The sequence below is a fragment of the Cryptosporangium sp. NPDC051539 genome (assembly GCF_044454545.1).
Lineage (GTDB): Bacteria > Actinomycetota > Actinomycetes > Mycobacteriales > Cryptosporangiaceae > Cryptosporangium.
Genome location: NZ_JBITDV010000009.1, coordinates 225,895 through 270,765, shown reverse-complemented (window position 1 = coordinate 270,765; position 44,871 = coordinate 225,895). Strand labels below are relative to the sequence as shown.

The 44,871-nt window shown below is 70.6% G+C and carries 44 protein-coding genes (1 of these 44 only partly in view); 11 read left to right on the top strand and 33 right to left on the bottom strand.

What is annotated here, in order from left to right; all coding sequences use genetic code 11:
* Positions 1-131: 131 nt before the first annotated feature.
* Positions 132-1,430, bottom strand: coding sequence for an urea ABC transporter substrate-binding protein (gene urtA / locus ACIBZJ_RS27820; protein ID WP_395934608.1), 1,299 nt, complete (start codon positions 1,428-1,430; stop codon positions 132-134).
* Positions 1,431-1,919: 489 nt separating this feature from the next.
* On the opposite strand from urtA, the gene ACIBZJ_RS27815 reads away from it, so the two are divergent.
* Entirely contained in the window at positions 1,920-2,432 is a 513-nt protein-coding gene (locus ACIBZJ_RS27815; RefSeq protein WP_395934606.1) for an RICIN domain-containing protein, read from the top strand.
* 35 nt (positions 2,433-2,467) lie between these two features.
* Here ACIBZJ_RS27815 and ACIBZJ_RS27810 read toward each other — a convergent pair whose 3' ends face one another.
* The 7 genes from ACIBZJ_RS27810 to ACIBZJ_RS27780 form a co-directional block, all read right to left on the bottom strand.
* Positions 2,468-3,673: an acetyl-CoA hydrolase/transferase C-terminal domain-containing protein gene (locus ACIBZJ_RS27810; protein ID WP_395934604.1), complete on the bottom strand. Its 1,206-nt coding sequence runs from the start codon at positions 3,671-3,673 to the stop codon at positions 2,468-2,470.
* A complete protein-coding gene (locus ACIBZJ_RS27805) occupies positions 3,670-4,839 on the bottom strand; it encodes a thiolase family protein (RefSeq protein WP_395934602.1) in 1,170 nt (389 codons plus the stop codon). The genes ACIBZJ_RS27810 and ACIBZJ_RS27805 overlap by 4 nt, the downstream gene beginning before the upstream one ends.
* A gap of 197 nt (positions 4,840-5,036) precedes the next feature.
* On the bottom strand, positions 5,037-5,531 hold the full coding sequence (locus ACIBZJ_RS27800) for a flavin reductase family protein (RefSeq protein ID WP_395934600.1): 495 nt from the start codon (positions 5,529-5,531) through the stop codon (positions 5,037-5,039).
* An 84-nt stretch (positions 5,532-5,615) separates the two neighbouring features.
* Positions 5,616-7,082, bottom strand: coding sequence for an aldehyde dehydrogenase (locus tag ACIBZJ_RS27795; protein ID WP_395934598.1), 1,467 nt, complete (start codon positions 7,080-7,082; stop codon positions 5,616-5,618).
* Complete coding sequence (locus ACIBZJ_RS27790) at positions 7,063-8,151, bottom strand: zinc-binding dehydrogenase (protein WP_395934596.1); 1,089 nt, start codon at positions 8,149-8,151, stop codon at positions 7,063-7,065. The genes ACIBZJ_RS27795 and ACIBZJ_RS27790 overlap by 20 nt, the downstream gene beginning before the upstream one ends.
* A 3-nt stretch (positions 8,152-8,154) precedes the next feature.
* Complete coding sequence (locus ACIBZJ_RS27785; protein WP_395934594.1) at positions 8,155-9,375, bottom strand: cytochrome P450; 1,221 nt, start codon at positions 9,373-9,375, stop codon at positions 8,155-8,157.
* A 174-nt stretch (positions 9,376-9,549) separates the two neighbouring features.
* Positions 9,550-10,734: an amidohydrolase family protein gene (locus ACIBZJ_RS27780; RefSeq protein WP_395934592.1), complete on the bottom strand. Its 1,185-nt coding sequence runs from the start codon at positions 10,732-10,734 to the stop codon at positions 9,550-9,552.
* Positions 10,735-10,962: 228 nt separating this feature from the next.
* On the opposite strand from ACIBZJ_RS27780, the gene ACIBZJ_RS27775 reads away from it, so the two are divergent.
* On the top strand, positions 10,963-11,877 hold the full coding sequence (locus ACIBZJ_RS27775) for a helix-turn-helix transcriptional regulator (protein ID WP_395934863.1): 915 nt from the start codon (positions 10,963-10,965) through the stop codon (positions 11,875-11,877).
* 77 nt (positions 11,878-11,954) lie between these two features.
* Here ACIBZJ_RS27775 and ACIBZJ_RS27770 read toward each other — a convergent pair whose 3' ends face one another.
* On the bottom strand, positions 11,955-12,572 hold the full coding sequence (locus tag ACIBZJ_RS27770; protein WP_395934590.1) for a TetR/AcrR family transcriptional regulator: 618 nt from the start codon (positions 12,570-12,572) through the stop codon (positions 11,955-11,957).
* Positions 12,573-12,697: 125 nt separating this feature from the next.
* On the opposite strand from ACIBZJ_RS27770, the gene ACIBZJ_RS27765 reads away from it, so the two are divergent.
* Entirely contained in the window at positions 12,698-12,946 is a 249-nt protein-coding gene (locus ACIBZJ_RS27765) for a CoA transferase (RefSeq protein WP_395934588.1), read from the top strand.
* 220 nt (positions 12,947-13,166) lie between these two features.
* Positions 13,167-13,625, top strand: a complete 459-nt coding sequence (locus ACIBZJ_RS27760) for a cupin domain-containing protein (protein WP_395934586.1) — start codon at positions 13,167-13,169, stop codon at positions 13,623-13,625.
* 7 nt (positions 13,626-13,632) lie between these two features.
* Here ACIBZJ_RS27760 and ACIBZJ_RS27755 read toward each other — a convergent pair whose 3' ends face one another.
* The gene (locus ACIBZJ_RS27755) at positions 13,633-14,601 is read right to left on the bottom strand and encodes a pyridoxal-phosphate dependent enzyme (RefSeq protein ID WP_395934584.1); all 969 of its coding nucleotides are present in this window, start codon (positions 14,599-14,601) and stop codon (positions 13,633-13,635) included.
* Positions 14,602-14,673: 72 nt separating this feature from the next.
* Between ACIBZJ_RS27755 and ACIBZJ_RS27750 the strand changes: the two genes are divergently transcribed.
* Complete coding sequence (locus ACIBZJ_RS27750) at positions 14,674-15,705, top strand: Lrp/AsnC family transcriptional regulator (protein WP_395934582.1); 1,032 nt, start codon at positions 14,674-14,676, stop codon at positions 15,703-15,705.
* Between the two features lie 5 nt (positions 15,706-15,710).
* Here ACIBZJ_RS27750 and ACIBZJ_RS27745 read toward each other — a convergent pair whose 3' ends face one another.
* Genes ACIBZJ_RS27745 through ACIBZJ_RS27735 form a run of 3 tightly spaced genes read right to left on the bottom strand, consistent with a single transcriptional unit; the run spans position 15,711 to position 18,202 of the window.
* The gene (locus tag ACIBZJ_RS27745; RefSeq protein ID WP_395934580.1) at positions 15,711-16,469 is read right to left on the bottom strand and encodes an ABC transporter permease; all 759 of its coding nucleotides are present in this window, start codon (positions 16,467-16,469) and stop codon (positions 15,711-15,713) included.
* Positions 16,466-17,416 (bottom strand): ABC transporter ATP-binding protein, encoded by a 951-nt coding sequence (locus ACIBZJ_RS27740; protein ID WP_395934578.1) that lies wholly within the window; start codon positions 17,414-17,416, stop codon positions 16,466-16,468. Before ACIBZJ_RS27740 ends, ACIBZJ_RS27745 begins: the two co-directional genes overlap by 4 nt.
* A 48-nt stretch (positions 17,417-17,464) precedes the next feature.
* Positions 17,465-18,202 carry a hypothetical protein gene (locus ACIBZJ_RS27735; protein WP_395934576.1) on the bottom strand — a complete coding sequence of 246 codons (738 nt, stop codon included), beginning with the start codon at positions 18,200-18,202 and terminating at the stop codon, positions 17,465-17,467.
* A gap of 47 nt (positions 18,203-18,249) precedes the next feature.
* On the opposite strand from ACIBZJ_RS27735, the gene ACIBZJ_RS27730 reads away from it, so the two are divergent.
* Positions 18,250-18,879 (top strand): TetR/AcrR family transcriptional regulator, encoded by a 630-nt coding sequence (locus tag ACIBZJ_RS27730; RefSeq protein ID WP_395934574.1) that lies wholly within the window; start codon positions 18,250-18,252, stop codon positions 18,877-18,879.
* Between the two features lie 3 nt (positions 18,880-18,882).
* On the opposite strand, the gene ACIBZJ_RS27725 is transcribed toward ACIBZJ_RS27730, so the two are convergent.
* From ACIBZJ_RS27725 to ACIBZJ_RS27695, 7 genes are read right to left on the bottom strand one after another with little or no spacing between them, the layout of a single operon-like run.
* Complete coding sequence (locus ACIBZJ_RS27725) at positions 18,883-19,863, bottom strand: homoserine dehydrogenase (protein WP_395934572.1); 981 nt, start codon at positions 19,861-19,863, stop codon at positions 18,883-18,885.
* Positions 19,860-21,242, bottom strand: coding sequence for an aldehyde dehydrogenase family protein (locus ACIBZJ_RS27720; protein ID WP_395934570.1), 1,383 nt, complete (start codon positions 21,240-21,242; stop codon positions 19,860-19,862). The genes ACIBZJ_RS27725 and ACIBZJ_RS27720 overlap by 4 nt, the downstream gene beginning before the upstream one ends.
* The gene (locus ACIBZJ_RS27715; RefSeq protein WP_395934568.1) at positions 21,239-21,814 is read right to left on the bottom strand and encodes a thiamine pyrophosphate-dependent enzyme; all 576 of its coding nucleotides are present in this window, start codon (positions 21,812-21,814) and stop codon (positions 21,239-21,241) included. The genes ACIBZJ_RS27720 and ACIBZJ_RS27715 overlap by 4 nt, the downstream gene beginning before the upstream one ends.
* Positions 21,814-22,347 carry a thiamine pyrophosphate-binding protein gene (locus ACIBZJ_RS27710; protein ID WP_395934566.1) on the bottom strand — a complete coding sequence of 178 codons (534 nt, stop codon included), beginning with the start codon at positions 22,345-22,347 and terminating at the stop codon, positions 21,814-21,816. The genes ACIBZJ_RS27715 and ACIBZJ_RS27710 overlap by 1 nt, the downstream gene beginning before the upstream one ends.
* On the bottom strand, positions 22,344-22,730 hold the full coding sequence (locus ACIBZJ_RS27705; RefSeq protein WP_395934564.1) for a RidA family protein: 387 nt from the start codon (positions 22,728-22,730) through the stop codon (positions 22,344-22,346). Before ACIBZJ_RS27705 ends, ACIBZJ_RS27710 begins: the two co-directional genes overlap by 4 nt.
* 10 nt (positions 22,731-22,740) lie before the next feature.
* On the bottom strand, positions 22,741-24,204 hold the full coding sequence (locus ACIBZJ_RS27700; RefSeq protein WP_395934562.1) for an MFS transporter: 1,464 nt from the start codon (positions 24,202-24,204) through the stop codon (positions 22,741-22,743).
* Positions 24,204-25,463, bottom strand: coding sequence for an amidohydrolase family protein (locus ACIBZJ_RS27695; protein WP_395934560.1), 1,260 nt, complete (start codon positions 25,461-25,463; stop codon positions 24,204-24,206). Before ACIBZJ_RS27695 ends, ACIBZJ_RS27700 begins: the two co-directional genes overlap by 1 nt.
* A 217-nt stretch (positions 25,464-25,680) precedes the next feature.
* On the opposite strand from ACIBZJ_RS27695, the gene ACIBZJ_RS27690 reads away from it, so the two are divergent.
* A complete protein-coding gene (locus ACIBZJ_RS27690; RefSeq protein ID WP_395934558.1) occupies positions 25,681-26,535 on the top strand; it encodes an enoyl-CoA hydratase/isomerase family protein in 855 nt (284 codons plus the stop codon).
* A 78-nt stretch (positions 26,536-26,613) separates the two neighbouring features.
* On the opposite strand, the gene ACIBZJ_RS27685 is transcribed toward ACIBZJ_RS27690, so the two are convergent.
* Positions 26,614-27,288: a GntR family transcriptional regulator gene (locus tag ACIBZJ_RS27685; protein ID WP_395934556.1), complete on the bottom strand. Its 675-nt coding sequence runs from the start codon at positions 27,286-27,288 to the stop codon at positions 26,614-26,616.
* A 10-nt stretch (positions 27,289-27,298) separates the two neighbouring features.
* Positions 27,299-28,291 carry an asparaginase gene (locus ACIBZJ_RS27680; protein WP_395934554.1) on the bottom strand — a complete coding sequence of 331 codons (993 nt, stop codon included), beginning with the start codon at positions 28,289-28,291 and terminating at the stop codon, positions 27,299-27,301.
* Positions 28,292-28,320: 29 nt separating this feature from the next.
* On the opposite strand from ACIBZJ_RS27680, the gene ACIBZJ_RS27675 reads away from it, so the two are divergent.
* The 3 genes from ACIBZJ_RS27675 to ACIBZJ_RS27665 all read left to right on the top strand — a co-directional run bounded on the left by ACIBZJ_RS27675 (position 28,321) and on the right by ACIBZJ_RS27665 (position 32,125).
* Entirely contained in the window at positions 28,321-29,826 is a 1,506-nt protein-coding gene (locus tag ACIBZJ_RS27675) for a dihydroorotase family protein (protein WP_395934552.1), read from the top strand.
* A 22-nt stretch (positions 29,827-29,848) separates the two neighbouring features.
* Complete coding sequence (locus ACIBZJ_RS27670) at positions 29,849-31,003, top strand: alpha/beta hydrolase family protein (RefSeq protein WP_395934550.1); 1,155 nt, start codon at positions 29,849-29,851, stop codon at positions 31,001-31,003.
* 108 nt (positions 31,004-31,111) lie between these two features.
* A complete protein-coding gene (locus ACIBZJ_RS27665) occupies positions 31,112-32,125 on the top strand; it encodes an MFS transporter (protein ID WP_395934548.1) in 1,014 nt (337 codons plus the stop codon).
* Here the strand turns inward: ACIBZJ_RS27665 and ACIBZJ_RS27660 are convergent.
* The 4 genes from ACIBZJ_RS27660 to ACIBZJ_RS27645 form a co-directional block, all read right to left on the bottom strand.
* Complete coding sequence (locus tag ACIBZJ_RS27660) at positions 32,079-32,594, bottom strand: hypothetical protein (RefSeq protein WP_395934546.1); 516 nt, start codon at positions 32,592-32,594, stop codon at positions 32,079-32,081. The genes ACIBZJ_RS27665 and ACIBZJ_RS27660 overlap by 47 nt on opposite strands.
* Before the next feature lie 4 nt (positions 32,595-32,598).
* Positions 32,599-33,855, bottom strand: coding sequence for an amidohydrolase family protein (locus tag ACIBZJ_RS27655; protein WP_395934544.1), 1,257 nt, complete (start codon positions 33,853-33,855; stop codon positions 32,599-32,601).
* A gap of 135 nt (positions 33,856-33,990) precedes the next feature.
* Entirely contained in the window at positions 33,991-34,668 is a 678-nt protein-coding gene (locus tag ACIBZJ_RS27650) for a response regulator (RefSeq protein WP_395934542.1), read from the bottom strand.
* Positions 34,665-35,849, bottom strand: coding sequence for a sensor histidine kinase (locus tag ACIBZJ_RS27645; protein ID WP_395934540.1), 1,185 nt, complete (start codon positions 35,847-35,849; stop codon positions 34,665-34,667). Before ACIBZJ_RS27645 ends, ACIBZJ_RS27650 begins: the two co-directional genes overlap by 4 nt.
* 182 nt (positions 35,850-36,031) lie before the next feature.
* On the opposite strand from ACIBZJ_RS27645, the gene ACIBZJ_RS27640 reads away from it, so the two are divergent.
* Entirely contained in the window at positions 36,032-38,227 is a 2,196-nt protein-coding gene (locus tag ACIBZJ_RS27640) for an MMPL family transporter (RefSeq protein ID WP_395934538.1), read from the top strand.
* Between the two features lie 92 nt (positions 38,228-38,319).
* On the opposite strand, the gene ACIBZJ_RS27635 is transcribed toward ACIBZJ_RS27640, so the two are convergent.
* From ACIBZJ_RS27635 to ACIBZJ_RS27605, 7 genes are all read right to left on the bottom strand, one after another.
* Positions 38,320-39,153 (bottom strand): enoyl-CoA hydratase, encoded by an 834-nt coding sequence (locus ACIBZJ_RS27635; protein WP_395934536.1) that lies wholly within the window; start codon positions 39,151-39,153, stop codon positions 38,320-38,322.
* 41 nt (positions 39,154-39,194) lie between these two features.
* Entirely contained in the window at positions 39,195-40,025 is an 831-nt protein-coding gene (locus ACIBZJ_RS27630) for an SDR family NAD(P)-dependent oxidoreductase (protein WP_395934534.1), read from the bottom strand.
* A gap of 62 nt (positions 40,026-40,087) precedes the next feature.
* Positions 40,088-41,035: a PDR/VanB family oxidoreductase gene (locus ACIBZJ_RS27625; RefSeq protein ID WP_395934861.1), complete on the bottom strand. Its 948-nt coding sequence runs from the start codon at positions 41,033-41,035 to the stop codon at positions 40,088-40,090.
* Positions 41,036-41,064: 29 nt separating this feature from the next.
* Positions 41,065-42,231, bottom strand: coding sequence for a thiolase family protein (locus ACIBZJ_RS27620; protein ID WP_395934532.1), 1,167 nt, complete (start codon positions 42,229-42,231; stop codon positions 41,065-41,067).
* Positions 42,232-42,325: 94 nt separating this feature from the next.
* Positions 42,326-43,366: an acyl-CoA dehydrogenase family protein gene (locus ACIBZJ_RS27615; RefSeq protein ID WP_395934530.1), complete on the bottom strand. Its 1,041-nt coding sequence runs from the start codon at positions 43,364-43,366 to the stop codon at positions 42,326-42,328.
* Entirely contained in the window at positions 43,363-44,577 is a 1,215-nt protein-coding gene (locus ACIBZJ_RS27610; protein WP_395934528.1) for an acyl-CoA dehydrogenase family protein, read from the bottom strand. The genes ACIBZJ_RS27615 and ACIBZJ_RS27610 overlap by 4 nt, the downstream gene beginning before the upstream one ends.
* Positions 44,564-44,871, bottom strand: partial view of an acyl-CoA dehydrogenase family protein gene (locus ACIBZJ_RS27605; RefSeq protein WP_395934526.1) — the 3' end only. Its footprint extends 832 nt past the window's final position; the window shows 308 of its 1,140 coding nt (coding positions 833-1,140); its start codon lies beyond the right edge, outside the window; its stop codon occupies positions 44,564-44,566. Before ACIBZJ_RS27605 ends, ACIBZJ_RS27610 begins: the two co-directional genes overlap by 14 nt.

Sequence of the window (44,871 nt, the reverse complement as noted above, 5' to 3'; positions counted from 1 at the left end):
GGGTTTCTGTTGGTGGCCTAGGTTTGTGGGTATGGTGCTCCGCTGCACCCCGCCCCGCGGGCGGTGTTCGGGGGGTTGGGGGGGGGGGGGGCCGGGCCGGCCGGCCCCCCCAACCCCACGGTTTCCGACGATCAGCCGGCGGCGTCCACGAGCTGGTCACGGACGTTGGCCGGGAACCAGTCGTAGCCCTTGAGGTACGGGTCGGGCTTGATGAACTCGTCGGAGGCCCAGACGATGTTGAACTGGTTGTCGGCGTTGATCTGGCCGATGTGGCCCGGCTTCGAGATGTGGTGGTTCTCGCCGTCGAGCGTGACCTTGCCCTCCGGTGCGTCGAACGTGATCGTGTTCGACTTCGCCGCGGCGTTCACCTTGTCGACGTCGAACGAGCCGGCCGCCTCGACGAGAGCCTTGTACAGGTACAGCGAGATGTAGGCGGCCTCCATCGGGTCGGAGGTGACGCCGCTCGAGTTCGGGTAGGCCTTCCAGTCCTTGATGAACTTCGGGTTCGTGGGGGTCTTGAGCGACTCGAAGTAGTTCCAGGACGCGTAGTGCCCGGTGACCGAGTGGCCCATCGCCGGCGCCTCTTCCTCGGCGATCGACACCGAGATGATCGGCGTCTTCGCGGCGGTGAGGCCGGCGTCGTAGTAGGCCTTGATGAAGCCGACGTTCGACGAGCCGTTGATGGTGTTGAAGATGAAGTCGGGCTTGGCCTTGACGATCTTCGCGACCTGGCTGGTCCAGTCGTCCTTGTCGAGGGGGACGTACTCCTCGCCGACGATCTTGATGCCGAGCTTGGCCGCGTACAGCTTGATGATCGCGTTCGCGGTGCGCGGGAAGACGTAGTCGCTGCCGGCCAGGAACAGCGTCTTCACCCCGCGGGCCTTGAGGAAGTCCATCGCCGGGATGATCTGCTGGTTCGTGGTCGCGCCGGTGTAGTAGATGTTCTTCGACGCCTCGAGGCCCTCGTACTGCACCGGGTAGAAGAACAGCCCGTTGTTCTTCTCGACGACCGGCTTGACGGCCTTGCGGGACGACGAGGTCCAGCCGCCGAAGATCGCGCCGACGCAGTCCTGGGTGAGCAGCTTCTCGGTCTTCTCCGCGAAGGTGGGCCAGTCGGTGGCGCCGTCCTCCTGGACGTACTCGATCTTCTTTTTGAGGATGCCGCCGCCGGCGTTGATCTCGTCGGCGGCCATGTGCAGCACGTTGGAGACGGTCTTCTCGGAGATCGCCATACCGCCGGTGAGCGAGTTGAGGAAGCCGAGCTTGATGGTGCCGCCGGAGGTGTCGACGCAGCTGGTCGTCGAAGCCTTCCCGTCGGTGGCCGTCTCGTCGCCGGCTCGGCTGCCACAGCCGGCGAGCACGAGAACCATCGTCATCCCGATGGCGCCCGTGGCCACGAGCGAGCGCAGCCGCTTGCTGGTGATGGACATAGGTGAGAACTCCGTTCCTGGGGAAGGGGGCGTGACGCCGGGGTCCCGGCACGGCGGAGCGTGTGAAGGCAGATGTCCGGAGCGAGCCGCCGACGTCCGAGCTCCCCCGCCCCCGTGCCGCCAGCCAGGTGCAGCTGGCTGCTGCAGGTGAGAGCAGATTGACCGTGCGTCATTACTCTGACATTTCTTCGCTGTTCCAACTCTGTAGCCGTCACGTCGGCCCACGCACGAATCCCCTAGAAGAGGGCGTAGATCTGTGTCAGAGTTCTGCCAGGCGCTATGAAATCGCGGTCACGATGGCGCAGTTCTGACATCCCTGCGAGGCCGCGCCAAGCCACCGCGGAGGGGGCTGCGACGTATGTCGACATGGGACACCCGCCGCCGCATCCGGACGACGTCGGCTGAGCCGATCGCGCGCGATCGAGGACGCGAGACCGGCCGGCGGAGTACGCTCCGGGATTCGCGGACCGGGCGACTGCGGGGTGCACGATGGGCAAGAAGCTGACGGCCGTCTTACTGACGCTGGGCGCAATCGCGGCCGGTCTCGTGGCGACGCCGGGCGGGGCGTCCGCCGCGCCCTCTTACCACTGGGAGATCTGGAACTGGAACTCGGGCAGGTGCCTGCAGCCGGCCAGTTACAGCCACGGCGCCCGGGTGACGCAGGGCTATTGCGACACCACCACCTGGACGTTCGCCCCGAACTCGACCGGGTGGTACCACCTCATCGACGAGCACACCGGCTGGTGCATGAGCGTCTCCGGCGGATCGATGGCCGAGAGTGCACCGATCACCGAGTGGACGTGCGGCACCTCAGCGGCGTACGACTGGCTTCCGGTCAACAAGGTGACCAGCGGTGGCATCGACTACTACCAGCTCCGCAACCGGAACAGCAGCAAGTGCCTGAACGTGCCGGGGAGTCAGACCGGCAACGGAGTGGGCCTCATCCAGTACACCTGTCAAGCCGGCGCTCGCAACAACCTCTTCAGCTGGGCAACGATCTGACGGCGGCGTCACAGCGCCGGTGGTGCGGCTCCACCTCACGGCTCGATCGAACCGCCGGGCGAGCCGGACCGACGGCCGGTGGCGCCCTCCCACAGACCGCGCAGCGCCCGGCGGCGCTCGCCGCGATCCAGACCGCGCAGATCGGCGATCCCGTGCTCGGTGACGACCACCTCCACGTCGTGCGACGCGGTGGTCACCGGCCTCGACAACCGCTCCACCAGCGTCGATCCGGTGGCGTGCCGGCTCGGCAGGGCGATCACCGACAGCCCTGGACCACGCACGCCCGCAGCAGCGAAATCGGGGTGACCGCCGATCATGCCGAGCGCCGCACCGCCGATCCCCTCGACGTTGACCTGACCGTCGAGGTCCATCTCCAGCGCCAGATTGACCGCGATCAACGGCGGGGCGCCGGGCGCGGCGAGCCGGCCGATGTCGTGGGTCTCCTCGACCGGTCGCAGGATCGGCCGGCCGTCGGCCCAGTCGTAGAGCGCCCGCGAGCCGGCCAGATAGGTCGCCACCGGCTCACCGAGCAGCAGGCCGCGCGCGTCGAGGTCCAACACGGAGTCCGGGAGCTGGCCCGAGTCGACCCGGACCGGTACCCGCATCTCGGCCACGATCGCCCGGGCCAGGCGTCCCGGCCCGATCTGGAGCCGGGCACCCTCCGGGACGAGCGGCGCGACTCGTCGGGCGATCCGCACGTCCGTCTCGGTGGGCCGGGGCACGGGCAGCTCAGCGGGCAGTTCGTCGGTCTCTCCGACGACCGTCACGGCCTCGTCCGGCAGCGCCGGCCCGGCGTCCGCACACGGGGCAGCGGTGGAGACGACGGCGGCGACCGGCACGCCCGCAGTGACGAGCCCTCGCAGGTAGGAGACCTCGGCGGCGAAATGCCAGCCGTCCGGCCTCCGGACGACGGTAGCCACCAGCAGGTCCGGTCGCAGCGGACCGGCCAGCAGGGCGGGCAGCGCCGACAGCCGCGCCGGAACGGCGTGCGCGGCCCCGGACTCCACGATCGCCCGGGCGCCGGGCCCGCCCAGCAGCACTCGGACGTCCGCGAACGCGGCCGGGTCCAGCTCCGGCGCGAGCACCGGCATCCAGCCGAGCAGCAAACCGACGTCCCGGCCGGTCGCGGCCCGGCCCAACGCACCGTGGGCTGCCCGCGGTGTACCGCAGCCGTCGCCCAGCGCCACTCGCGTTCCGGGCCGGAGCAGGGCAGCCAGCCCGCGTTCCAGCTCGGCCGTCACCGGAGCAGCTCGACGATCGTGGCGTTCGCGGTGCCACCGCCCTCGCACATCGTTTGCAGCCCGTAGCGGATGTCCTGGTCACGCAGGTGATGCAGCAGCCGGGTCAGCAGGACCGTGCCCGAGGCACCGAGTGGGTGCCCGACGGCGATCGCACCGCCGAGCGGGTTGAGCACCTCGTCGGTCACGCCCAGTTCTTCCTGCCAGGCCAGCGGAACCGGCGCGAACGCCTCGTTGACCTCGAACGCCCCGATGTCCCGGATGGACAAACCGGAACGAGCGAGCACCTTGTGCGTGGCCGGAATCGGTGCGGTCAGCATCATGAGCGGGTCGGAACCGGCCACCGCACCCGAGTGGTAGCGGGCGATCGGGGTGAGCCCGAGTTCGCGGGCCCGTTCGGGAGCGGCGATCAGCACCGCCGATGCGCCGTCGGAGATCTGTGAAGAATTGCCCGCGTGGATCACGCCGCCCTCCCGGAACGACGGTACGAGCGCGGCGAGTTTCTCGGCCGTGGTACCGCGACGCAGCCCCTCGTCCGCCGTGAAGTCCGGATGGCCGGGCACCGCGGCCAGCTGATCCGCGAAGGCACCCCCGTCGATCGCCGCCGCCGCCAGTTCGTGGGAGCGGGCGGCGTACTCGTCCAGCCGGGCGCGGGACAGTCCCCAGTGCCGGGCGATCCGCTCCGCGCCGACCCCCTGGTTGAAGTCCTCACCGGGGAATTCGCCGCTGGTCAGATCCGCGGCGTAACGCTCACGGACGAGGGCCCCGAACGGGCGGCCGAGATCTCGTCCGGATCCCAGGGGAACCCGGGTCATCGTCTCCACCCCGCCGGCGACGACCAGGTCGTACTGGCCGGCGAGCACCATGCCCGCCGCGAAGTCGAACGCCGACTGGCTGGAGCCGCACGCCCGGTTCAGCGTGATGCCCGGCACCGACTCGGGCCAGCCGGCCGCCAGGACGGCGTAGCGGCCGATCTGCGCGGCCTGATCACCGACCTGGTTCACGCACCCCCACACCACGTCGTCGACGAGAGCCGGGTCGATCCCCGTCCGCTCGGCCAGAGCACGCAACACCGCGGCGGAAAGATCGGCGGGATGGACGTCGGACAAGGTGCCGTTGCGCTTGCCGATGGGCGTACGCACGGCGTCGACGATCACTGCGTCGGGCACTGTTCCTCCGAGGGGCTCGGTCGTCCCCGACTCGCGCGGGTAGTCCGTGTCGCCGCAGGCCGACTCGACCGAGTATCGGCCGTGGCCGGCCGGCCGAACAGGGTCGGCCGGTACCAGTACTCCGCTTGCTAGCAGCTTCGACCGGCTGTGTATCGATCCGAGGGACTCATGACCCTCACCCGGCTGGTGGAACCTGCTCAGACCCGGGCCAGGCGGCGGAATGCGCTGCCGTGGAACACGAGTGGCGGAATGTCGGGATCCGCTCCCACACCGTGGATCTCGAGTAACACGACGACGTGGTCACCGGCGAGGACCTCGTCGAAGACCGAGCAGTCCAGCCAGGCCGTCGAACCGTGCACGAACACGCTGCCTTCCGGGCGGGCGTACCAGTCGGTTCCGGCGAACCGGTCCGGCCGGCTGCTCGCGAGTGTGCGGCACGCGTCGCCCTGCCCTTCGGCCAGCACGCTCAGCCCTACCCGCCGGCAGGGGCGAAGCAACGGCCACGTCGTCGACGTGCGGTTGATACAGACCGCCACGAGCGGCGGGTCGAGCGACACCGAGGTGAACGAACTGGCGGCCATGCCTACGGGCTGCCCGTCGACCAGCGTGCACAGCGCGGTCACGCCGGAAGGGAAGCATCCGAACGCGCGACGCAGTTGTGTCCCGTCCGCGACCGGCTCGATGGCGATCATCTGACGCTCCCTTCCCTCCGGCCGGTGCCCGCCCGCCGTCGAAGAACACTTCGCGGTCCGGGCAGAACGTGCCGCCCGCGTCGGTCATCCGGCGCCCAGCAGCGGCATCTGCTTGGTCTCGGTATAGGCCAGCAGCCCCTCGATGCCGCACTCCCGCCCGATGCCGCTCTGCCGGATGCCGCCGAACGGGGCGTCGAAGCTCCCGCCCTGGCCGTTGAGGAGGATCATTCCCGCCCTGAGCTGACGGCCGACCCGCGCCGCACGGTCGGTGTCGGAGCTCCAGACCCCGGCCGCGAGTCCGTACTCGGAGTCGTTGGCGATCGTGATCGCCTCGCGCTCGTCCTCGTACGGGATCACGCAGACGACCGGGCCGAAGATCTCCTCGCGGGCGATGCGCATCCCGTTGTGCGCATCGACGAATACCGTCGGCTCGACGTACCACCCCGGGCCGAGCCCCGCAGGCCGGCCGCCGCCGACCGCCACGGTCGCGCCTTCCTCCCGTCCGATCCCGACATACGCCTCGATCCGGGCGCGCTGCCGCTCGGAGACCATCGGACCGATCTCCGTGGCGGGGTCGGTCGGGTCCCCCACCAGCAGGGACGACGCCATCTCGCAGAGCGCGTCCACCAACTCGCGCTGCCGGGACCGGGGCACCAGGATCCGGGTCTCGTTCGTACAGGTCTGGCCGCTGTTGCGGAACGCGTGGTCGCGCAGCCCGGCCATGGTGGCGGCGACGTCCGCGTCGTCGAGGACGACCGCGGCCGACTTCCCGCCGAGTTCGAGCGTGCACCGGCGGAGGTCACGACCGCAGATCTCGGCGATCCGCTTACCCGCCAGGGTCGAGCCGGTGAAGGCCACTCGGTCGACGCTGGGGTGGCTGACCAGGTGCTCGCCCGCTTTCCGGTCGGCCGGGACGACGTTGAGCACACCGGGCGGCAGACCGGCCTCCGCGAAGATCTCGGCGAGCACGAGCCCGTCGAGAGCGGTTTCGGGCGAGGGCTTGGCGACCACCGTGCAGCCGGCGACGAGGGCCGGCGCGATCTTCATCAGCATCAGCGCCTGGGGGTAGTTCCACGGCGCGATCGCCGCGACGACACCCACCGGCTCGTGCAGCACGACGGCCGGAAGGCTGAGTCCGATCCGCTGCTGCTCGGTCTCGAAGCGCCGACCACGTTGCACGAAGTAGTTCAGGATGTGTCGCGCGATCGGACCCTGCGCGTTGCGCGAGAACGTGATCGGGCTGCCCATCTCCGCTGTGATCAGCTCGGCGAGTTCGCCCGAGCGGCGCGCGTACAGCTCACTCGCCCGTTCGAGGTACCCGACCCGTTCGGTGGGCGACAGACCCGGCCAGGACCCGTCGTCGAACGCGCGGCGCGCCGCGGCCACCGCACGGTCGACGTCCTCGGTCGTCCCGTCCGGCGCGCACCCGACGACCTCGAGCGTCGACGGCGAGACGACGTCACGCAACCAGCCGGTGGTCCGGACCCACTTCCCGTCGACGAAGATCTCCTCGCGGTGGCGGGAACCGAGCTCAGAACGCGGTGATGACACTGCGGATCACCTCACCCTTCAGCAGCGCGTCCATGGCGGTGTTGACGTCGGTCAGCGCGATCTCCTGCGTGACGAGCGCGCCGGTGGACAGACGACCGCTCTCGATCAGATCAACGAACATCTGGTAGTCACGCCGGACCTGCGCGGAACCGGCGACACAGCCCTTCACGGTCTTCTCCTGCGCCTGCAGGTCGAAGGCCGGGGCCCGGAACTCGCCGTCCATCGGCCCGTATCCGACCAGGACGAGCGTCCCGCCTTTGCCGACCATCCGATACGTCGACGCGACGATGTCCGGCGTGCCCACCACGTCGAACGCGTAGTCGACGCCGCCGCCCTTGAGCAGCTCCTTGACCTGTGCGTCGGGCGGGGCCGCGGCCGGGTCCACGACGTCGGTCGCGCCCAGTTTCCGCGCGGTCCGGCGTTTGGATTCGACCGGGTCGACCGCGATGATCCGCGCGGCGCCGGCCACCGCGGCGCCCTGGACGACCGACTGCCCGACGCCGCCGCATCCCACCACCGCCACGGTCGAGCCCGGACGGACCTTCGCGGTGAACAGCACCGCTCCCACTCCGGTGGTCATGCCGCAGCCGAGCAGAGCCAGGTGCGCGTCCGGCAGCTCGGACCGGATCCGCACCACGGAGGCCTCGTTGCAGGTCAGCACGTCGCTGAACGTGCCGATCCCGCTCATCGCGACCGCCTCGGAGCCGTCCTGGCGCCGGGCTCGTGGCGTCCGGAGGAACCCGCCGAGCGAGTCACAGAGGTGCGAGCGGTCGGAGAGGCAGTACGCGCACGTGCCGCAGGCCGGCCGGAAGGACGCGATCACCCGGTCGCCGACGGCAACCCGGGTGACCTGGTCGCCGACCTCCACGACGGTGCCGGCTCCCTCGTGCCCACCGATCATCGGTCCGGAGACCAGGGCGGGGAAAAGGCCGTTCCGGACGGAGAGGTCCGTGTGACAGATCCCGCTCGCGCCCACGGCCACGACGACGTCTCTCGGCCCCGGTGCGAGTGGATCGAGCGACTCGACCTCGAGGTCTTTTCCTAACGCGACGAGCAGTGCCGACTTCATGATCTATTCTCCTCGGAATCGGAGCGGCAGGTAATCGACGCCCATCATTTGTCCCATCATCAGATGCGGGAGAAACCGCGGTTCACCGATGAGCTCCAAGCGTGGCCGCGTCGCGAGTTCTTCGAGCAGTATGCGGATCTCGGCCCGCGCCAGCGGGGCGCCCGCGCAATAGTGCGGCCCGATGCCGAAGGCGATCTGCTGGCGATGGTTCGGCCGGTCGGGCCGGAATGAATCCGGATCGTCGAATTGCCGGGGATCGCGGTTGGCCGCCGCGTAGAGCAGCACCAGCCGCTCGCCTTCGGCCAGCGACGTGTCCGCCAGCGTCGTCGGCGTCGTCACGGTGCGGAACATGGTGTGCACGGGCGGGAAGAGACGCAGGCCCTCGTCGAGAATGCCTTCGATCGCGTCCGGCTCCGACCGCATCCGCTCCTGGAGCTCGGAATGGATCACGAGATGGTGGACCAGGCCGGCGGTGGTCCGCGAGGTCGTCTCGAAGCCGGCGAAGACGAACGTGCGGATGATGTTCAGCAACTCGTCGTCGGTCAGCGGCCGGCCGCCGAAGTCCGTCTCCACGAGCGTGGTGAGGTAGTCGTCGCCGGGCCGGTCGCGGCGTTCTTTCAGGTGGACGCCGGCCAGCGCGTCGAGCTCCTTCATCGCCTCCGTCATGGCGGGGGTGCCCGCCTGCTCGAGCATCGTCGTGGCGAAGGCCTGCAACTGCTCGTTCGCGGACTCCTCGAAGCCCAGCAGGTGGCCGACCGCACGAACCGGGATCTGGACGGCGACGTGCTGGACGAAATCCGGGTCCGGAGCGGTGGCGAACGTGTCCAGGACGAGCCGCACCAGATCACGGAGATACACCTCGATACGACGGACCCGGGGCACGCTCAGGACTTCCATGAACAGCTTGCGGTACGCGAGGTGCTCGGCACCGTCGAATTCGATCGGGATACTCGGCGGACGTCCTGAATGCGGCGGATGAATCACTCCCCGCGCCGACGAGAACCGCTGCGTGTCCTTCTCGACCTCGACCAGCTGCGCATAACCCGAAACGACCGCGAAGCCTCCGTGCGCGCTGGTCTTGGCCACCGGGCAACCCGCCAGCAGACGACCGTAGACCTGCCCCAGAACGTCGTTGTCGAGAGCCGGATCAAGATGGTCGAAATTGGCCGCGAGCCGATCGACTTCCGCAGCGGTCACTGGGTGCGGGCCGCCGGTTTCGTGCATCGTCGAGCTCCCTTTCGGTTCGTCGAACTGCCTCGATTTCACGCCCGCTGATCGAAACGCAGGCCGAGATACTCCGCGGCGATCCGCACTCGCCGGCTATTGAGGGTGCCGCCCGCGAGCGATCAGCACGAGGAGCGCGGCCGGCGTCGCGGCCAGGACGCTCCCGTTCTCGCGTCAGGCCGGAAGCAGAAGTGCGCCGTTCTCCTCGAAGAATTGATCCCGGGCGCTCCCGGGAATCGTGGCGAGCGCCTCGGAGAGGACCCGCCTGGAGTCCTTTCCGCCCTCCACGTGCGGGTAGTCGGTCGAATAGCAGTACACCGGCCAGAGGCCGGGATCCCGGTCGTAGTAACGAGCGACGGGTTCGAAATAGAACGGCGTGACCCGGACGTTGCGCGCGAGGTACTCCGACGGCCGCAGGGTGAGCGTGTCGCGCAGGCGCGAGCGGAACTGCCCCGCCGCCCACCAGTCGAGACGCTCGGCCAGCGGGGCGATCCAGCCGGCCGACAACTCGATGGCGCCGAACCGCAACGCCGGGTGCCGCGCGAAAACCCCGCCGAGGACCATCGTCGAGAGCATGTTCTCGGCGCAGTAGTGGATCGTGGTGGCCCGGTAGGGCTCGATCGGCAACTCGATGGTTGATTTGTCCGACGGGTGGAACACGTCCACGCCCTTCGACCACTGGGACGAGGCGAGGAACCCGAAGTCCGTCCCGAGATGGATCGTGACCGGGACGTCCGCCTCGGCGCAGAAGGCCCAGAACGGGTCGAGCCGCGGGTCCGCGGGTGAACTCCCCGCCGGGGGCACGTTGGCCGGGATCATCAGCGCGCGGATACCCGCGCCGACGAGGCGTTTCGCCTGTTCGACGATGCTCTCCACCGGACCGTCGGTCATCACGATCCCGACCGGCCGGACCCGGTCCGAGGTCGACCGGGTGATCTGGGCCGCCCAGTCGTTGTGCGCGGCGACGGCCATCCGGCCGAGTTCCTGGCCGTCCACCCGGTGCGGATCGAATCCGAGCCACGCGTGCGCGTTCGGGTCGTTGACGAGGATGAGCGCGAACAACCCGAACGTCGGGAAGACCAGCTGCCGGACGATGCCCATCTCGTCCAGGACGGCCGGACGGCGCCGCAGGTCGATGGCGGACGGCGCGCCGGCGCCCTTGAGGCGCCAGACCGTCTCGTCGGAGATCGGCGTCGTGTCGGCGGTGAGACCGGGCACCGACAGCGGGTTGGCCCGGGCCCGGCCGAGGATGTCGAACCCGGCTTCGTTCACCCGGCGAGCGATGTCTTCACCGAAGACCTCGCCCCACAGCTCGAACGGTGCCATCTCGTGGCTGTCGACGTCGAGTACAACGCTCACGGCTGCCTCCCACCGGGTGTTTCCCGGAAGACTCATGACTTGCGAGTCCCGGTACAAGAGGCCGCCTGTGCTGTTACTTCTTGTACCACCCGGACCTCGCCGCGCTCGCTCGCGCGAGGGGATTTCGCGCACCCCGGTACCGATCCGAGCCACTATTCACACTACTCGGTGTAGTGTAATCTTCCCTCCCCGAGCAACGATGCTCATCCGCAAGGAGGGAGCGTGCTGATGCGTCCCACGAGCGTGGACACGATGGACGATCGCCGGGAGTCACCCCGGGCCGCGGGCGATCGGGCCCGCCGGGAGGAACTCGCGGCGTTCCTCCTCGCCCGGCGCGAGTCCCTGCAGCCGGAAGACCTCGGTATCCCCCGGACCGGCCGCCGCCGGGTCAAGGGTCTGCGCCGGCACGAAGTCGCCGACGCGGCGGCAGTCAGCGTCACCTGGTACACCTGGCTCGAGCAGGGACGGGACATCTGCGCCACCCGCCAGGTGATCGAAGCGCTCGCCCGGACGCTGCGACTGGACGACAGCGGGCACCGCTACCTGCAACGGCTCGCCGGCATCGCGCCGCCCACCCCCTCTCCGGCCTCACCCGAGATCGACGACAGCCTCGTCGCGCTCGTCGACGACCTCCTGCCGCATCCGGCCCATCTGATGGAACCCACCGGCGAGCTCGTCGCCTGGAACCGGGCCTACTCCCGGCTGTTCGTGGATCCCGCGGAACTCAGCTCCGCCCACCGCAACGGTCTGTGGATCCAGGTCATGCATCCCGCGGTCCGCGAACGGCTCGTGGACTGGGAGCGGGAGACCGAGTCCGCCATCGCGCGGTTCCGGGCCGCGGCGGCGAAGTACCGCGAGGATCCCAGGTTCGCGGAGCTGATCGCGCGCCTGACCCAGGAGAGCGCGTTCTTCCGGGCCCGGTGGGAGCGGCACGAGGTCTACGGGTTCGCCGGTCACGTCGAAACGATCCGGCATCCCGACGTCGGCGACGTGCGGGCCCGGACCGTCCAGTTGCGCCCGCTGGATCACCCGAACCTGCTGATCATGGCTCACCTGCTGGACGACCACGAGTCCCGCGCCCGGATGACCCGGTTGCTGGCCGGCAGCACCGCCGTCGGACACCCGGCATCCGACGGCCGATGACGGAATGCGCAGCGCCGAAACCGGGGCGAGTTTCTCCGGGCATCACGACGTGAGTCAACGAGTAATGGTAGTGCCCGTTAGGCGTACGCCCGCAGAAACGTGTCGACGCCGTCGACCAGGATCTCGTCGAGCTCACTCCAGGCGGTGGGCACCGTGGGATCCAGGGTGTCGAGCGCGAGGAGGAACGTCAGCGCGATGAAGTGCTCGGCGACACGCCAGGGCTCGGCCGGGCGCAACGCCCCGGCACCGACGAACCGGGCCACGCGCTCGACGAAGAGTTCCTTCGGCGCGTTGCGCACCGTCCCGCGGATCCGTTGCCGGGGGACCCGCACGCTGCTGAGCCGCCGGAACAGCACGTAGTCCGACGAGGAGAACGTCTCGGTCGCCACTCGGCGAGCGAAGGCCAGCAGGCCGGAGCGCAGGTCACACGCCTCGGGCAGGTCGACGTCGATCGCGGTCCGGATCGCGTCGGCCAGCGCGGCCGAGACCCGGTCGACCACCGCGCAGTACACGAGTTCCTTCTCCCCGAAGTGGTCGTAGATGGTCCGCTTCGAAACGCCGGCCAACGCGGCGATCGCATCCACGCTGGACCGCTCGTAACCCTCCTCGACGAACAACGTCTGCGCGGCCCGCAGGATCGAGGTCCGCTTCTCCTCGGAGCGCTGCTGTCGCCACGACTCGCCGACCACGGTCATCGGTTTCCACCTCCCCTGACTACGCTAGTTTCCAATGGGACGACCCCATTTCGAGTGGTGGAATCACCACCCCATTCGCGCGAGAGCCGACCGGTAGCGTCGAATCGCCGAATGGAGGACAGACAGTGGAATCGGGAAATCGGCCGGCCGCCCAAGGCCCCCTCGTCGGAATTCGGGTCCTCGATGTCGGACAGCTCGTCGCCGGGCCGATGACCGGGACTCTGCTCGCGGATTGGGGCGCCGACGTCGTCAAAGTCGAGCAGCCTCTGATCGGCGACCCGATCCGCAAACTCGGCTCGCACACCGGCGCACCGTTGTGGTGGAAGGTGAACGGGCGCGGAAAACGTTCGGTGGCTCTGGACTTGCACCTGTGACTACGCCAGCACCTGGGTCGCGGAGCGGACGACCGCCGACCTGGCGAAAGTCTGCGACGACAACGACGTCGCGTACTGCGTCGAGTGCGAGCCGCACGGACGTGCTGGGCGACCCGGCCTGGAACGGCGCGCGGTGAACGAGCCCGGCCCGCACCGGCCGACCGTGCGTCCTCGCGTCGGAGCCGAGAACCAGTCGAGTCAACGTCCGGAAGGGACTGTCATGCACGTCGAGATGGATCGCGAGCTGTTGAAGACGCTGCACGTCCACAGTGACGATTTGCCGTACATCGAGTTCCTGCCCGGGTACGAGACGCGCCTCCTGCACGTCCGTCCGTCCGAGAAACTCGTGGTGACACAGATCCGGGCGCAGCCGGGGTCGACGAGTGCACTGCACCGCCACCCGAGCCCGGTCTACGGCTGGACGCTCGAGGGAGCGTGGGGCCACGACCAGCAGCACCGGTATCGCCCCGGCACCTACATCTTCGAAACCCCCAGCGTGATCCACCGGTTCGTCAACGGGCCGGCGGTGACCGAGGCGGTCTTCGTCAGCACCGGCGATCTCGAGTACATCGACCCGGAGACCCTCGAGGTGATCAAGGTGGCCCGGCCGCAGGAGATGCTCGACCTCTACGTCGCCGCGAGCGAAGAACTCGGATACCGGCCCGAAGTGCTGCGCTGAGGCCCGCTCAGCTGCTGGTGGAGACGTCCTCCACCAGCAGCTCGGCGAAGCGTCCGGCATCCACGTTGCCGCCCGACACCACGACTCCGACCCGGGACGGAAGACGTCCGATCCGGGTCGCGAGCAGCGCCGCCAGCGCGCTTGCGCCACTGGGTTCGGTCACGATTTTCAGGCGGCCCACGGCGAAGCGCATGGCGTCTCGGATCTCGTCGTCGGAGACCAGCACGATGCCCTCGACCAGACGCCGGTTGACCGCGAACGTCAGCTCACCGGGAAGGCGAGCGGCCTGGCCGTCGGCGATGGTGCGCGGCACCTCGATCGCGACGCGACGACCGGCGTCGAGGGACCGGCGGGTGTCGTCACCGGCCAGCGGCTCGACGCCGATGAGGCGGATGCCGGGGTGCAACCCCGTGGCGACGATCGCGCTGCCGGCCATCAGCCCGCCGCCGCCGACCGGCACGACGAGCATCTCCAGTCCCTCGACGGCGTCGAGCAGTTCGAGAGCCACCGTGCCCTGGCCGGCGATGACGTCCGGGTGGTCGTACGGCGGGACGAGCGTCAGGCCGCGGTCGCTGGCCAGCGCTCGTCCGAGTGCTTCACGGTCGTCGGCGTAGCGGTCGAACGTCACCACCTCGGCGCCGTAGCCGATCGTCGCCTCCCGCTTCGAGCGGGGCGCGTCGGCCGGCATCAAGACGACCGCGGGGACGCCCAGTTCGCGCGCCGCGAAGGCGACCGCCTGTCCGTGATTGCCCGACGAGTAGGTGATCAGGCCCCGGGCCAGCCGATCCGCGGGCAGACGCGAGGCGGCGTGGTAGGCGCCACGGAGCTTGAACGAACCGGTCCGCTGGAAGTTCTCGCACTTGAGGAAGACCTCGGCCCCGACCAGGTCGTCGAGCGTCCGGGAGCGGAGCACGGGGGTGCGGTGCACCACGCCGTCGAGCCGGACGGCGGCGGCCCGGACATCCTCGATCTGCATGGCTCAGGACGGTAGTGCGCGTTCACTCAGCGGCCGGGATCCTGCTTGTTTTCGTTACGTTCTACCGGAACGATGCAAGAAACCTTCGGCGGCTGGGTGTACCGGATGGACTTCGACGAACTCGACGTCGCGATCGTGGACGCGGTGCGGTCCGCGCCGCGTGCGGCCTGGAAGGATCTGGCCCCGGTCATCGGTGTCGATCCCGCGACGGTCAGCCGGCGCTGGTCGCGCATGCAGTCCGCGGGCGTGGCGTGGGTGACCGCGCATCCGGCCGGCACGGTGACCCCGGCCTGCGCGCTGGTGGAGATCAGCTGCGTCCCCGGCCGGTCGTCCGCGGTGGCCGAGACGCTGGTCGACGACGTCGAGGCGGCGACCGTGAAGCTGACGTCCGGAGCGCGCGACCTGCAGGTGCTGGCGCAGGCACCCGGCCTCGCCGCGCTCTCCGGCTATCTCCTGGACCGGGTGGGCCACGTCCCGGGCATCACGAACGTCCGCAGCCACATCGTGACCCGGTCGGCCATCGAGGCCAGCCGGTGGCGGGAAGGCGCGCTCGACCCCGATCAGCAGCGGCGCCTGACCGCGTACGCGCCCCACCGGACCTCGCACGACGGCGTGCTGGAACCTGCCGACCAGCGCATCGTGCGCGCGCTGACCGTCGACGGACGGATGTCGTTCGAGCGGCTGGCCGAGCACGCCGGCGTCGGCGCGGTCACCGTGCGCCGACGACTCACCCGGCTGGAGAGCGCCGGTCTGATCACGTTCCGGTGCGACGTGTCGCAGCACCTGTCCGGCCGGGCCGTGGCCGCCACGTTCTACGGCTCGATCGACGTGCACGATCTGGGCGACGCCGAGGCCCGGCTGCGCGAGCTGCCCGGCGTGCGGTCGTGCAGCATCGTGGCCGGGCCGTACAACGTCATCATCGACGCCCGGCTGCGCACGGCCGGAGAAGTCCACGACCTGGAACGCCAGCTGAGCCAGGCTCTTCCGGCGCTGCGTGTCCAGGACCGTGCGGTGGTGCTGCGAGTGAGGAAGCTGCTCGGTCGCGTCCTCGACGCGGAGGGCCGATCGGTGAGGTCGGTGCCGCTGCTCGCCGCCGACGACTGAGCCGGTCAGATGTCGCGGACGCGGAACGTCACGTGGCTGGCGACGGTGACTCCGACGGCGGCGAGCGTCAGCAGGAACAGGCCGGGACCGGGTGCGATCAGGTCGTCGGACGGCACCACCGCATAGGCGGCCTGACCGGCTGTGATCGGCCAGAACTTCCCGAAGAGGTCGCCGAGCACGCCGGGCAGCCCCGGACCGAGCGCCGGCACGAGCAGGAGCGCCCCGACCAGCACGGCGAGGCTGCTGGTCGCCGACCGGACCAGGGCACCGATGGCCAGCCCGAGCAGCGCGACGAGCGTCAGGTAGAGCGTGCCGCTGAGCAGAGCGCGGACAACGCCCGGATCGCCGAGACCGCCGGCGGGCAGGTCGGCGCTCTTCAGCATCAGTTGCACGACGGTGAAGCTGAGCACGGTGGTGACGACGCCGACCACCAGCCCGAGGCCCGCGACGACGACCGCCTTGGCCGCGAGCAGCCGCGAGCGCGACGGGACGAAGACGAGGCTGGTGCCGATCATGCCGGTGCCGTACTCGGACGTGATGCTGAGCGCTCCCAGCATGCCGATGACCAGCTGGGCGAAGAGAAAGCCCTTGAGGCTCTCGGCGGTGGGATCCCAGCCGGTGGGCAGCTCGGACGGCGACGCACCGAGCAGGTCGGACACCCCGAGCACGCTGAGGGCCACCCCGGCCGCCACCGCGCTCACCGCGGCGATCCACGTGCTCCGGACGCTGCGGATCTTGGTCCATTCGGAGCGGAGCACGTTCATGCGGCGCGCCCTTCGAAGTCGGTGACGTCGTGGGTCAGCCGGAGGAACACGTCTTCCAGCGATTCGCGCACCGGGCCGAGTCGCTCGAGTGCGATTCCCTCGGCCGCGGCGATCTTGCCGACGGTCGAGGAGTCGGTTCCGACCACCAGGAAGGACGAGTCCGGCTGAGTGCTGAACGCGACGCCCGCCTCGCGCAGCGCCAGTCCGAGCCCGGCCGGCGACTGGGCCCGGACCGCGACGGCCTGGGTAGTGTTGGCGCGCACGAACTCGTCGAGGGTGGCCTCGGCGATCAGGCGACCTTGCCCGACGACCACGAGGTTGTCGGCGGTGAGCTCCATCTCCGACATCAGGTGACTGGAGAACAGGATCGTGCGTCCCTCTCCGGCCAGGTCCCGCATGAGGGTGCGGATCCAGCGGATGCCCTCGGGGTCGAGGCCGTTGAGCGGCTCGTCGAGCACCAGCACACCCGGATCGCCGAGCAGGGCGGTCGCGATGCCGAGTCGCTGGTTCATCCCGAGCGAGAACTCGCCCGCGCGGCGGCCGGCGGCGTCGGAGAGCCCGACCAGATCGAGCACCTCGTCGACCCGCCGCCGATCGAGACCCGCCGCGTAGGCGAAAGCCAGCAGGTGATCCGACGCGCTGCGGTGCGGATGGACGGCGCGGGCGTCCAGCAAGGCACCGATCGTGCGGGCCGGATCGTCCAGGTCGGTGATGTCGCGCCCGCCGATCGTGATCGTGCCGGCCGTGGGCTTGATCAGGCCGAAGAGCATGCGCATCGTCGTGCTCTTGCCGGCGCCGTTCGGCCCCAGGAAGCCGGTGATCACTCCGGGCTCAGCGGTGAAGGACAGATCGTCCACGGCCACCGTGCTGCCGTACTTCTTGGTCAGGTTCTCCGACCGGATGCCGACGGTCGGCCCCGGCCGGGCGCTTGAACTCGTGGGAGACATGCAACTCCTCCTCTAAAACCACACTATGCGGTGTAGTTTATCAGGGGATCACCACACGGACGGCAACCCGATCGCTGTGGACCAGGTGAGGATGCGCTCGTCGTGGCCGGTGAAATTCTGGCGCCGGAGCATGCCGGCAGCGTCGATGTGGCGGGAATCGTGCAGTCCGAAGCACCCCAGCAGATCGACAACGAGGGGCCGCGCCACGCCGGCGACGCCCGCGCCCGCGCACTCCGCGACGCTGACCGATCGCACGACCGGCCGGACCGCGTCGAGACGGCGCCCGACCGGCGTCAGGCCGTGCGCATCGCGGTTGAAGACCTGGAACCCGCTCTCCCCGGACGCCCGGACGGTCAGCCCGGCCAGTGCGCTCCCCCGCACGCCGGTACGTGCGGCGAAGGCGCCCGCCAGGTGCAGCGCGGCGACGGTGATCCACGCGACCGCGCCCTCGCCGATCGCCCACACCGGCTCACCCGCGGCCGCACCGTCCCGGAGGCCTCCCACCGGAAGCGCGAGAACGGTGGAACCGTCCGCGCCGAATGCGCAGTGATACCGCTCGGGCGACGCGAACGTCGCCGAGCCGTCCTCCACGTGCGGCCGGTTGCATCCGATGGCCACGGGCGCCGGCCAGACCGCCACCTGCTCGCGCACCCACGCCTGCAACTGCTCGCCGACCGAGCCCTCGACCGGCTCAGCCGGCACCACTGCCACGACGACCCAGACCGCGCCGGGATCCCGCCGCGCGGTCTCCAGGAGCCTCGTCAGTCGTTCGGAACCGTCCTGCACGGTGCTGTCTCCGATCCGGTGGGGGCGGCGGGCGTAAGCTGACGGCCGTGCCGAGGGTTATCGCTGAGGTCCAGACCCCGGGGCGCCGCCGTCGTTCCGAGGGCAAGAGGATCGCGATCCTCGACGCGGCCGAGGCGTTGTTCATCACCGAGGGTTACGACCGCACGAGCGTGGACGCCGTCGCCGCGCGCGCCCAGGTCTCCAAGCGGACGGTGTACGACCACTTCGGCGACAAGGAGACGGTGTTCCTGCGGGTACTCGAACGGGTGAATGACGCACTGGTCACCACCGTGGGGGCCGCGATCAAGGAGGAGATCTCCCCGGACCGCGACCTTCGCGAAGCATTGACCGCGTTCGGGCGCCGCATCGTGGACCGGACGTTCGCGTCCTCCGACTACCTGGCCTACCGGCGGCTGGAGGCCCAGCAACGGTCGATTCTCCGGCTACCGGAAGCGGCGCGCGACCGCCCGGAACGGATGCTCGAGCGGCGCTTCGCCGAACTCACGGCCGACGGCGCGCTCCACGCCCCCGACCCCGCCCTCGCCGCGCGGCACTTCACCGCGCTGACGATCAGCCTCGCGCTGGAAGCCGTCGACGATCAGCGGGCGGACGCGCCGCCGCCGTTGGACCGGATCGTCGCCGACGGGGTGGATGCCTTCCTGCGCGCCTACCGCTGACCGTCATCCGAACGCCGTCCGCGGAGCCGTGACCTCGATCGCGTCCTTGACCATGGCGAGCGCGGCCCCCAGCGGACTGGAACGTCCACCGCTCACCACCACGTCGCCCGCGTCCGGGCTGCCGAAGATCACGGCCTTCTCCGGCCCGGCGAGTGCGTGCAACGGATCACCGGGTTCCGTCTCGACCAGGTCGACGCGCACGGCTGACGGCTGATCCGCTCGCGCGCTCGCCACGGCTCGTATCCGGCGTCCCCCGGCGGTGGCGGCGTAGGCCCTCCCGGCGGTGCCGGCGTCCACGGGCTGTGCCTCGACGCGCACCCGGGCCGGGTCCCAGCCCCAGCACAGCGCCGCCAGCAGCCGGACCTTCGTGGCCGCGTCCTCACCGGACAGGTCGGCCGACGGGTCCGCCTCCGCGATACCCCGGCGCCGCGCCTCCCCGAGGGCCTCGGGAAGCGGGTCACCCGCGGCCAGGCGGTCGAGGACGAACGTGACGGTGCCGTTCGGGCACGCCCGGATCGTGGTGCAGCCGAGGCCCCGCAACGCCGTCCGCGCCAGGTCGCCCGCCGGCAGAGCGGCCCCGGTGGCTCCGGAGATCCGGATCAGGGCGTCGTGCCGGCGGCCCGTCTCGTCGAGCGTCCGCCAGTGGCTGAGCAGGTGGCTCTTGGTGGCCGTGACGACGTGGACGCCGCGGCGCAGCGCGACCAGGGCTTCCTCGGCGGCGCGGTCCGCACCCGCGATCGAGGACGGAACCGCCTGGGCGAACACCCGCGCGCCGGTCCGTTCCAGCGTTTCGTCCAGCGACTCCAACGGTTCCCACGACGAGCGGGGCGGCACCGGATCACCCTCCCCCAGCCGGCACTGGGTCGAATCGCCGCGCACGACCGAGACCCGCAGCGGCACGCCGTACGGCCGGGCCCCGGCCGGGAGACGCTCCACGAAACACCGGCCCACCGGCCCGTACCCCGCGAGGACCACGCCGGTCATCGTGCGCCCCGGGGGCCGCGGATCCGCAGCGCCTGCACGTTGGCCAGTTCCTGCACTCCCCACCGGCCCAGCTCGCGTCCGTAGCCGCTGGCTTTGACGCCGCCGGTCGGCAGGCGCGGGTCGGTGGCGGAGATCGTGTTCACGAACACGGCGCCGGCCTGGAGCCGGGCGCCCACCGCCGCGGCGTGGTCACGGTCGGCGCTCCACAGACTGCTGCTCAGCCCGTAGCGGGAGGAGTTCGCGAGGGCCACCAGCTCGGCGTCGTCCGCACCGGTCGACAGCGCGCCGAGGGGGCCGAACGTCTCGTCCGTCAGCAGCACCGAGCCGGAGCCCGCCACCTCGACGATCGACGGCGCGAACCACGCTCCGCGGCCGGAGTCCGGCGCCGGCGCCTCGGCGATCACCCGGCCGCCGTCCGCGAGCGCCCGGCTCCGCTGCTCGCGCAGCGTGTCCCGCAGATCGTGCCGGGCGAGCGGGCCGACGTCGACCGCCTCGTCCGTGGGGTCACCGACGTTCAGCTTCTCGACGTGCGGAACCAACGCGTCCACGAACGCGTCACGGACGTCCCGATGGACCAGAATCCGCTTCGCGGCGATGCAGCTCTGCCCGTTGTTGAGGAAGCGCGACCGGGCGGCGGCCGCGGCCGCCGCGGGAACGTCGGCGTCGGCGAGGACGAGAAACGGGTCGGATCCGCCGAGCTCGAGGACGCACTTCTTCAGGGCCGTGCCGGCGCGCGCGGCGACCAGCGCCCCGACCCGGTCGCTACCGGTGAACGTGACGGCGGCGATCCTGCGGTCGGCGACGAGGTCCGAGGCCGTACCGCTGTCGGCGACGACGCTCTGCAGCACTCCGGGACCGAACACCTCCCGGAACATCTGCTCGACCGCCAGCGCCGTGCCCGTGACCGAGTCCGCGTGTTTGAGCACCACGGTGTTGCCGGCGCCGATCGCGGGAAGCATCGCCCGGATCACCTGCCACCACGGGTAGTTCCACGGAAGGATGCTGAGCACGACGCCGATCGGCACGATCCGCACGACCGCGGTGTCACCGTCGAGGTCGAACGACTCCGGACGCAGGAACTCCGGAAGCTCCGCCGCGTAGTAACGGCACGCGCCGACACACTTGTCGATCTCGGCCCTCGCCTGGCGGATCGGCTTGCCCATCTCGAGCGTGACGAGCGCGGCGAGCTCCTCGCGCCGACCGGCCAGGGCGTCGCCGAGGCGGGTGATGGCGCCGGTCCGCTCGTCGACGGGCGACCGGCCCCAGGGCGACGCGGCCGCGTTCTCCAGGATCCGGTCGAGCCGGTCGGGCGTCGTGAACGGGTAGAACGCCAGCTCTTCGCCCGTGGCGGGATCGACCGTCGTGATGCCCCGGCTCACGGCGCGTGCTCCTCGCGGAGCCATCGGGCGAACCGGTCCCGGATCGAGACCGGGTCCACCAGCAGTTTCGCGATGTCTTTCGCGTTGCCCGACTCGATGCGTGCGTGCAGGAAGGCCGGTTCGCGCACGCTGAGGAGCTCGGCGAACGCGGCCCGGAGGCCGTCGAGGGTGTCGGTCGAGCGCGTCGTCCATCCGGCCGCGCTCGCCAGACGCCCGAGGTCGACGCGGGACGAGTACGTCGGTAGCGCTCCGGTCGATCCGTACACCCCGTTGTCGAGCACGACGAGCAACAGGTTCGCCGGGGCCAGATAGCCGCCGGTGGGCAGCACGTTCGGGTTCATCAGCAGCGATCCGTCGCCCTCGATGCCGACGACCTTGGGCGCCGAGGGGTCGACGCTGAGCGCCAGCCCGGTCGCGACCGAGCCCACCAGGCCCATCGCGTCGAGCAGGTACAGATGGTTGTCGCTGTCCTTGACCGACGCCAGTTCCCGGCTGGTCGCCGCGCAGGTCACGACGACCGGATGGCGGCCGGTCAGCTCGGCCAGCGCTTCGAGTGCCTCGATCCGCCGCATCAGGCCACCCGTCCGTCGGTGTTCCAGAAGGAGGCGAGGACCACGGTGGGCCGGTAGGTCATCAGGGCGTGCACGCCGGCCTCCTGAACCGCGGCGCGCCAGTCCGCGGCGCTGCTGCGGCGATCCAGCTCCACCACCGGGAGACCGGCCGCGCGCAGGACGGCCGGTACGGGCTGGCTGATCGCGTGGATCATCGAGTTGTACTCCCCCAGGCCACCGCGGGTGTTCGCGACGACCAGCAGCGGCAGGTGGTAGGCCAGCGGGAACGTCGTGAGGGCGGTGAGCGCGTTGCCGAAGCCGTTGTCCTGCATGACCACGGCACCGAGTCCGCCGGTGAGAGCGACGGCGCCCAGTACTCCCACCGCCTCCTCCTCCCGCGAGAGCGGGGTGACACGGGGCGAGACGCCGTCGGCGCCGTGGTCCGAGGCGACCAGCGCCGCGACGACCGGGGCCACGGTCACGGACGGGACGTAACCGACCCGGCTGGTGCCCGCCGCCCAGATGCCCTCCGCGACGGCCTCGGCATACGTCATCGTGGGGTGTCCTCTCGGACGGCGATCGCGTCCAGTTCGACCTGGGCTCCGTACGGTAGGCCCGCCACCGCGACGCAGGTCCGGGCCGGCAGCGGTTCGGGAAGGGTCTCGCGGTAGATCCGGTCCATCGTGTTGCGTCCGTCCATCGTGGTCAGGTACACCGTGATCTTGACCAGGTGGCGGAACTCCAGGCCCGCCGCCGCCAGCTTCGTGCCCAGGTTCGCCAGCGCCTGCCGCGTCTGGGCGGCGACCCCACCGGCGACGACCTCGCCGTCGGCCAGGCCCAGTTGCCCGGAGACGAAGATGAGCCCGGTCCCGGTGTCGCGCACCGGGCTGTACGGGTGCTGTGCCTGTGCGGGACTCTTCGGCGCCTCAGTGCTCATGTCGCTCTCTCTAGATGTGGCTGACGGGTGCACCGGTGACCACGTGACCGCGCATCCGGCGTACCAGGAAGACCGTGGGGACGGTGGCCAGGACGAAGACCGCCCCGGCGACGGCGATGTAGGCATGTACGCCGAACGACGAGTTCACGGTTTCTCCGTCGACCGTGATGCGGTTCGCACCGAGGATCGCGGAGCCGATGAAGTTCATCGTCACCGAGCCGATCGCCACCATGACCATGACCATGCTGGAGACGGTGCCCTGCCGCTCCGGGGGCGCGAGGATCGAGGCGAGGTTGAACCCGGAGGTGAGCAGCGACCCCGCGGTCAGGCTCAGCATGAACGACGACACCACGGCGAGCGGGAGATTCGCCGCCCCGGCCACGAGCATGATCAGCGTGGCGGCTACGCCGGTGACCACCCCGGCCGCGAGGGTCCACGCCGGTCCGATCCGGGTCGCGAACGCGCCGGCGAGGATGCCGCCGAGCACGATGCCGATCGAGGGGATTCCGAACAGCAGGCCGAGGGCGGCCGGCGCGGCGATGCCGTAGCCGAGGCCGTCGTCGGGTGAGACCTCGATCAGCAGGCTGAACAGCTGGAGCATGCTCTGGTAGGCGCCCGTTCCCATCACGACCACGAGCAGCCCGAGACCGAGCGCGACCGAGATGCCCCGGATGTCGATGACCGGCTCGGGGGTGCGGCTCAGGACGAACAACCAGAAGTTCAGCGCGGCGAGACCGGTGACGAGAACGAGCAGCGGCACGACGCCCAGCCAGCCGAACACCTGCCCGAGGCTGATGTAGACCAGGACGCCGGCCAGGCCCGCGCCGAGCACGAGGGCGCCCGTGACGTCCACCCGGCCAGGGCTCCTGTCCCTGGTCTCCGGGAGCACCACGCGGACGAAGACGGTGGCCAGCGCAGCGAAGGCCGCCGACACCACGAACACGACGCGCCAGCCGAAGATCCCGAGCGCGAACTCCAGGACGAACGGCGTCACGATGCCGAAGACCGCCGAACCACACGTGACGATACCGGTCACGACCATCGCGAACTTCGGCGCGCAGATGTCGCGGATGAGCGCCACGGTGAGGAACAGCGCCGCGACCGCGGCGCCCTGCAGGACTCGCCCGGCCACGAAGACTCCGAGGTTCGGGGCGACCAGGCAGACCAGTCCCCCCAGGCAGGCCACCAGCAGCGTGACGATGAGCACCTTGCGCTTGCCGTTGATGTCGGCGCTCTTGCCCAGCAGCGGTGCCCACATCGCACCCGCGAGCATCGCGCTCGAGCCGATCCAGGCGAATTGGCTGGTGTGGAACGCCTTGCTGAGCTCCGGCAGCACGAAGGTCGGCGAGGCCAGCACGCTGTCGACCATGACGTTCACCAGGATCAGGATCGCGACGTATCCGACGACCCGGCCGGTCCATCCGGTGTGCAGGTCGTCCACCGGTTTCTCCACGACGGTGCTCAGGTCCGACATCAGGATCTCCGTTCCGGGGTCGGGAGGGTGCACTTGCGAACGACGCCCTGCTGGACGACCAGCGCGATGTTCTCCGGCGACGCCAGGCGGGAGATGTCCCGCAGCGGATCGGCGGCGCACAGCACGAGGTCCGCGGCGTACCCGGGCCTCAGGGCTCCGAGCGCGTCGTCCACTCCGAGTAGCCGCGCGCTGGTGGACGTGGCCGCCTTGATCGCGTCCATCGGCGACATGCCGAGCTCCACCAGGCAGCCCAGCTCGTAGAGGTTCTCCCCGTGCGGAGCGATCCCGGCATCCGTGCCGACCGCGATGTTCACCTTCCGGGCGATCGCCTCGGCGATGTTCACCTTGGTGCGCTCGTTCCAGCGCAGCTTCTTCTCGTAACGCCACGGCGGCGTCTTCCGGCGGTCCAGCGGCCGGAACGCCGAGGACAGCGTCGGGACGAGGAAGGCGCCCCGATCGCCGATCAGGTCGCAGCCTTCGTCGTCGACGCCGAAGCCGTGCTCGACCGAGCGGACCCCGCCCCGGACCGCCGCGAGGACGCCCGCGCGCCCTTGCGCATGGGCAGCGACGGTCCGTCCGCCGCGGCGGGTCGCCTCGTCGACGACCGCCGCGATCTCCTCGTCGAGGAGGTCCTCGTCGTCGGGATCGTCATGGGCGCTGCTCATCCCGCCGCTGGTGCAGATCTTGACGAGATCCGCGCCCGCTCGCAGCATCCGGCGGGCGGCCGTCCGGACGCCGGTGACGCCGTCGGCGATCACGCTGGAGTCGAGCGCGAGGTCCCGGCCGCTGGGCAGCATCCCGTCGGCGTGACCCCCGGTGTGGCTGATCACCCCGACCGACGTCTGCAGCCGCGGGCCCGCGATGAGCCCGGCCGCGACCGCGTCCCGGAAGCCGGTGCGCAGGCCGCCGAGGTCACGCGCGGACGTGATCCCCGCGTCCAGCGTCCCGCGCAGACGTTCGACCGTGCCCAGAACGCCGAGGACCGGATCGACCAGGAACGCTTCCTCGACCAACGACCGGTCCGAGGCCATCCCGAGGTGGGTGTGGCAGTCGAAGAGCCCCGGTAACAGCGTTCCACCGAGGCCGTCCACCGTCCGGACGTCCGGGCGTGCCTCGGGCGCTCCGGCCGCCGGTCCGGCATAGGTGATGCGGCCGTCGTCGGCGGCCTCCAGCACGGCGTCGTCCACCGCGGCGGCGCCGACGCCGTCGATGAGGCGCACGTTGTGTACCCGCAGCGCTGCGCTGTCCTTCAGCTTCACCCCGTTGACCCGCTTTCGCTCACTGGTCGGTGTTGCCGCACCGTAAAGCGGCGGCCCGCGAGTGCCGGACAGATGCACGAAATCTTCGGCTCACGCGCTCCTGTGCAGGAAATCGACTTCCGGGCCGAGAATTGAAAAACACACCACAGCGTGTACTTTCGTCTGCACGCCGCTCCGCTCCCGGTCGGCGGCAGCTCCAGCGCACGGAGGCAGACACATGGCATTCGATCCGGCCGGTCACTGGGACGGGTATCTCGCTCCCCCCGCGTTCGAGGACTACTCGGCCCGCTACGCGAAGTTCCTCCGGATGAAGCGCGAGGACGGGATCATCGAGGTCCGCCTGCACACCGACGACGGGCCCTACGCGCACACGCACGCCGCGCACAACGCCTGGCCGCGGGCGTGGCAGGAGATCGGCAACGACCAGGAGAACCAGGTGCTGATCATCACCGGCACCGGAGGCAAATGGATGACGGGCAGCCCGAAGGGCCTCAACCCGGTTCCCGCCTCCGACCTGGACCCCGACCACATCCACCAGCGGATGTACGACGGCTGGAAGCTCATCGAGAGCTTCGTCAACAGCATCGACATCCCCACGATCGCCGTCGTGAACGGGCCCGGTGTGCACACCGAGTTCGCGGTGATGAGCGACGTCACGTTCGCGGCCCCGGACGCCGATTTCCTGGATCCGCACTTCTGGCTGGGTTCGCCCCCCGGAGACGGCCAGGCGATGGCACTCCAGTCAGTGATAGGTCCCAAGCGCGCCGCCTACTACGTGTACGCCGCCAAATCGATCTCCGCCGAGACGGCCCTGGCCTGGGGCCTCGTCAACGACGTGCTGCCTCGCGAGCAGCTCCTGGACCGGGCCTGGGAACTCGCCCGCTTCATCATGAAGCGGCCGCGGTACACGCGCTGGGCCACGCACAACATCCTGTCCCGGCACTGGAAGAAGACGGTCGCCGAGGACTTCGGTTTCCACATGGCACACCAGATGCTCGCCAACGTCGCCAGCAAGTCGGTCGTGCCGGACCCCGACCTGATCGCCGACTCCGGGGCACGCACGCTGTTCTGACCGCTCCCTCCGGATGCCCGGTGACCGGGCATCCGGAGCCGGTCCGCCGGCCCGGTGACCGGGGCCGGTCCGCGGAACCTACAGCAGGCCCTCGTCGTGAGCCCGTTCGATGGTGGCGAGCGTCGTCCTCAGGTGCTGGACGGTCAGCCGGACGACCGCCTGGACGTCGCGGGCTCGGTAGTGCTCGACGAGCTGCGCGTGTTCGACGTCCGACTCGGCCCGGCGCGCGGGGCTCGCTCCGAGAGACAGGCTGACGTAGGGCGACGCGCTGTCGCGGAGGCCGGAGAGGATCAGCGCGAGCCGGCTCTCCCTGCCGGCCTCGGCGAACAGCGCGTGGAACTGACGATTGAGCTCGGACCACGCGGCGTTGTCCTTGGTCTTCGTCATCCGGCGCAGCAGTCGTTCCGCGTCGCCGAGCGCCTGCTCCGGCACCGAGTTGATCATCCGGCGCACCATCAGCGGCTCGAGAACCATCCGGAGCTCGTACAGCTCCTGAACTTCGCTGAGGTCGAGACGTCGCACGCGGGACCCGCGGTGCGGGTCGAACTCGACGATGCCTTCGCCCGCGAGATCGCGGAGCGCCTCCCGTACCGGCGTGATGCTCACGTCGAGCCGCGCCGCTATCTCGGCTTGGATCAGCCGGGTGCCACCCGGGAGCGTCCCGTCGAGGATGGCATCGCGCAAGGTCTTGAGGACGTACGCGTGCGTCGTCTGTTTGGAGCCCCGGCCCACGGACAGTCGGCTCAGTGTCATCACTACCTCCTCAGGCCCGGCGTCCGAATTCGACCGTGATGTCATCCAGGGTGGAGGCTGCGGCGAGCAGGCAGGCGAGGAGCAACCGTGCCTTCCGCGCGTCCAGCCAACCGGCCGGGACGGCACCCCGCTCCAGCAGGTCGGTCTCCGAACCCACGAAGCCGTAGGTGGAGCGGAACGTCGTGCCGGCCCCGGTGCGGCTCGCGAGCACGACGGGCTTCGATGCCTCGATCGCCCGTGAGACGGCCGGCGCGACCTTCTCCGAGGTGTGGCCGACCCCGAACGCCGCCAGGACGATCCCCCGGTAGTCGGAAGCGGTGACGAGATCGAGCAACGCGCCGTCGTCGTCCAAATGGGTCTCGAGGAGCGCAACGCGCGGATGGTGGGCCACCGGCGGCGCCGGCAGCGGCGGGACGCGGTGGCCGCTGCCGCCGTAGACGGCCAGGGATTCCTCCACGTAGCCCAGCGGCCCGAACGACGGGGAGCAGAACGCGTGCGGACCGCTCGATCGCATCTTCCGCACCCTCGCGGCCGCGTGGATCTCGTCGTTCATCACCACCAGCACTCCGCGCCCCCGCGACGACGGCGAGCAGGCGACCCGCGTGGCGGCGAGGAGGTTGGCCGGACCGTCGGCCCCGGCCATCCGGGCCGCCCGCATCGCGCCGGTGACCACGACCGGGGCTTCCCGGTCCCAGTACAGGTCCAGGAGGTAGGCCGACTCCTCGATCGTGTCGGTGCCCTGGACGACCACCGCGCCGGAAGCTCCGTCGTCCACGGCCCGGCGGGCCCAGGACAGCACCTCGAGCACGTGACCGACGGACAACGACGCCCCGGGGACGGTCGCGATCGTGTGCGCGGTGACCTCGGCCGCTCCGGCGAGCCCGGGAACGGAGCTGACCAGATCAGCCGCGGTCAGCGACGGCTCGACCCCGGCACCGGCCGACGCCGCGGTCATCGTGATGGTGCCGCCCAGAGAAGCGATCGCCACGCGTTCGGGGTTCACTTGACAGAAGCTATCACGCATTTTATAAAATGCAGACTGCGCGATTCGCGGCCGAGTTCGGCCGCTTGCTCAGGCGCCTGCCGCATTTCAGCGCCCGCCTGACCGTGGACATCGCCCTTACCGAGAAGTACCGGCGCGCCGTCGCGCCGGCCTCGGGGCATGTCCTCTACACGGTTGAGGAGAAGGTCATGGCTGCGCTGGACCTGATCGTCTCGGGAGGGACGATCGTCACTCCGGACGGACGCCGACGCGCCGACATCGGCGTGCGTGACGGCCGGATCGTGGCGATCGGCACGCTCGACGCGTCGGCCGTCACCGTCGAGGACGCCGGTGGGCTGCTGATCCTGCCCGGAGGCGTCGACACGCACGTCCACCTGATGGATCCGGGCGACACCGCCCGGGAGGACTTCCCGTCCGGTACCGCCGCGGCCGCGGCGGCGGGTGTCACCACGATCGTCGAGCACACCCATTCGCATCCGGTGCGCACGGTGACCGACCTCTCGGCGAAGATCGAGTACCTCGACGGGCGTTCCGACGTCGATTTCGGGCTCGCCGCCCACGCCTGGCCGGGCGACGAGGACGTGGTGCCCGCGCTGTGGTCGGCGGGTGTCGCGTTCTTCAAGGTGTTCACGTGCACGACCCACGGCGTCCCCGGGCATCCGGCGGCCGCTCTGCGCACCCATCTTGCCGCGTCCGCGCAGGTGGATGCGGTCAGCCTCCTGCATTGCGAGGACGAGTCACTGACCGAGTCGGCCGAGGCCGTGCTCAAGGCCGAGGGGCGCACCGACTTCGGGGTCCTCACGGAGTGGCGCAGCCGGGACGCCGAGCTGGTCGCGGCCGCGGTGGCCGCGCTTCTCGTCCGCCGGACCGGTGCGCGAGCCACCGTGGCCCACGTCAGCAATCCGGAGGTCGCCGAATACCTGCTGGCGGAGCGGCAGCGGGGCGCGCGCCTGGCCGCCGAGGCCTGCCCTCAATACTTCCTCCTCCGCGAGACCGAAGTGCACGAGCACGGCGCCCTGCGCAAGTTCACACCGCCGGCCCGTGCCCGCACCGAGGACGACGAGGTGCAGATGTGGCGCCTGCTCCGCGCGAACACGCTGACCCACCTGTCGAGCGACCACGCTCCGTCGACGCTGGAGCAGAAGAGCAACGGCGACGTCTGGTCGGCGCACTTCGGCCTTCCCGGCCTGGACAGCACGTTCCCGATCCTCGTGGACGCCGCCGCCCGCGGTCATCTCTCCTATGAGGACGTCGCGAGGGTCTACGCCGACGCTCCCGCGAAAGCCTACGGATTGTGGCCCCGAAAGGGGCGCATCGCGGTGGGAGCCGACGCCGACCTGGCCCTGCTCGACCCGACCGCGGTGCGCACGATCCGGAACCAAGACGTCCTGTCGAAGGCCGGATGGACGCCCTTCGACGGACGCGCTGTGAGCGGACGGGTGGTCAAGACCTTCCTGCGCGGTGCGGTCATCGCCCAGGACGGTCACCCCGCCCGAAACCGAAGCGGCCGGTTCGTACCCGGAGCCGGCCGATGAACAACCCGGAAGGAAACGAAACATGAGTGTGGCATTCAGCAGGTGGCCGGAGCGGTACGTGTGGTCGTTCCAGGTCACGCGGTTACTCGGTCTGGCCGACTTCGGCGGCTCGGACGTCACCGAGGTGCTCGAGACCTGCGACCGGATCTCCCTCGACGACAATCAGAGCTGGGACCGGGCGTGGTTGCAGACGGCCGAACTCGTCGAAGAGCGCGGGCGACGCGCGGAGGCCCAGGGAAACTGGATCAGTGCGCGCAATTTCTACCAGCGCGCGACCAACTACTATCGCGCCGCACAATTTTTCCTGGTGCCGAAGAATCCGGATCGCCTCCGGATTCTCCGCAAGATCGACGAGGTGTTCGAGGCGGCGGCCCGGTATCTCCCGGTCGCACCGGAAAAAGTGTTCATCCCCTATGAGGGCAAAGAACTGCCCGGGTATCTCTGGCGGGTGCCCAATGCGGTGGCGACCGTGATCCAGCTCAACGGCGGCGACGAGATTTCCAGCGAGAACTGGTTCACGGCCGGTAGCACGTTCGTGGAGGCGGGCTACAACTATTTCGTCTTCGAGGGACCCGGAGTCGGTCTGACGCTGCTCGAGAAGCGCGTTCCGCGCCGCCCCGACACTGAGCACTACGTGGGGCCGGCGATCGATTTCCTGGAGAGCCGGAACGACTGGGTGCAGACTCCGTACGTTCTCGTCGGCACCAGTTTCGGGTCGTTCGACGTGCTGCGCGCGGCGTCCTTCGAGAAGCGCACGGCGGCGGCCATCGCGTCCTCGCCGGCCTACCGGCTCGATTGGGCCAACCTGGTCAAGTGGATGTCACCCGAGTTCCGCGAGTACGCGCACGAGACCGTCGGCGCGAAGGACCTCGACGAACTCGTGAACGACCCGCAGTTCGGGTTCTCGCTGGAGGGGGCGCTGCCGCACATGTCGTGCCCGCTGCTGCTGATCCAGGGTGACGAGGAGTTGCTGGTGCAGCCGACACCGCTCTCCCAGTTCCTGCGCATCTACGAGGAGGCGGGCACGGAGAACAAGAAGATGGTCTTCGTCGAGAAGTCGGGACGTCTCGGCGGGATCGAGCACTGCCAGAAGGACAACGTGCACCTGCAGCACGACATCTGGTTCAACTGGCTGGGCGCCCTCGGCCTCGGACCGGCTCCCCGCGCGGCAGCCTGAGAGAGACAACCCGTGGGGTGAGCGATATCGGCTCACCCCACGGGTTGTCGCTGTAGGGATTCGCACGCCCGATAGCAGAAGCACCACCACGCTGGGACCGGAAATTCGTTGTTCACTTATTTCCATGTCCACTCCTCCCAGCTCATCGGTTCCCCGCCGCGAATTGTCCGCGGCGACCGTCGGAACCGTCGTCGAGGGATTCGACGGACGGATCGCCGATACGCGCGGCCGGAAAGCCGCCCTTCTGCTGAGCGTTTCCACGATCTCGATCAGTTCGCTACTGCTCGCCGCGGTCCCCTCAGCCGACCGGATCGGCTGGCGATCCTGCTGGCGGTCAGCCCGGACGGCATCGCCGCGGACGGCTGGCGGATCGGCTTCCTCGCCGCCGGGCTCCTCGGTCTGGTCGCGTTCTGGATCCGGACCGGAGCGCAGGAGAGCAACGCGCTCGAACTCGAGCGTCCGGCGCACCCGACCGGGCGGCGGACGCTGCTGCGTGCCCATCTCCGGCCGCTGCTGGCGGTGTTCCTCCTGACCGTGGGCGTGATTTCCGCGAACTACTACTTCTCCCTCTCGATGCCGGTGTATCTCGACAGCATCGGTGCGGTCGCCGAAGAGGACTCGGCCGGCCAGATGCCCGTCATCACGGTGGTCTTCATCGTTCTGACGGTTGCTGCCGGATGGCTCGCCGATCGGGTAGGCGGCCTGCCGATGGCCCGGGCCGGGATGGTCTGCGTAGCGGTCGCGACGGTGCCGATCACGGTCGCGCTGGCGTCACGAGAGCTCCCGTTCCTTCCGGGCATGGTGCTCTACGTCGCGTTCGTGGCGATCGGGTTCAGTCCGATCGGCACGCTCGTGACCCGTCCGATGCCGGCTCCGATCCGGGTGCTCGGAGTCGGGCTGGCCGGCACCGCGGCCGTCGTCCTGGTCGGCGGGACCTTGCCGCTGGTGGTCCAAGCGCTGACCGCGGCGGGCCATCGGACGCTCGTCCCCTGGTACGTCGCCGCCCTCGCCGTGGTGGGGTTGGCCGGCTCGCTGATCGTGCGCTCGACCGACGTCTACCCGAAGCGGGTCGTGGTCACGGATGACGCCGTTCCTCGAACAGCGCCCGAGCCGTCTCGGTGATCGTCGGCGCCGCCGCGCGCACGGAGGCGACGTCGGCGTCCTCGGCGAGGGCGGTCGCCCCGGCCCGGCGCAGCATGTCGGGGAGGCGCTGTTCCAGGGTGCGCAGCGCCCACGGGATCAGGTCACCGCAGGCGTCCCAGTCGTAGTCGACCTTCTCGTGGGAGCCGTCCGGCCGGATGTAGTGGTAGTGCAGGTGCGGACGATCGCCGAAAGCGTCGAACCGCAGCCGCTCCCGCATGTCCTCGGTGGAGTAGACGTGCAAGGTGATCCCGACGTCGTCGACGTCCATCTTCGTCGCGAAGAACTTCATCATCTCCGGGTCGTGCCCGTAGTTCTCCTCGATGATCCGGGCGTTGAGCTCGCGGAACTCCACCCCGAAGGTCAGGCGACCGGCCTCCACGTAGCGGGTGTTCTCCGCGATCGGCATGACGAGGTCCTCGACCTGGCCCTGGGGAAAAGCGTCTGACATGGACTTATCCTTTCCGGCTCGTGATCAGGGTCGACCGCTCGATCAGGTCGTCGGGCGGGAGCGGGCACTGGTACAGCGCCGCGGCGTTCTCGAAGCAGAGCTTGGTGACGGTCGACGCCGGTAGATGCCCCAGATCCCGGCGGAACAGGTCCTGGCTGTGGGGCCAGGAACTGTCCGCGTGCGGGTAGTCGCACTCGACCATCACGCGATCTGCACCGATGAGGTCGAGCAGCCGGAACGCGGACGGGTCCTCGATCGAGGTGAACCAGAAGTTCCGGCGCACCAGGTCGATCGGGTGCGGATCGGTCGACGACCACACGTCGTTCTCGCCGCGCCGGTCGTAGCTCCGCTGGAGGCGTTCGAGCACCGTCGGCACCCACGACACCCCGCCCTCGGACATCGCGATCTTGAGGCCGGGGAACCGGATCGGCACCTTGGAGAAGACCCAGTCGACCACGGCCGCGAACCCGCTCATCGGGAACAGCGCCACGAGCACCGGAATCGGTGAATCCTCGGCCGGCTGCGTGATCGTCCCCGAGGAGCCGACGTGCAGGTTGACCACCGTCTCGGTCTCCTCGCACGCGGCCAGGAACGGATCCCAGTGCATACTGTGCACGCTGGGGAAACCGAGACCCTCGGGGTTCTCCGAGAAGCTGACCGCGTGGACTCCCCGGGCCGCGTTGCGGCGAACCTCCTCGGCCGCCAGCACCGGGTCGGCGAGGAACGGCATCTGGCACGGGATCAGACGGTCGGGGTAGGCGGCACACCACTCCTCGACCACCCAGTCGTTGTAGGCCCGGACGCAGGCCAGCGCCACGTCGGGATCGGGCAGCCGCGATAGCGACTTCCCGGCGAATCCCCAGGTGACCGAGCCGAAGTTCAGCGACGCCCACATCCCGTTGAGATCCATGTCGCGGATGCGCGCGTCGACGTCCCAGACGCCGGGGCGGTACTGGTCGTAGCGCATGGCGACCTGGTGGGCCTCGTGTTGTGGCCGGCCGACCGCGCCGTCGGTGCCCCCGAGGTAGTGCAGCTTCCCACCGAAGTCCCACGCGGGCAGCCCGTCGGCGTCGACGAACCGCGGCGCCCGGTCCCGGTACTTGGCCGGCAGCCGGTCGAAGAGCGTGGGCGGCTCCAGGACGTGGTCGTCGACCGAAATCACCGGGCACCAGATTTCGCGGGGCTCGGGATCGGGCAGCAGCGTGAGCTCCCCGGCTACCGCCGTGCCGTAGCGCTGCGCAACGTCGTCGAGCTTGGCCATCGGGGTCCTTCCCACGTCCGTTCGAGAAGCAATGCACGCAGTCCGATCCTCACCTCCCGCCGATTGCGGAAACAGGCTCGGGTGATGCCATCACCCGTCGTTCCAGGTAGCGCACGGTCGGATCGACGGCGCCGGTCAGGACTCCGGCGGGTCGTCGCCGGGCTGGACGAGACCGCTCTGGTAGGCGACCACGACGAGCTGAGCGCGATCGCGGACGTCGAGCTTGGTCATCGCCCGGTTGACGTGCGTCTTCGCGGTCAGCGGCGAGACGTGGAGGCGGCCCGCGATGTCGTCGTTGGAGAGCCCGTGGGCGACCAGGACGAGGATCTGACGCTCGCGGTCGGTGAGCCGATCGAGGCCGGGGTAGGTCCGCGCGGTACGACGCCCACCGGCGAACCGGGCCACCAGGCCCCGGGTCGCGCGGGGTGAGAGCAACGCCTCGCCCTCGGCGACCACGCGGATCGCGGCGACCAGGTCGGCGGGCGCGACGTTCTTGCCGAGGAAGCCGCTGGCGCCGGCCTCCAGCGCGCGCAGCACGTTCTCGTCGTTCTCGAACGTGGTGAGCACGAGGACGCGCACCCCGGCCAGCCGGTCGTCGGCGCAGATCCGGCGGGTCGCTTCGATGCCGTCCAGATGCGGCATCCGGATGTCCATGAGCACGACGTCGGCCATCGTCGTGCGGGTGAGGTCGACGGCCTCCCGGCCGTCGGCGGCCTCACCGGCGACCTCGAGCTCCGGCTCGGCGTCGACGATCATCCGGAAGCCGGCACGGATCAGCGCCTGGTCGTCGGCGAGCAGCACGCGGATCGTCACGACCGTCCCTCCAGATCCGCGACCGGGACGTCGGCGGTGATCGGATGGCTCTGCTCGTCGGCGGGCAGGACCGCGAGGACGCGAAAACTGCCGTCGTCGGTCGGACCGGTGACGAGCGTGCCCTGGGCCGCCGCGGCTCGCTCCCGCATACCGACCAATCCGTACCCCGATCCGCGGACCGGGTGGCGGACCGGGTGCCCGAGGCGGTTGGTCACCTCCAGCGCCACCAAGTCCGGGGTGTACGTCAACTCCAGGCGGGCGCCGCCGTCGCCGTAGCGGTGCGCGTTGGTCAGGGCCTCCTGGATGATCCGGTAGGCGGCCATGTCGGTCATCGCCGGCAGCGGACGCGGCGTGCCGCGCTCGTCGACGTCGACCCGGAAGCCCATCGCGCGCAGGCCGTGCAGCAGGTCGGCCAGGCGGTCGAGGCCCGGCGTCGGTTCGGTGCTCGCTACCTCGTTCGGGTCGCGGAGGACTCCGACGACCGACTGGATCTCGGTGAGCACGGTGTCGGCGGCCTCCCGGATGTGGACGAGGACCGGCCAGACGTTCTCGGCGTTCTGCCGGAGCACATGGGTCGCCGCGCCGGCCTGGACCGAGATCACCGCGATGTGGTGCGCCACGACGTCGTGCAACTCGCGGGCGATGCGCACCCGCTCGTCGATCACCCGGCGGCGCGCCTCCTCCTCCCGGCTCAGCTCGGCCTGCCGGATCCGCTCGGTGGCCTCGGCGAGATAGGCCCGGCGGGAGTGGACCGCGTCGCCCAGTGCGGCGCTGCCGAACACCCAGGCGAGCAGCCGCAACGAGTCGATCCGCCACCAGTAGTGGAAATCGAACAGCAGCCCGGCACCGACCAGCACCGTCAAGGCCGCGGCCACGTGGAGCCACGGACGCCGGTCGGCGTGGGTCGCGACCGCGTAGATCGTGACGCCGAGCACCAGAAGCATCGCGTTCGACGGCGTTCGCAGGACGAGCGTCACCATGACGAGCACGGTGTTCACGAAAAGAACCGGCACCGGGTACCGGCGCCGCAGGGCCACGAGGGCCACGGCGGCGCACGCGAATCCGATTCGCCGGGCGGGGGGTTGACCGCTCTCGATCTGCAGTACCAGGGCGGTCAGCGCGAGGCCGAGTGTCGTGTCGAGCAGCGAGGTCCGACGCCACCCGATCTCAGATCGTCTCATCGCCTCTGACGGTAGGGCAGCCGCGACGGCGTGGCGTCGTCGAAGCGTGGTAGCGGCGCTTCCCCGCACTACCGCCGTCGCAGTAGGCCGTTGCCTGCGTCGGACAGACGACGGCGAGCCCCTCCGACGCCAAGGTGGAGACCGCAAGCAACTGTTCGACGAACACGAGGGACTGACTCCACATGGCTACGCTTCTGTACCGGCTCGGCCGGTTCTCCTATCGACGCCGCCGGCGGATGACCGCCGTCTGGCTCCTGCTGCTGGCGCTGTTCGGGCTCGGGGCGGTCACGCTGTCCGGACCGAGCGTCGAGGGGCTCTCGATCCCGGGCGCCGAGTCGTCGCGGGCCCTCGACGTCATCACGGACAAGATGGGCGGCAGCGGCGACAACGCGTCCGCGAACGTGGTCTTCACGGTCGGCCGGGACGCCCGCCTCACCGGAGCCGGGCAGCGGGAGGCGATCGAGCGAGCGGTGGTCGCGTTGCGCGAACTCCCGCACGTCGACGGCGTCACCGACCCGTTCGGGGCGGGCACCGTGTCGTCGGACAAGCGGACCGCGTTCGCGACCGTCCGCTACGACCTCCGATCCGACGACCTCCCCGCCGATACGCCGGACAAGCTGCTCGACGCCGGACGCACCGCGCAGACCGGCGGGATCACGGTCGAATTCTCCGGCGACGCCCTCGGCGAGGGTGACGAGCCGCTCACCGAGGTCATCGGCGTGGTCGTCGCCGCCGTCGTGCTGATGATCACGTTCGGCTCGCTCGTCGCCGCCGGACTGTCGCTGCTCACCGCGGCGCTCGGCGTCGGCATGGGCATTCTCGGGATCCAGGTGGCCACCGGGTTCGCCGATCTCACGTCCAACACGTCGGTGCTCGCGCTCATGCTGGGGCTCGCGGTCGGGATCGACTACGCGCTGTTCATCGTGTCCCGTTACCGCGGCGAGCTGGCGAAAGGCCGCGACGGCGAGGAAGCGGCCGGCCGGGCCGTCGGCACGGCCGGGTCGGCGGTGGTGTTCGCCGGTCTCACGGTGATCATCGCGCTGGCCGCTCTCTCGGTCGTCGGGATTCCGTTCCTCACCAGCATGGGTCTGGCCGCAGCCGGCACGGTCGCGGTCGCGGTCCTGATCAGCCTCACGCTGCTGCCCGCGCTGCTCGGGTTCGTCGGCGCCCGCATCTTGCCCCGCAAGCGACGGACGACACCGATCCATCCGCATCACGCACGTCCGGCGGCCGGCCGGCGCTGGGCCCGATTCGTCACGCGGCGCCGGATCCCCGTCCTGGTGGCGGCGGTCGGGCTGGTGCTCCTCGCCGCTATCCCCGCTCTGGACCTCCGGCTCGCCCTCCCCAGCGACGCGTCCGCTTCGCCGGCGAGCACCCAGCGCAAGGCGTACGACCAGCTCGCAGACGGTTTCGGCGCGGGCTTCAACGGACCGCTGGTCATCGTCGTCGAGGCCGGCGCCGGTGCCGCCACCGACGCCGCCGCTCAGGCCCGAACGAGGCTCGCCACGCTGGACGACGTGGTCCAGGTGTCGGCGCCGGCGGCCAACGACGCCGACGACACCGCGCTGCTGACCGTGGTTCCGCGCAGCGGACCCGCCGACGAAGCGACGAAGGATCTCGTCACGGCGATCCGGGGCCAGGAAGCAGCGTTCTCCGCCGACACCGGAGCGATGCTCGCCGTGACCGGCACCACCGCGGTCGGGATCGACGTCTCGACGACACTCGCCGACGCGCTCGTGCCGTACCTGGCGGTGGTCATCGGGCTCGCGCTGCTCCTCCTCCTGCTGGTCTTCCGCAGCATCGCCGTGCCGATCAAGGCCGCCCTCGGGTTCCTGCTCTCGCTGGGTGCCACTTTCGGGGCCACGGTGGCCGTGTTCCAGTGGGGCTGGTTCGCCGACCTGATCGGCCTCGACACCACCGGGCCGATCGTCAGCATGATCCCGATCTTCCTGATCGGCATCCTGTTCGGCCTGGCCATGGACTACGAGGTCTTCCTGGTCACCCGCGCCCGCGAGGAATACGTGCACGGCGCTAGCCCGAACGACGCCGTCGTCGCCGGTGTCGGGCACGGCGCCCGCGTCGTCACCGCGGCCGCGATCATCATGATCAGCGTCTTCGCGGGATTCATCCTCGGCGACGAACCGATCATCAAGTCGCTCGGCTTCGCGCTCGCGTTCGGCGTCGCGGTGGACGCGTTCCTGATCCGGATGACGATCGTGCCGGCCGTGCTCTCGCTGCTCGGCCGGGCGGCCTGGTGGCTTCCCCGCTGGCTCGACCGGCTGCTGCCCGACGTCGACGTCGACGGAGCGCAGCTCGACGTGAGGACCGCCGCCGACGACGAGGCGCCGGACCGCGAGCTGGCCGACGCCCCGTCGTAGGTCGTCACCGCCCCTGGGCGTTCAAGCGAACGGAACGTCGTTCGCTTGAACGCCCGAGGGGAACGCCGCCGCCGGTGGTCCGTCCGTCGCGATCAGCTCCCCGGCCGAGCGCCGGCCGAGCGGTGCGGCTGCGGCGGCTCTCCGGCGTGCCGTCCCGCCTCGACAGCCGGGCGCTCGGAGAGCCGACGGCGGAGCGACGCCAGCCGTTCCTGGAAGTGGGAGGTCCGAGCGGACACCGCCTGGGCGCGGACCTCGATCTCGGTCGCCTGGTCGTGCGAGAGCGGCCCCGCCGTGAGGCGCATTGTGGCCTTCGTCGTCTCCAGGAGGGATCGCGGGACGGACGCCGCACGCTCCGCGAGTTCCCGCGCCGCCGTCAGCAGGGCGTCGTCGCTGTCGTACCGCCGCCAGACGAGGCCCGTCCGCTCCGCCTCGGTGGCGTCGAGCACGTCGCCGAAGAGGGTCATCGCCCGCGCACCCTGGCCACCGAGAGCACGCTCGATCATCCAGGTGAAGCCTCCGCCGGGATGCAGTCCCAGCTGCAGGAACCGGACGTCGAACCGGGCCGTCGGACCGGCGAGCAGCACGTCGCAGGCCAGCGCGAGGTTGAGGCCCGCGCCCACGGCGGCGCCGTTGACAGCCGCGATCGTGGGTAGCGGGCATCGTGCTACCGCCAGGAAGCCGGAGTAGATCGACCGTAACCGCTCGTGATCGGCGTCCTGGAGCTCGGTGAGATCACCGCCGGCGCAGAACGACGGCGGCTCGCCCGTCAGGACGACGGCACGGACGTTTTCGTCGGCCACGACCTCATCGAGGACGGCTACCACCTTCGCGGCGAGATCGAGATCCATCGCGTTCCGGCGGCCCGGGTTGGCAAGGGTCAGCGTCGCGACGCCGTCCTGGATCGTCGGTCGGACCTCGGAGCTCATGCGTTCTCCCGGGATGGCGGGTCGGAGGGGGGCGAGCGGCCTCAGACCGTGAACCCGCCACCGCAGACGACCGTCTGCGCGCTGATGTAGTCCGACTCGGGGATGCACAGCAGGTACACGGCCCCGGCCGCTTCGGCCGGCGTCCCGGCCCGCCCGAGCGGGATCATCTGCTCCATCGTGGTGAGGAGCTCGGGATTGACCCCCACCTTGATCTCGTTGCCCTGCACCTCGATCGTGCTTCCGCCACCGGCCGGAGCCTCGGTGAGCCGGGTCCGGATCAAGCCGAACGCCACGCTGTTGACCGTCACGTTGTACCGGCCCCATTCCTTGGCGAGGGCCTTGGTCAACCCGGTGACGCCTGCCTTCGCCGCGGAGTAGTTGACCTGCCCGGCGTTGCCGCCCGTCCCGGCGATCGACGAGATGTTGACGACCTTGCGGCACGGGACCGGCTCGCCCGCCGCCCTCGCCCGCTTCACCAGCTCGGCGATGACCGGCTGGGCGGCCCGGAGGATCCGGAAGGGCGCCTTCAGGTGCACGTCGAGGATCGCGTCCCACTGCTCGTCGGTCATCTTCTGGATCACCGAGTCCCAGGTGTAGCCGGCGTTGTTGACGACGAGGTCGAGGCCGCCGAACGATTCCACCGCCGTCCGCACGAACCGCTCGGCGAAACCGCTGTCGGTGACGCTGCCCGCGCAGGCCACCGCCCGGCCGCCGGCCGCCTCGATCGCGGCGACGGTCTCCTTGGCCGGACCCTCGTCGAGGTCGTTGACGACCACGGCGGCCCCCTCGCCGGCCAGCTTGCGGGCGATCTCGGCACCGATGCCCCGTCCCGATCCGGTGACGATGGCGACCTTGCCGTCGAGTGTGCTCATGTCAGGGGTCCTCTCGGTTCTCCGGTTCGGGGCTAGGCCCGTGATGACGGCGGATGGTCCGCTCACAGATCCAGGACGAGCTCGGCCGTCAGGCTGCGGGACACGCAGACCATCATCGTGTCCCCCGCCTCGCGTTCGGCCGGCGTCAGCACGGAGTCCCGGTGATCCGGCCGGCCGCCGCGAACCGCGGTCTCGCAGGTCCCGCACGAGCCCTCCTCGCAGCTCGACTCGACCTCGACGCCCGCGTCCTCCAGCGTCTGCAGGATCGAACGGTCGGCGGCCACCGGGAGGCTCCGCCCTGACCGCGCCAGGACGACCGTGAACGCCAGGTCGACCGCATCCGGGTCTCGCTCGGCGGGCGTGAACCTCTCGACGTGCAGTCGTGCGGGATCGCGGCCCTCGTGGTGGTGCTCGACGGCGGCCAGGAGGCCCTCCGGGCCGCAGCAGTACACCTCGGTCCCGCGGGGCTCGGCCCGCAGCATCTCGCGGACGGGAATCAGGCCCTGCTCGTCCTGCGGGAGCAGCCGCACCCGGTCGCCGTGGGCCCGCAGCTGCTCGCGGAAGGCCATGGCGGCGAGGGACCGTCCGCCGTAGACCAGCCTCCAGTCGCTCCCGGCGGCCTCCGCCGCCTCGATCATCGGCAGCAGCGGCGTGATCCCGATGCCGCCCGCCACGAACAGCGTGCGGGCCGACGGGGTGTAGGCGAAGTGGTTACGCGGTCCACCGCCCGGGACGACGTCGCCCACCGCCAGGTCGTCGTGCACGCACGCCGAACCCCCACGGCCCGAGGGCTCGCGGAGCACGGCGATCTGCCACCGCGACCGGTCCCCGGCCGGCCCGCACAGGGAGTACTGGCGCACCAGGCCGTTGGGCAGGTGCAGGTCGATGTGGGCGCCCGGCGACCACTCGGGAAGCGGCCGTCCGTCGGCGAGGACCAGGTCCAGCGCCACCACACCCGCCGCGGGGACGCTCCGGTCCGCCACCCGCAGAGCCAGGGTGCCGCCGATCATCGGGCGGCCGGGCGGTGACGGCGGGAACGTCACAGGAGCTCGACGATCGTGGCGTTGGCCGTCCCGCCGCCCTCGCACATCGTCTGCAGGCCGTACCGGATGTCCCGGTCCCGCATGTGGTGGAGCAGGCGGGTCATCAGGATCGTTCCGGACGCACCGAGCGGATGCCCCACGGCGATCGCGCCGCCGAGCGGGTTGAGGAGCTCCTCGGCCACCCCGAACTCGGCCTGCCACGCCAGCGGCACCGGGGCGAACGCCTCGTTCACTTCGAAGGCTCCGAGATCCGACAGGGAGAGCCCGGACCGCTTCAGCACTTTCGCCGTGGCCGGGATCGGCCCGGTGAGCATCATGAGCGGATCCGACCCGGCGACGGCGCCGGAGTGGTAACGCGCCATCGGGGTCAATCCCAGCTCCCGCGCCCGCTGCGCGGAGGTGATCAGCACCGCGGAGGCTCCGTCGGAGATCTGCGACGAGTTGCCGGCGTGGATCACTCCGTCCGCGCGGAAGGCGGGCTTCAGCGCCGCCAGCTTCTCGGCGGAGGTTCCCCGGCGCAGCCCCTCGTCGGAGGCGAACCCCGGCTTGCCCGGCACCGCCGCTAGCTGCCCGTCGAAGGCACCGGAGTCGATCGCGGCGGCGGCGAGCTCGTGCGAGCGAGCCGCGTACTCGTCGAGCCCGGTGCGGTCGAGTTCCCAATGCCGGGCGATCCGCTCGGCCCCGAGGCCCTGGTTGAAGTCCCCGTCCGGGAACTCCCCGGAGGTCAGGCCGGCCGCGTACCGCGCCCGGGTCAGCGGTCCGAACTGGCTGCCGAGGTCCCGGCCGGCGTCCAGCGGGACCCGCGTCATCGTCTCGACGCCACCGGCGACCACCACGTCGTACTGCCCGGCGAGCACCATACCGGCGGCGAGGTCGAACGCCGACTGGCTCGATCCGCAGGCCCGGTTGATCGTGACGCCCGGTACGGACTCGGGCCAGCCGGCCGCGAGGACCGCGTACCGGCCGATCTGCGCGGCCTGGTCGCCGACCTGGTTGACACAGCCCCACAGAACGTCGTCCACGAGCGATGGATCGATGCCCGTACGTTCCTGCAACGCGCGCAGCACGGCCGCCGAGAGGTCGGCGGCGTGCACGTCCGCGAGCGTCCCGTTGCGCTTCCCGATGGGGGTCCGCACGGCGTCGATGATCACTGCGTCGGTCATGGTTTCTCCTGCCGTCTGGATCGATGTGGTCGGCGACTGGCCCGCGGCGCACCGGTGGGATTCGCGACCACGACGTGCGGCGTCGGTCGCGCGCTCATCGGGCCAGTAGGGGCCACAGACCGGCGGTCCCCTGATCGGTCACCCGAGAGCCGAGGTGCGCCGGCCAGCCGCCGTCCACCTCGTCCTCCTCGCGCCAGGCCCAGAGCCGCGTCGTGATCCGGCGCAGGTCGTGCTCGCGCGTGACCCCGATCGCGCCGTGCACCTGGTGGGCGATCCGTGCGACCGGACCGGCCGCCTCCGCGCACCGGGTCCTGGCCGCGGCGATCGCGAAGGAGGCGTCCGCCACGCCGAACCGGTCGGCGTCGAAGGCCGCGGCCTCCGCGGCGGCCCGTGCCGCCGCGACCTCACCGGCCGCGAGCGCAAGGCTCTGCTGGATCGCCTGGAACGACCCGATCGGCCGGCCGAACTGCTCGCGTTGCCCGGCGTAGCGCACCGCCAGAGCCAGCGCGCCGGATGCCGCCCCCGCCAGCAGGGCCGCCCTCGCCAGCGCCGCCCTCAGCGAGACCTCGAGCGAGGCCTCCGGCCGCACCGTCCCGACCGCGACGGGAGCACGGGCGAGGTCCAGCACGTCCCGGGGCTCCTCGGCGATGTTCGCACCGCGCGTGACACGAACCCCGTCCGCGGCCGTGTCGACGAGCAGCACCCGCCCCGGCAGGGACACCACGACGGCCGCGACCGCACGGCCCCACGGCACCCGCGTCACCGTGCCGGTCGCTCGTCCCTCCACCACCTCGAGCTCCCGCCCGACGACCACGGCGAGCGGTCCACCGGGCACGTCGAATCCGGCGGTGTGGAGCAGCCACGCGGCGAGGTCCGTCTCGGCCAGCGGTACCCGTGCGGCGAACCGTCCGGCCGCCACGAGCATCTCCGCCGCGTCGGCGAAGCTCGCCCCGGATCCGTCCCCCGCCTCCGGCGCGGTCAGCCGGGCGAGCCCCGTGTTCTCGCACGTCGTCCACAGCGCACCGTCGAACCCGGTGCCATCGAACCCGGTGCCGTCAGGCCCGGCGTCGTCGGCGCCTCGGGCGGGCCACGCGTCCCCGAACACCGCCTCCGCGAGCTCCCCGATCTCGTTCATCGCAGGCCCAGCCCTCGTGCCACGATCCCGCGCAGGATCTCGTTCGTCCCCCCGCGCAGCGTGAACCCGGGCGAGAGGAGCACGGCACCGGCGAGCAGCTCCGCGTACCCGCTCCCCCCTCCCGGCTCCGGCACGACCCCGGGCCACACGCGGCGCGCCACGTCGATCACCTCGTTCTCGAAGCGGGTCCCCAGGTCCTTCACCACCGTCGCGGCGAGGTCGGGAGCCTCCCCGGCGTCGAGGGCACCGGCGACCGCCAGCGACATCCGGCGCAGGGTCCAGAAGGACGCCGCCAGCCGTCCCAGCTCGGCCCTTCGCCCGGCGTCGAGGTCGTCTACCTCGCGCAGGAGCGCTGTGACCAGCGGGAAGGTCGACAGGTACCGCTCTGGCCCGGAACGCTCGAAGGCGAGCTCCGAGGTGACCTGGTGCCAGCCGCGACCGATCTCGCCGAGCACCATCGAGTCCGGGACGACGACCCGATCGAACACCACCTCGTTGAAGTGGTGGGCACCGGTCAGCAGCCGGATCGGCCGGATCGTCACCCCCGGCGAGTCCAGGGTCACGATCATCTGCGACAGCCCGGCGTGCCGGTCCCCGTCGGCGTTGGACGACGTCCGCACCAGCGCGAAGAACGCGTGGGCGCGGTGTGCGCCGGAGGTCCAGACCTTCGACCCGGTCAGCTCCCACCCGCCATCGACCCGGACCGCCCGGGAACGGACCGACGCCAGGTCCGAGCCGGAGTGCGGCTCCGACATCCCGATCCCGAAGTACACCTCGCCGGCGGCGATGCCGGGCAGGAAACGCTGCCGTTGCCCCTCGGTGCCGAATCGGAGCAGAGACGGCGCGATCTGACGGTCGGCGATCCAGTGTGCGGCGACGGGTGCACCCGCGGCGAGGAGTTCTTCGGTCACGACGTAGCGCTCCATCGCACCGAGCCCGTGACCGCCGTACACGGCCGGGACGGTCATCCCCACCCAGCCGCGCGCGGCCAGCTCCGAGCTGAAGCGTTCGTCCCAGCCGGTCAGCCACGCGTCGATCCTCGGCCGCCACCGGCCCGCCGCCTGCTCCCCGGCGAGGAATTCCCGCACTCGGTCCCGCACCTCGTCGGACCCGTCGGGCACCGCCGCGGGTGGGCGCACGAGATCGGGCAACGCGGGGATCCGCTCGCCCCGGGGCCGGGACCTCGCCCGGAGAGCGTCAGGAGCCGGCATCGGTCAGGAGCCTCTCGAGTCGGTCGGCCCGCCGACCGATCTGGAGGTCCAGCGTTTTCGCCCGCTGCGACCAGAGGTACAGACCACCCTCCAGGGCGTATCCCATGCCGCCCCACACCTGGTGCGCGGCGAGGGTGGCCTCGATGTACGTGCCGCGCAGCCAGTCCTCCGCCGCGACGATCTCGCGGGTCGCGGAACGCCCCTCCGAGACCGTCCACAGGGCACGGTAGGCGGCGATGCGCCCGGCCTCGAGCCTCATCGCGATGTCCGACAGGTGGTGCTGCACGGCCTGGA

What these genes read in the sequence shown, in the direction of transcription:
- urtA (WP_395934608.1), bottom strand. Translation starts at nt 1,430, where the DNA reads ATGTCCATCACCAGCAAGCGGCTGCGCTCGCTCGTGGCCACGGGCGCC.
- ACIBZJ_RS27815 (WP_395934606.1), top strand. Translation starts at nt 1,920, where the DNA reads ATGGGCAAGAAGCTGACGGCCGTCTTACTGACGCTGGGCGCAATCGCG.
- ACIBZJ_RS27800 (WP_395934600.1), bottom strand. Translation starts at nt 5,531, where the DNA reads ATGATCGCCATCGAGCCGGTCGCGGACGGGACACAACTGCGTCGCGCG.
- ACIBZJ_RS27790 (WP_395934596.1), bottom strand. Translation starts at nt 8,151, where the DNA reads ATGAAGTCGGCACTGCTCGTCGCGTTAGGAAAAGACCTCGAGGTCGAG.
- ACIBZJ_RS27785 (WP_395934594.1), bottom strand. Translation starts at nt 9,375, where the DNA reads ATGCACGAAACCGGCGGCCCGCACCCAGTGACCGCTGCGGAAGTCGAT.
- ACIBZJ_RS27775 (WP_395934863.1), top strand. Translation starts at nt 10,963, where the DNA reads ATGCGTCCCACGAGCGTGGACACGATGGACGATCGCCGGGAGTCACCC.
- ACIBZJ_RS27770 (WP_395934590.1), bottom strand. Translation starts at nt 12,572, where the DNA reads ATGACCGTGGTCGGCGAGTCGTGGCGACAGCAGCGCTCCGAGGAGAAG.
- ACIBZJ_RS27760 (WP_395934586.1), top strand. Translation starts at nt 13,167, where the DNA reads ATGCACGTCGAGATGGATCGCGAGCTGTTGAAGACGCTGCACGTCCAC.
- ACIBZJ_RS27755 (WP_395934584.1), bottom strand. Translation starts at nt 14,601, where the DNA reads ATGCAGATCGAGGATGTCCGGGCCGCCGCCGTCCGGCTCGACGGCGTG.
- ACIBZJ_RS27750 (WP_395934582.1), top strand. Translation starts at nt 14,674, where the DNA reads ATGCAAGAAACCTTCGGCGGCTGGGTGTACCGGATGGACTTCGACGAA.
- ACIBZJ_RS27745 (WP_395934580.1), bottom strand. Translation starts at nt 16,469, where the DNA reads ATGAACGTGCTCCGCTCCGAATGGACCAAGATCCGCAGCGTCCGGAGC.
- ACIBZJ_RS27740 (WP_395934578.1), bottom strand. Translation starts at nt 17,416, where the DNA reads ATGTCTCCCACGAGTTCAAGCGCCCGGCCGGGGCCGACCGTCGGCATC.
- ACIBZJ_RS27725 (WP_395934572.1), bottom strand. Translation starts at nt 19,863, where the DNA reads ATGACCGGCGTGGTCCTCGCGGGGTACGGGCCGGTGGGCCGGTGTTTC.
- ACIBZJ_RS27715 (WP_395934568.1), bottom strand. Translation starts at nt 21,814, where the DNA reads ATGCGGCGGATCGAGGCACTCGAAGCGCTGGCCGAGCTGACCGGCCGC.
- ACIBZJ_RS27710 (WP_395934566.1), bottom strand. Translation starts at nt 22,347, where the DNA reads ATGACGTATGCCGAGGCCGTCGCGGAGGGCATCTGGGCGGCGGGCACC.
- ACIBZJ_RS27705 (WP_395934564.1), bottom strand. Translation starts at nt 22,730, where the DNA reads ATGAGCACTGAGGCGCCGAAGAGTCCCGCACAGGCACAGCACCCGTAC.
- ACIBZJ_RS27700 (WP_395934562.1), bottom strand. Translation starts at nt 24,204, where the DNA reads ATGTCGGACCTGAGCACCGTCGTGGAGAAACCGGTGGACGACCTGCAC.
- ACIBZJ_RS27690 (WP_395934558.1), top strand. Translation starts at nt 25,681, where the DNA reads ATGGCATTCGATCCGGCCGGTCACTGGGACGGGTATCTCGCTCCCCCC.
- ACIBZJ_RS27685 (WP_395934556.1), bottom strand. Translation starts at nt 27,288, where the DNA reads ATGACACTGAGCCGACTGTCCGTGGGCCGGGGCTCCAAACAGACGACG.
- ACIBZJ_RS27675 (WP_395934552.1), top strand. Translation starts at nt 28,321, where the DNA reads ATGCAGACTGCGCGATTCGCGGCCGAGTTCGGCCGCTTGCTCAGGCGC.
- ACIBZJ_RS27670 (WP_395934550.1), top strand. Translation starts at nt 29,849, where the DNA reads ATGAGTGTGGCATTCAGCAGGTGGCCGGAGCGGTACGTGTGGTCGTTC.
- ACIBZJ_RS27660 (WP_395934546.1), bottom strand. Translation starts at nt 32,594, where the DNA reads ATGTCAGACGCTTTTCCCCAGGGCCAGGTCGAGGACCTCGTCATGCCG.
- ACIBZJ_RS27655 (WP_395934544.1), bottom strand. Translation starts at nt 33,855, where the DNA reads ATGGCCAAGCTCGACGACGTTGCGCAGCGCTACGGCACGGCGGTAGCC.
- ACIBZJ_RS27645 (WP_395934540.1), bottom strand. Translation starts at nt 35,849, where the DNA reads ATGAGACGATCTGAGATCGGGTGGCGTCGGACCTCGCTGCTCGACACG.
- ACIBZJ_RS27640 (WP_395934538.1), top strand. Translation starts at nt 36,032, where the DNA reads ATGGCTACGCTTCTGTACCGGCTCGGCCGGTTCTCCTATCGACGCCGC.
- ACIBZJ_RS27635 (WP_395934536.1), bottom strand. Translation starts at nt 39,153, where the DNA reads ATGAGCTCCGAGGTCCGACCGACGATCCAGGACGGCGTCGCGACGCTG.
- ACIBZJ_RS27630 (WP_395934534.1), bottom strand. Translation starts at nt 40,025, where the DNA reads ATGAGCACACTCGACGGCAAGGTCGCCATCGTCACCGGATCGGGACGG.
- ACIBZJ_RS27625 (WP_395934861.1), bottom strand. Translation starts at nt 41,035, where the DNA reads ATGATCGGCGGCACCCTGGCTCTGCGGGTGGCGGACCGGAGCGTCCCC.
- ACIBZJ_RS27620 (WP_395934532.1), bottom strand. Translation starts at nt 42,231, where the DNA reads ATGACCGACGCAGTGATCATCGACGCCGTGCGGACCCCCATCGGGAAG.
- ACIBZJ_RS27615 (WP_395934530.1), bottom strand. Translation starts at nt 43,366, where the DNA reads ATGAACGAGATCGGGGAGCTCGCGGAGGCGGTGTTCGGGGACGCGTGG.
- ACIBZJ_RS27610 (WP_395934528.1), bottom strand. Translation starts at nt 44,577, where the DNA reads ATGCCGGCTCCTGACGCTCTCCGGGCGAGGTCCCGGCCCCGGGGCGAG.